The organism is Bradyrhizobium sp. CCBAU 53415 (genome assembly GCF_028128735.1).
Taxonomy (GTDB): Bacteria; Pseudomonadota; Alphaproteobacteria; order Rhizobiales; family Xanthobacteraceae; genus Bradyrhizobium.
In genome coordinates this window covers 450587-507332 of sequence record NZ_LBJF01000023.1, presented here as the reverse complement: position 1 = coordinate 507332, position 56746 = coordinate 450587, and the positions used below count along the sequence as shown (strand labels likewise).

Sequence of the window (56746 nt, the reverse complement as noted above, 5' to 3'; positions counted from 1 at the left end):
GGCAGCGGCAGGCCGCCGGTGCGGATCATCTCGGCGAGCGACTGTGCATAGATGCCGTAGGGTCCCGGCTCCTCCGGCGCCACCGTGCCGGGCGCAGCGTTGAAGGCGATCAGCATGTTCGCCTCCGGCTCGACCAGCGCCAGACCGCTCGCGATCGGCTGGCCGCCCTCGATGAAGGGCTGCGCGCGGGCCGCATCGAGCACGACGATGTCGGCCTTGAGCGGAATGGACGCGAGCTGGCGCGCATAATCGCTGATGCGCAAGGCTTCGGTCGGTATGTCGGTGTCGCGGGTGATGTTGGAATCGACCGGGATGAAATAGTTCTCGCCGGCAAGCTGCACGCCGTAGCCGGCAAGATAGATCATCGCGACGGTGCCCGGGCCGGAAGCCTGCGCCTTCTGGATGAAATCGCGCAAGCTCTTGCGCAGCGTGTCGCCGTCGAGATCGCGCGCGCCGACCACGTCGAAGCCGGCCGCCTGGAGCGTCTGCGCGATCAGGCCGGCATCGTTGGCAGTGGTTGCCAGCGGCGATTTGGCGTAGGCGCCGTTGCCCACCACGAGCGCGATCCGCTTTTCCTGCTGCTGGGCGCGGGCCTGGTCCGGCACCACACCCGCAACAACCAGCAGAATCGCAAGAGGAAGGCCGATGAAAGCTCTGAAGGTCCCGCGCATTGCCTGCTTGCCCGCCAATATGGTTCAAAAGCCACCGCGCATCAAATGCTCGGCCGGCTGAACGGCGCTTGAACGAAAGGCGCGGATTGAGGCGGCGGAATGGCGCGCTCGGGAGGAGCGCACCCGAGGATGGGGCTGTCGCTTCTGACGACAGCCGGGTGGCCGCCTCTGCTCGAAAGAGGCGCGACCAGGTCGTGGGCTCCGATGCTCCGGAAGCCGGGCTCAGCCCTGGGCAAGCAGCTCGACGGTCCCCGTGTTCAGCCGATAGATACCGCCGACCACCTTGAGCTTGCCCTGCTCGACCGCCGCGTTGAGGATCGGGGCGGCCGATTTCAGCTTGGCGACGTTGTCGATGACATTCTGGCGAATGGCGTTGTCGAGCGCATTCCCGCTCTGCTGGGCCGCCGTCTTCACCGCCGGCGTGATCGCGGAGACCAGCGAGGGGATGTGCCCCGGCAACGGCTTGCCGTCCTTCAGCGACTTGATGGTCGCATCGACGGCGCCGCAATTGTCATGGCCGAGCACCAGGATCAGGGGCGTGCTGAGCACCGCGACCGTGTACTCCATGCTGGCGACGGTTTCATCGCCTGCGAAATTCCCGGCGACGCGGCACACGAACAGGTCGCCACGCCCGGTGTCGAAGGCATATTCGGGCGCGATGCGCGAATCGGCGCAGCTCAAAACAGCCGCGTACGGATTCTGACCGCCGACCAATGCCTCGCGCTCGTGCTTGAAGTCGTGGCGGCGCGACACGCCCGACACGTAGCGCGCATTGCCTTCCATCAGCCGCTTCAGCGCCGCATCGGGCGACAGCACGTTCTGCGGCTTCGGCGGCGCCTTCTTCTCCTTGGCGAAGGCGGCCCCGCCAAACGCCGCCGCCGCAAGCGCCGAGGTGGCAAGGAGCATCATGGAGCGCCGGGACGGAGCAACAGGTTGATGCAGATTATCGGAGCATTCGTCGCACATGGTTGTTGTCCTTCCAGGTTTCTCGTCAAACGAGATCGTCGAGCCGACAACTGATAGCTGCGCGCGAGCGACCTCGAAACCACACGCGGGCCAAATAGTTAAGCTTTGGTTTGCGGCGGTGCCGGCGACCTCAGAGCTGCTGCACGTCCACCACGCCCGCGACCGCCTTGATCGCGCCGGCGATCTGCGGCGAGACCTTGAAACGGCCGGGCAGCTTCATCTCCACTTCGGTCTCGAGGTCGAGCATGATCACCAGCGAGACCTCACCGTCGCCGTTGGAGCGCGGCGCAAGCGCGGGACTCCCGACTTTCGGCGCGCCGCCGTTCGAGGCCGCCATGTCGGGTCCGGCGAGGCGCTTGGCGATCGAGTCCAGCGGCTTGGTGTCGCGCAGGAAGATGCGCAGGCCCTTCTGCGTCTTGGCCGCGGCGTCATCGAGCGGCTCGGCATGCAGCACGCGGGCGCGAACGTCTTCGCCCTGAAGCTCCGCCCCGAGCTGCAGCAGCACGGCCGCTCCCGGCTCCAGCACGTCGCGATATTGCGCGAGCCCCTCGGAGAACAGCACCGCCTCGAAATGGCCGGTCGGATCGGACAGGCCCATGATGCCCATCTTGTTCCCGGTCTTGGTGCGCCGCTCCATGCGCGAGACCACGGTGGCGGCGACCTTGCCGGCGGTCGCACCGGTCTTCACTGCGCGCGAGAACTCGGCCCAGCTCTGCACGCGCAGCCGCTTCAGCACGGTTGCATAATCGTCGAGCGGATGGCCGGACAGGAAGAAGCCGATCGCGTCGTATTCGCGGCGCAGCCGCTCGGCCGGCAGCCACGGCTCGACCTGCGGCAGCATGATGGTCGGCGCATCGGCCGATGAGCCGAACATGTCGTTCTGGCCGATGGTCGCGGCTTCATGCGCGCGCTGGCAGGCGGCGAGGATCGAGTCGGCACCGGCAAAGACGCGCGCCCGGTTCGGCTCCAGCGTGTCGAAGGCGCCGGCGGCGGCAAGACTTTCGATGATGCGCTTGTTGATCGCGCGCGGCGAGACCCGGGCGGCGAAATCGGCGAGCGAGGTGAACAGGCCGCCTCTGGTCCGCTCCGCGATGATCTGCTCGATCGCCTGGATGCCGACGCCCTTGAGCGCGGCAAGCGCGTAGTAGATCGTCTTCTCGCCGACCTCGAAGGTCGCGCCCGAGCGGTTGATGTTCGGCGGCTCGACCTTGATGCCGAGACGCTGCGCTTCGGAGCGGAATTCGGAGAGCTTGTCGGTGTTGTTGAGATCGAGCGTCATCGACGCGGCGATGAACTCCACCGGATAATGCGCCTTCATGTAGGCGGTGTGGTAGGACACCAGCGCATAGGCCGCCGCGTGGCTCTTGTTGAAGCCGTAGTCGGCGAACTTCGCCAGCAGCTCGAAGATGGTCTCGGCCTGCCCCTTCGGGACGCCGTTCTTCACCGCGCCCGCGACGAAGATGTCGCGCTGCTTGTCCATCTCGGCGCGGATCTTCTTGCCCATGGCGCGGCGCAGGAGGTCGGCGTCGCCGAGCGAATAGCCCGACATCACCTGCGCGATCTGCATCACCTGTTCTTGGTAGATGATGACGCCGAAGGTCTCCTTGAGGATCGGCTCAAGCACGGGATGCAGATATTCCGGCTCCTCGTCGCCGTGCTTGCGCGCGCAATAGGTCGGGATGTTCGCCATCGGGCCCGGTCGATAGAGCGCGACCAGCGCGATGATGTCCTCGAAACGGTCGGGGCGCATGTCAATCAGCGCGCGCCGCATGCCCTGGCTTTCAACCTGGAACACGCCGACCACATCGCCCCGCGCCAGCATCTGGTAGCTCTCGGCATCGTCGATCGGCAGCGTGGCGAGATCGACATGGATACCTCGCGGCTTGAGCAGCTTTACTGCGACGTCGAGGACGGTGAGCGTTTTCAGGCCGAGGAAGTCGAACTTGACGAGCCCCGCGGGCTCGACCCATTTCATGTTGAACTGGGTCACCGGCATGTCGGATTTGGGATCGCGGTAGAGCGGCACCAGCTCGCTCAACGGGCGATCGCCGATCACGATGCCGGCCGCATGGGTCGAGGCGTGGCGCGTCAGGCCTTCGAGGCGCTGGGCGATGTCGAAGGCGCGCGCCACAACCGGGTCTTCGTCCCGGAACGCCTGCAGCTTCGGCTCGCTCTCGATCGCGGCGGCCAGCGTCACCGGTGCAGCCGGATTCTGCGGCACCAGCTTTGTGAGCTTGTCGACCTGGCCATAGGGCATTTGCAGCACGCGGCCGACGTCGCGCAGCACGCCGCGCGCCTGCAGCGTGCCGAAGGTGATGATCTGCGCGACCTGATCGCGGCCGTAGCGCTGCTGCACGTAACTGATGACCTCGCCGCGGCGGTCCTGGCAGAAGTCGATGTCGAAGTCCGGCATCGAGACGCGTTCGGGGTTGAGGAAGCGCTCGAACAGCAGGCCGAACTTGATCGGATCGAGGTCGGTGATGGTCAGCGCCCACGCGACCAGCGAGCCGGCGCCGGAACCGCGGCCCGGCCCGACCGGAATGCCCTGCGCCTTCGCCCATTTGATGAAGTCGGACACGATCAGGAAGTAGCCCGCGTACTTCATGCGCATGATGACGTCGAGCTCGAAGGCGAGCCGCTTGTTGTAGTCCTCTTCCGTCGTGCCCTGCGACAGGCCGTGCACGCGCAGGCGGTTGGCAAGCCCCTCCTCCGCCTGACGCTTCAGCTCGGCCGCCTCGACAGAGGCGGCATCGGAGCTTGCGGCGGCGCCGACGGTGAAGAACGGCAGGATCGGCTTGCGCGTCATTGGCCGGAACGAGCAGCGCTCGGCGATCTCCATCGTCGAGGCCAGCGCCTCCGGAATGTCGGCGAACAGCACCGCCATCTCGGCGCGCGTCTTGAAGCGATGATCCGGCGTGAGCTGCTCGCGCTCGGTCTCGGCGATCAGCCGCCCGCCGGCGATGCAGAGGAGCGCGTCATGCGCTTCGTAGTCGTCGGTCGCGGCGAAATACGGCTCGTTGGTCGCAACCAGCGGCAGTCCCTTGGCGTAAGCGATGTCGATCAAGCCGCTTTCGACGCGCCGCTCCTTCTCCGTGTTGTGGCGCTGCAATTCGACGTAGAGGCGGTCGCCGAACAGGGCGGCCAGACGCTCGCAGCGCGCGGCGGCGAGTTCGGCAAGGCCGCCGGCGAGCGCCAGCGAGATCGGCCCGTCCGGTCCACCCGTCAGCGCGATCAGGCCCTCGGTCTCGCCCTCGAGCCAATCGAACTTGATGAACGGAGCATGGCTGTCCGGCGATTCCAGGAACGCGCGCGAGTTCAGCCGCATCAGGCTGCGATAGCCGCGCTCCTGCGCTCCCAGCAGCACCACCCGCGACGGCCCAATCGCGTTCCGCGCATTCGGATCCTGATCGCCGAAATCAATCGCCAGCTCGCAGCCGACGATCGGCTGGATACCGGAACCCGCCATCTTGTCGGAGAACTCCAGCGCACCGAACAGATTATCGGTGTCGGTCAGCGCCAGTGCGGGCTGGTGGTCCTTCTTCGCAAGCTCGGCGAGCTTGGCGATCTTGATCGAGCCCTTGAGCAGCGAATAGGCCGAGTGAACGTGAAGGTGAACGAATCCGGCGCTCGGCATGGTCGCGTGACGGCCTCTTGCAGATGAAATGGAGCGGTCGCCAACGCCGGGAGATGTCAGGCAGATCAAACGAGGATCCTGCATCGCCCGGCCGACTCGCCTCGCGATGGTGGGGCGTCACTGCTCCAGAGTCCACGCCGCAGCGGCCGATCGGCCAAGTCGTCCCGCTTTTCCCCAAGCGGCAGCGTTACGCTCGCCGGCCTAGAGCTGCGGAATCACCTGCGCCCAGATCGCGATCATCCCGACGAACAGCGTGATGGACGCCAGTGCGGCGGCTTCTTCCACGAAAACCCTGAACATGGCCTGCTCCCTTGTTGGAACGTATGAAGAACATTGTTCTTCGTTTGTTCAGGGGAGTCAAGCGGTCCGAGACCGCGCGAAACGGGATGGTTAACTCGCTGAATGAACAAAATAAAAAAGCCCCGGCCGAAGCCGGGGCTTTCGTCAGCCGCTCGCGTTGAGCGAGCTGTCTTAGTAACGAGCCAGCATCGGGCCGCCGAACTTGTAGTTCAGGCGGACGAGGCCCATGTCGACGTCCTGCTTGATGCGGTCGACTGCACCACTGGCGAAGGTGACATTTTGGTCGCCGAGGAAGATGTGGTTGTACTCGACGCCGACTGTCCAGTTCGGAGCGAAACCGAACTCCAGGCCTGCACCAACCGTGCCGCCCCAGCGGGTCTCGTCCGCGTTGTCGATGTTTGCTCCCGTGGCAACGCTGTAGACGTCGTACTTGTTGCTGACAACAGCCGCACCACCCTTCACGTAGAGCAGGACGTTGTTCCAGGCATAGCCAACCTGACCGGTGATGAGCCCAAATGCGTCCATCTTGGTCCGGTTACGATTGCCGGGGGCGATCAGGCTGATGTTGTCGCCGGAGAAGTCGGCCCAGTTGCCCTGGCCTTCCACACCGAAAACGAACTGGCCGGTCTGAAAGCGGTAGCCGATCTGGCCACCGACCGTGCCGCCGGTCGAGTTGTGCGAACCTTCAGGACCGAAGTTGACGAGGTCCCACGACGTATCCGCCGAACCGCCACCGCCGTTGACGCCGATGTAGAAACCGCTCCAGTCGTAAACGGCAGCGATCGCCGCCGGCGGAGCTTTGGTGTAGGGCCGCGCCGCGAGGTCAGCAGCCATCGCCGGTGCAGCCGCGCTGAGCGCGACGAGGCTGACAGCGGCAAGCAACAAACTCTTCTTCATTTGATTCCCGTTCCAGTTTCTTCAGTAGGCCCCCGGGCCGTGCGCAATGTCTTAGCAGTGGACGACGGAATTGCTGTAACCGCGACGCAACAGTTTGGTCGAAAGGACCTTGCTCACTAACGAATGTCTATCGGCAGGTGTGCGGAAACCCTTTGAAACAAGTGTTTTCACGAGTTCCAATGTCGACTACACGACATAAACTGCATGTGCGCGTAACGACTCCGCGCGCACATTCGCGTGATTGGAGAATCGAGATGCGCGGTCGAGTTCCCTTGCCCATTGTCGCCACATTTTCGCTCGCATTCGTCACATTTGCATTCGCATCAGGTGCAAGCGCACCGGCGCACGCATTCGGTAAAAATCATCCATTCTGCCTCACCGGTGATGAATGGCCGGGACTGAGCAATTGCAGGTTCGACACCTACGCGCAGTGTCAGGCGAGCGCATCCGGTCGCGCGCTGACCTGCATCGCCAATCCGTATTTCGTCGGACAGAGCGACGATCCATACGCGTATCAAAATCGTCCGCGCGCACAGACGCCGGGCTACTTCCTGCCACGCTGAGATGCGCCGCGCCCACCTCGCGCTCATCGCGATCACCCAGCTCTCGGCCGATGGACTTGCGCATGCACAGACTTACGATCCGAGCTATCCGGTCTGCATGCAGATCTACGGCCCCGTCGGCTATTTCGACTGCAGCTACGCATCGCTTGCGCAGTGCCGCTATCTCGCGGTCGGGCGCTCCGCGAGTTGCGCGGTGAATCCGTATTTTCCGTCGCACAAACCGGCGTCCCCTCACCGCCCGAGACGCCCCGCCGTTCGCGCCGGATGATCAAAGCCGTCCGGCGGATGCCCGGGCGTCCCGTGAGGGAGCCCGTTGCATCCCCTCAGCTCAGCCAGGGCGTGTTGCGAATGCGCGTGCATGCGTTCGGCTTGCGGAAGCCCGGATCGTGATCTTCGATGTAGTCGAAGTTGACCGTCCCGAACGTCGTCTGCGGTTTCTTCAGCGCCGAGCAGGTCTGCACCTTCAGGAACTCGTTCTTGAAGTCGCCGCGCGGGAACGCGGAGATCACCTGGTCGCGCTGCTCCGGCGTGTACTCGTCATATCCGATGCCCACGACGTCGACCAGGACGCCTGCGTTGGTGAGCGCGATCTCCGGTCTCATATATTGCGGAATGCCGGGGGTGGTGTGTAGCGCGATCGCTTCCCACACCAGGTCGGCTTGCGGCTCGGCAATACCGCGGGCCCGCAGAAAGTCGCGCGCGGCGTCGGCGCCGTCGACCTCAAACCGCTTGGTCTCGGTGTGGTAGTGATCGACGAGACCGAGGTCGTGAAACAGCGCCGCGACATACAGCAGTTCGGGATCGAACTTCAGCTTCTGACGCAGCCCCTTGATCGCGCCGAACACGTAGACGCGAACCGAATGGTTGAACAACATCTCGCCTTCGTAGCTGCGCACCAGCTCGGCAGCCTCGCGCGCCAATTGACTGTCGGGAATTTTGACGCCGGAAATCACGTTCGTCATTTTCAGGCTCCTGCTCTCTGTTTCGGCTGGCCATTCTCCGTCAGGCGGCACTCTCAAGCACGGCCTGCGGCGTTTTCCGGAAGCTGATCGACATGCGATTATACGCATTCATCAGGCTGATCGCGATCGTGAGATCGACCAGCTCGCGCTCGCTGAAGACCTTGCGGGCGGCTCGATAGGCATCGTCCGGAACGTTGGTCTCGGCGATGCGGGTGACCGTCTCGGCCCATGCGAGGGCGGCGCGCTCGCGCTCGTCGAAGAGATTGCCCGCCTCCGCCCACGCCTGCACCAGCGCGAGCTTTTCGGTCTTCACGCCGGCCTTGAGCAGGTCGCGCGTATGCATGTCGAGGCAATAGGCGCAGTTGTTGATCTGCGACACGCGGAGATAGACCAGGGTGACGAGCGTCGCGGGAAGCCCGCTCTGCATGACATAGCCATAGACACCACCCAGCGCCTTCGCGCCTGCCGGTGCAACGTGGTTGTAGTCGAGACGTTCACTCATCTGCTTGCTCCTTGATGATCGGAGGGATGAACACTCCCCGTTACCCCCTTAGGTGTCCCTGTTCTGGTCCACGAAAAAGTACCAAGAACGCGCAAAAATCGTGTATCAAGCAGGCATGACCAAGCCGCTGTGCCTGGAGCTGGATCGATCTGCGAAGATGCCGTTGGCCGAGCAGATCCACAGGGGAATCAGGGCCGCCATCGAGAGCGGCGTGCTCGCCCCGGGCGCGCGCTTGCCCTCCTGGCAGGATCTGGCCGCCCAGCTCGGCGTCGCGCGCGGCACCGTGCGGGTCGCCTACGAAAAGCTCTCATCCGCCCAACTGATCGTCGCAAGGCGCGCGACTGGAACGCATGTCGCGGACCGGCCACGGTTTCCGGTGCGGCGGGACAAGGCCCCGGCCCCAGGCTCGTTCATGGAGATGTACCAGGCGCTCACGGCCGGGCCGGCGATCTTCCAGATGGGCGTGCCTGCGCAGGAGACCCTTCCTGCGACGTTGCTGGCGCGGATACGCGCGCAGGCGGTCCGCATCGAGATGAGCGCGCCGGCGATCTATCCTGATCCGCGCGGTGAGCCGGCGTTGCGGCGCGAGATCGCGGCCTACCTTGCGCTGGCGCGCGGAATCGAATGCGGGCCCTCCCAGATCATCATCACCGGCGGTTTCAGCGGTGGTCTTGGCCTGACGCTCCGCGTCCTCGGCCTCGAGCAGAAGAAGGCCTGGATGGAGGATCCGGGTTTTCCCTTCACCCGGCACGGCCTCAAGCTCGCACGAACATCGATCGTGCCGATCCCCGTTGACGCCGACGGCATCGATGTCGATTTCGGCCTGAAGCATGCTCCTGATGCGGCACTGGTGGTCGTGACGCCAGGGCAGCAGGCGCCGCTCGGAGCGACATTGTCGCTGGCAAGACGCTCACGCCTGCTCGACTGGGCCACGCGAAGCAAGGCGTGGGTGATCGAGGATGACTATCTGAGCGAGCTTCAGCTCAAGGGCCGGGCGACACCGGCGCTCGCCTCGCTCGACCGCGCTGGCCGCGTCATTCACATTGGCTCTTTCAGCAAGACCGTAACTCCTGCCCTCCGTCTGGGCTTTGTCGTTGCACCGGCCGCTCTGGCGTCGCGATTTGCCGAAGTTGCGGCGTGCCTCGCGCCGGCGCCTGGACCCGCGGTGCAGCTCGCGATGGCCGATTTCATCAGCGACGGTCATTATCTGCGGCATCTTCGGCGCACGAAACGGGTCTACGCAGCGCAAGCCGATGGTTTGCTGAAATACCTGCGCCCGCGCACTGCCAACGTTGCGATCGCCGGATTGGCGGCGATCCTGCGCTTGCCGGAAGGAGCACCCGATCTGGCCATCGCCAGGGAAGCGGCACCGCTTGGCCTCGCGCCTACGCCGCTATCGCTCTGGTCTGCGTCGAAGGGCACAGCGCGCCCAGGACTGTTGCTCGGCGTCGCAATGTCTCCTCCCAAGAAGATCGAGGCGTCCTGCGATCGGCTCCTTCAGATCATCGATCGACTGACGTGATCAACGCGCGTCGGCGTGTCCCTCGAAGGTCTTCCTTCGAAAGCGGGGACAAGCCCGTCTGTACAGACGACATGCAAGCGTGATGGACTAAAGCTTGAACGGCCCGCGGCGATCGATCCAACCTAAAGCCATCCCCCCTGGAAGCCGGCGTGCTTCGAATCGAAAGGCGCATGACACGACGTGCTCAACACTCGTCGAGCAGACTGCGAATTTTGGCAGCCAAGTCTTCAATCGCGAAGGGCTTCGACAACAGATGCTTGCCGGCGTCGAGCATGCCGTTGTGAACGATCGCATTACGCGTATAGCCGGTGGTAAACAACACCTTCAGGCCGGGATATCGTTTCGACAACTGTGCCGCGAGTTCAGCGCCGGTCATCTCGGGCATGACGACATCCGTAAACAGCAGATCCGGAACGGTGCCGTTTTCGATCGTCCTGATCGCCTCCATGGCGCTCGCAGCTTCGATGACGGTATAGCCGAGCTCACGCAGGCTTTCGGATGAGATGCTGCGGACGCGCTCGTCGTCTTCCACGACGAGAATCGTCTCGTTCTGATGACTTGCACCGGGATGTATGATCCCGCGCGACGAGTCCGGGATTGCCTCCTCGCCGATGAAACGTGGAAGGTAGATCTTCACGGTCGTGCCAACGTCGACTTCCGAGTAGATTTTGACATGGCCGCCCGATTGCCGCACGAAGCCGTAGACTTGACTAAGTCCAAGGCCGGTGCCCTTGCCCACGACCTTGGTCGTGAAAAACGGATCGAAGACCTTTCCCAGCATCTCCGCCGGAATTCCCGTGCCGTTGTCCGTGACGGCAATGAGAACATACTGCCCGGGTGCCAGGGCGTATTCGCGGGCATATTTTCGATCTATCGACGCGTTGCTGGTTTCGATCGTCAGCTTGCCGCCCTTCGGCATGGCGTCGCGCGCATTCACCGCGAGATTGATGACCGCGCTTTCCAGCTGGGCTGGGTCGGCCTTGACGCGCCAGAGACCAGCAGCGAGGACCGTTTCGAGCTGGACCAGCTCGCCAAGCGGTCGCTCAAGCAACTCGCTCATCTCGCCGACCATCCTGTTGATGTCCAGGACCTCCGGCGCAAGAGGCTGCTGACGCGAGAACGCGAGCAGCCTTTGCGTCAAGGTGGCCGCACGGTTTGCGCCGTCGATGGCCCCCTCGAGGAAGCGGTCAACGTTGACCTCGCCCTTGCTGAGCCGCCGCTTTGCAAGATTCAGGCTGCCCAGTATCACGGCCAGCATGTTGTTGAAGTCGTGGGCGATGCCTCCTGTCAATTGCCCGACGGCTTCCATCTTCTGCGATTGCCGCAATTGCTCCTCGGCCTTCATGCGCTCGCCGATCTCATCGGCGACACGTTGCTCCAGCTCGGCATTGAGCGCCTCGAGCCTGGTCAAGAGCCGGGCGTTGTCGATGGCCGTGGCGGCATGACCGGCAATGCCGAGCAATGCGGCCTCATGCTCTTCGTGGAATTTACCCACCTCCGCGTGACCGAAGAAAAGCCCACCGAGCACTTCGCCGCTTCGCGAGATCACGGGGACCGCGAGGTAGGAGCGAACCGGAAGATGGCCCTCGGGCATGCCTTTGCGCGGCGCATTCCTGCCATAACGCGGGTCCTGCAAAATGTCGTCGGACCTCACCACGCCCTTCCCCCTGAACGTCGGCTCGAACACGGCGGTGTTGCGCGGCATTGGGAACTTTTCGAAAGCGGATCGAGGCACGCCGGACAGCGAGTACAGCATGTAGCTGCCGCCGTCCGCGGCCTGGACGTTGTAGAAGAAGGCTCCGAATTGGGCGCCCGTCAGCTCGACGCCGGCATCAGTCACGATCTGAACGATCTTTTCGAGATCGCGTTCGTGGGCAACCGACGCCCCTGTATCGTTGAGTATCCTGAGATGACGTTCCGTTTTCTTTTGCGCGGAGATATCCAGCACGGTCCCGATGAAGCGGGTAGCCTGGCCGTCGGAAAAAATTGCGCGACCAGTTGCGGCGATCCAGCGTTCGACGCCGTCCTCGATACCGACGGTCCGGTATTCGATGTTGTAGCTTGCCGGAGAATGAGGCTTCAGGGCTGCCGATACAGCCTCATGAGCGCGCTGCCGGTCCTCGGGATGAATGCCCCTCAGGAATGATCCTTCATAGCTGACATCGGCGTCAGGTGGGAGGCCGAACACCTCCTTGCAGCGGCCGTCCCATCGGAGAATGTCGTTGAGCGGATCGTAGTCCCAGGTGCCGATGCCGGCCGCCTTGTTCGCGAGGACCAGCCGTTCGGCAGACTCCCGGGCTGCCTGCTCCGATCGGACGCGCTCGATGTGCGCCCACGATCGCTCCGTCACCTCTGTGAGCAAGGCAAGCTCTCGCGGCGTCCAGAGATGCGGGCCCCGGTGATGTATCGCCATCAAGGCCGTCAGCCGCCCTTCCTTCACCAAGGGCATGCAAATGGTCGAACCTATGCCGATGCGCTGGAAAGCGGCGGCTTCCTCCGGCGCGATCTCCTTCAGATTGTCGTTGATGACGAGGGGCCTGCCGGCTCTCAGCTCTCGCACCGCCTTCACGCCGAAGTCGGCAAGGCTGTAGTGCCCCAGGATGTGCATCGCACCGGGGGCTGCCCAGTCCCCGCGTATGGTGAAGCCGTCCTGATCAGGATCCATGTCAGCATAGGCGCAGTTCGAGACGCGGAGATGCTCACCGACCATCCTCGTCGTCACCGCCATCACGCCGTCGGCTTCGCGGACCTTGGCCGTCTCCTTGTTGAGGGCGTCCAGGAAGAGCAGCCGGGCTTCGTTCTCGCGCACGGCCGTTTCCGCGCGGCGGCGTTCGACCGCGGTGCGCGTGCGCTCGGCAACATCGCGGATGAGGTCCAGCTCTTCAGGGCTCCATTCGCGTGGCGCGGCATTGTTGAGGTACAACAGCGCCACAACCCCGTCGGGCTCGGAGATCGGCATGTTGACGAGTGCGCGTGCAGAGATCGCCTCGAGAGCACGGGCACGGTCGCCGACGCGAGGGTCTTTCTCGGCATCGGCGCAGACGACCGTTTCGCCGCGCTTCAAATCTTCGATATAGCTGCCATAGTCGCGAAAGCGCAGCACGCCGGCCAGGCTCGATATCCCGGGAGCGTTCCAGTCGCGAGCGATCGTGATGGTTTCGGCTGAGGTATCGACGGTGCCGTAACCTGCCCGACTGACATTGAGGCTGCGGCCGAGCAACTCAGCCGCGGCATAGGCGAGATCGTCGGGGTTGCCGATTTCTCGAATGTAGTCGCCGAGGGTGGCCAAGACGGCATTACGGTCGGCCGAGAGCAGCCCGGTCGCTGTCGTCATCGGTCTTCCCCGGACACTTCCCTGCCTCCACTCAATAGGCCGATGAAACGGTATTCCGCGTTGCGCAGTTCAATTCGATCGGGGCAGCTCGACCTGACGTCGATGTCGACTGACCGACCAACTAACCTCCGGGTGACACTTGGGTTCCCGGGCCCTTGGAATCCGTCTGAAGTCGCTTCATTACGCTCGGAACGAGATCTACAGCGGTCGCATTCGAAAGCCTGAATGGCTTCGAAGACAGACACCCTTTGAATCGGTGTCCGTCCTACACCGGCGTATAGATCACGAGCTTGAGCGCGGGATCGTCGTTGGCCTGGAAGCTGGTGTGCTCGAACCGGAGTACGCCCTTGGTCGGATGGTTCATGGTCTTGAGGCCCGACGCCGTGTTGCGGATCTCATGCGCTTCCCACCATTTGACGAATTCCGGGCTGCCCTGGCGCAGCCGCGTCAGCAACTCCGTGAAGGCGGGATCGCCGGCCCAGACGTCATGGGTGGCGCGGAACATCGCGACCATGCTCTTGGCGACGTCGGCCCAGCCCGCGCCGTAGAATTTTCGCGTCTGCTTGTTCGTCAACACGAGGAGCAACGTGTTGCGATCCTGCTCCGGCAACTGGCCGAAGCCAAAAACCTCCTCGGCCGCGTCGTTCCAGGCCAGCACGTCCCAACGCCGCCCGGTGATATAGGCCGGCTGGTGCAGGCTCTCGATCATCCGCCGGATCGGCGGCGGCACGATTTCGCGCGTGAACGGGCGCTTGTCTCCGTCGCGCGCCAGCGCTCTCAGGTGCGCGTGCTCGGTCTTGCTGAGGCGCAGCGCGCGGGCCAGGGCGTCGATCGTGGTAACGGACGGGCTGACGGTGCGGCCCTGCTCGAGGCGGATGTACCAGTCGACGCCGATGCCGGCGAGCTGCGCAACCTCCTCGCGGCGCAGCCCCGCGGTGCGCCGGCGCCTGCCCATCGGAAGCCCGACGGTCTTCGGCGACAGCTTTTCGCGGCGGGACCTCAGGAAGTCGCCGAATTCAACCCGGCGTGGATCGGCCATGACGCGTGTCCTGCAATGGAGGGCCTGTATAATACTAGGATAATACCAGGCCTTCTTGGCCCCTTCAAGGCGACGCATATCGGCTTCACCGGACCTTGAGGTGAACGTCATGAAAGCTGCCGTGCTCAAATCCTTCGGCTCGCCACTGGCAATCGAGAATGTCCCCGAACCGGTGCTCGGCACCGGCGAGGTCATCGTCGATGTCGTCGCTACGCGCGTGCTGTCCTACATGAACGAGGTCTTCGACGGGACGCGCAATTATGCGCTCGATCTGCCGATCATCCCCGGCCCCGGCGGCATTGGCAGGGTGCGCGTGATCGGACCAGACGCGACCAAGCTTGCCGTCGGCGACTGGGTGTTCTGCGATCCGACGGTGCGCTCGCGCGATGACGCCGTCGCGCCCGATATCGCCCTGCAGGGACTGACTGCCGCCGGGCCCGGCGGCATGCTTCTGCAAAGGCACTTTCGCCATGGCTCCTTCGCCGAGCAGATGCGCCTGCCGACCGAGAACGTCAAACGCCTCGGCGCGATCACACCGGAGCAAGCGACGCGTTGGTGCGCGCTGGGCACGCTGCTGGTGCCCTATGGCGGCTTCCTCGCTGCGAACCTTCGGCCCGGCGAGACCGTGCTGGTGAGCGGCGCCACCGGCAATTTCGGCAGCGCCGCCGTTTCAGTCGCGCTCGCGATGGGCGCGGCCTGCGTTGTGGCGCCGGGCCGCAACGAAGAGATCCTCGCCGACCTCGTCCGTCGCTTCGGCAACCGCGTGCAGCCGGTCAAGCTCACCGGCGTTGAAGACGACGACCGCGAGAGCATGAGGCGCGCCGCGCCGGGCCCGATCGACTGCGTGTTCGACATCATGCCGCCCTCGGTGAGCCCGGCCATCGTGCGGGCGGCGGTCATGACAGTGCGCGCTTACGGCCGCGTCGTGCTGATGGGAGGCGTCGGCATGGCGGGTGGCGCGGGCCTCGAACTGCCCTACCCCTGGATCATGCGCAACTGCATCAGCATCCACGGCGTCTGGATGTATCCGCCGGATGCGGCGAGCCGCCTGATCGCGCTGGTCCGTGCGGGATTGCTGCGGCTCGACGAATACGAGACCACGGCCTTCGACCTCGACCACGCCAATGAAGCGGTGGAACACGCCGCCGCCAATGGCGGACCGTTCAAAATGACCGTGATCCGCCCTTGAGCCCTTGGGGCGGCGGCGAGGCGCCGTCGCCGATTTTTTTCGGAAGGCCCGCCAAGCACTTGGCTACTGTGCATGGGGTTGTTTTCGCAGTCTTGCTATTCGAGCTCGACCACCTGGCCGTGCGACAGCGAGACGCGCCGGTCCATGCGACCTGCGAGTTCCATGTTGTGGGTCGCGATCAGCATCGACACCTGCGTCGCCTTGACCAGCTGCATCAGGGCCTGGAACACGTGCTCGGCCGTGCCGGGGTCGAGATTGCCGGTCGGCTCGTCCGCAAACAGCACGCGCGGCGCATTGGCGACCGCACGTGCGATCGCAACGCGCTGCTGCTCGCCTCCGGACAATTCGGCGGGGCGATGGGTGATGCGGTCGCCGAGCCCGAGATAGCCCAGGAGTTCCTTGGCCCGCTTGACGCTCTCGGATTTCTTCAGGCCGCGGATCATCTGCGGCAGCATGACGTTCTCGAGCGCCGAGAACTCCGGCAGCAGCCGGTGCGACTGGTAGACGAAGCCGATGTCGGTGCGGCGCAGCTGCGTGCGCTCGATGTCGGGCAGCTGCGAGGTCGGCGCGCCCGAGACATAGACCTCGCCGGAATCGGGCGCTTCCAGAAGACCTGCAATGTGCAGCAGCGTCGACTTGCCCGAGCCCGACGGCGCCACCAGCGCGACCGATTGGCCGGCCCATAGCGCCAGCTTGGCGCCGTCGAGGATGGTCAGCGGCACCTCGCCCTGCAAATACTGCCGCTTTATCTCGTGGAGATAAATGACCGGGACATCTTCCGCCCCCTGCTGCTGCTCCATCAGCCCCTCACTCGTACCGCAGCGCTTCGACGGGATCGAGACGCGCGGCGCGCCACGACGGATAGAGCGTCGCCAGGAACGACAGCGTCAGCGCCATGACCACCACCGCGGTGGTCTCGCCGACGTCGATTTCAGCAGGCAGTTTCGACAGGAAATAGAGTTCCGGCGAGAACAATTCGGTGCTGGTCAGCCAGGACAGGAATTGCCGGATCGATTCGATGTTGAGGCAGATCACGAGGCCGACGAAGAAGCCGACCAGCGTCCCGACCACGCCGATCGAGGCGCCGGTGATCAGGAAGATCCGCATGATCGATCCTTGCGAGGCGCCCATCGTGCGCAGGATCGCGATGTCGCTGCCCTTGTCCTTCACCAGCATGATCAGGCCGGAGACGATGTTGAGCGCCGCGACAAGAACGATCATGGTCAGGATCAGGAACATCACGTTGCGCTCGACCTGGAGCGCGTTGAAGAAAGTCGAGTTTCGCTGCCGCCAGTCGACCAGGAAAACCGGCCGGCCCGCAGCCTCCGTCACCGCCTTGCGGAAGGCGTCGATCTTGTCGGGGTTGGTGGTGAACACCTCGATCGAGGTGACGTCGTTGCTGCGGTTGAAATAGGCCTGTGCTTCGGCAAGCGGCATGAACACGAAGCCGAGATCGTATTCGGACATGCCGATCTCGAACACCGCGACGATCTTGTACGGCTTGATCCGCGGCGTCGTGCCCATCGGCGTCACAGCGCCCTTCGGCGCCACCAGCGTCACGCTGTCGCCGGCATGCAGCGACAGCTGGTCGGCGAGGCGCCGGCCGATCGCGACGCCCTGCCCTTCGTCAAAGCCCTCGAGCGATCCCTGCTTGATGTTCTTGGCGATCGAGGTGAGGTTGTTGAGATCGTCGGAACGGATGCCCCGCACCAGGACGCCAGAGGCGTTCCACGGCGATGATGCGAGCGCTTGGCCGTCCACGACGGGCGCTGCGAGACGAATGCCATCGACCTGACTGATGCGCTCGGCGACATCCTTCCAGTCGGTCAACGGCGATTCCAGCGGCTGGACCAGGATGTGGCCGTTCAGCCCCAGGATCTTGTCGAGCAGCTCCTTGCGGAAGCCGTTCATCACGGCCATGACGATGATCAGCGTCGCGACGCCCAGCATGATGCCGAGAAAGGAGAACCCGGCGATGACCGAGATGAATCCCTCCTTCCGCCGCGCACGCAGATAGCGCGCCGACAGCATCCACTCGAATGGCGCAAAAGGCGCGGTTTGCACGGTTTCGGTCATGGTCTCATCCATCGCTCGATAATCCCATGATTCGGGGTCAATTGTGGCCGGATTGGCGGCCGCGATATCGCGCGATGAACAATATTCAGCCGACCAGGCGCGCAACCGCGTCGGCGGGCGACATGGTCTCGCGGGCGCCGTCGCTGCGCCGCTTGATCTCGACCTTGCCGTCGGCGAGCCCCTTCGGCCCGATCATGATCTGCCAGGGGATGCCGATCAGGTCGGCGGCGGCGAACTTGGCGCCGGCGCGCTGATCGGTGTCGTCGTAGAGCACGTCGACGCCCTTGGCCGTGAGCTCAGCATACAGTTTCTCGCAGGCCGCATCGACGGCCGCATCGCCCTGCTTGAGGTTGAGGATCGAGACGCGGAACGGCGCCACCGCCTCCGGCCATTTGATGCCGGCATCGTCGTGGCAGGCCTCGATGATGGCACCTAACAGGCGCGAGACGCCGACGCCGTAGGAGCCGCCATGGATCGGCACATCGACGCCGTCGGGGCCTGCCACCAGCGCCTTCATCGGCTCGGAATATTTGGTGCCGAAATAGAAGATCTGCCCGACCTCGATGCCGCGAGTGTTCACTCGCTTGTCCGCGGGCACTTCCCGCTCGAAGCGCGCGCCGTCGTGGACGTCCTCCGTCGCCGCATAAAGCGAGGTCCATTGCTTGATGATCGGCGTCAGGTCGCCCTCATAGTCGACATCCTCGCCCGGCACTGGCAGGTCGAGCACGTCGCGATTGATGAAGACGCCGGATTCGCCGGTTTCGGCGAGCACGATGAACTCGTGGCTGAGATCGCCGCCGATCGGGCCGGTCTCGGCGCGCATCGGGATCGCCTTCAGGCCCATCCGCGCGAACGTCCGCAAATAGGCGACGAACATCTTGTTGTAGGCGACGCGCGCCGCGGCCTCGTTGAGGTCGAACGAATAGGCATCCTTCATCAGGAACTCGCGGCCGCGCATCACGCCGAAGCGCGGACGCTGCTCGTCGCGGAATTTCCATTGGATATGATAGAGATTCAGCGGAAGGTTCTTGTAGGACTTCACGTAGGCGCGGAAGATCTCGGTGATCATTTCCTCGTTGGTCGGCCCGTACAGCAGCTCGCGCTTGTGGCGGTCGGCGATGCGCAGCATCTCCGGGCCATAGGCATCGTAGCGGCCGCTCTCGCGCCAGAGATCGGCGAGTTGCAGGGTCGGCATCAATACCTCGATCGCGCCGGACCGGTCCTGCTCCTCACGCACAATTTGCTCGATCTTCTTCAGCACGCGGAAGCCGAGCGGCAGCCAGGCATAGATGCCGGCGGCCTCCTGCCGGATCATGCCGGCGCGCAGCATCAGCCGATGCGAGACGATCTCCGCCTCTTTCGGGTTTTCCTTCAGGATGGGCAGAAAGAAACGCGACAACCGCATGGGAATACTCTGGGAATCAGTGATCGTCCGCAGTGAAACCGGATTGAGAGCGAAAACACAAGACCGGGAATGAGGAAAAGCCGCTAACGCGGCGAAATTCCTTGTCATTTTTCCGTCGACTTCAGGTTCAGGTTGAGCCGCCGCGGCGCTCCTTTGCGGCGGCGGCCCAATCGCCTCCAGCGTGACCCGCTCGAAATCGGTCAACAGCCCGTCGATCCGCGCGCGGGCGCGGCCGGCCGGATTAGTCTCACTTCATCTTCATTCCCGAGTGATCCGGCATTTTCTTCATGTCCATGTGACCCGAGTGTCCGGCGTCGCCCGGCGCCTGCGCGCCGACGCCCTGGACGTCGAGAGAGACGGCGACCTTGCCGGCCTTCTCGAATTGCAGCGTCACGGGCACCTTGTCGCCCTGCTTGAAGGGGCCCTTCAGCTCCTGGAGCATCAGGTGATAGCCGCCGGGCGCGAGCTTCACCGTTTTGCCGGGATCGATCGCCAGCCCCTTGTCGAGCGGACGCATCTTCATCACACCGTTGTCCATCGCCATCTCGTGGATCTCGGCCTTCCCCGCGATATCGGCGGACACGCTAACCAGCTTGTCGGCCGCCGTGCCCTTGTTCTCGATGGTGAGATAGCCCCCGGCGACCTTGGCGCCGCCCGGCGTCGCGCGGCTCCACGCCTGCGAGATGACGAGATCGCCGGCCTTGACGTCGTCGGCGGCCGCCGGTGCTGCGCAGAGCGCAAAAGCAAACGCAGCGAGCAGCACATCTTTCAGTCTTGCCTTCATATCGGTATTTCCTTTTGCAGATTGAACTTCAGTGTTTGGAGAGTTGCTGCGCCGACCATTTCTCCAGGTCGGACATTTCGGCGGAGCCTTCGATCGTCGTGATGCTCCCGTCCCGAGAGATGAGCATCGTCCTGGGGATGTCGCCCTGCCAGGCAGGATCGATCTCGAACCGCAAGCGCTCGACAAAGCCGTCGTTGAAGATGAAGTTCTCGGTCGACGACAGTCCCGCCTTGTCGAGCATCGATTGCGTCGCGGCCGGCAAATTTGGCACGAGGTCCGCGCTGACCGTGACGACATCGACGTCAGGATGATCCTTGGCAAACTGCCCGAGCAGCGGTAGCTCGACCTTGCAGGGGCCACAGGTCACGCCCCAGAAATGCACGAGCACGGGGCGGCCGGCGTGCCCCTTGAGGACACCTTGCCAGGTGCCGCGTTCGAACGGCTTCAGAGCGGGAGATGCGCCGAGCGCAGCCGCCGACGCGATCAGAACGACAAGACTCGCAATGCCTGCAAATCGAAATCTCATGGCTGGTCCTCGATAGCTGTAAGCCGATAGCCGTCCGCCTTCGTCATCCATGACAGGTAGGTCTGCTTGCCATTGGAGACGAGCAAGGGGTGATCGGACGTGTCGGTCGTGCTCGATATCGTCTTCGGCGGCGACCACGTTTCGCCGTCATCACGGGAGATCGTCATCTGGACCGAGGTCTTCTCGCCATCGAACTCCTTCCACACCATCACCGTCCCGGCCGGGCCCGCGAGCACGAAGGGGCGCGTCGGATTACGATCCGGCCGCCCCAACGCCATCGGCGCAGAGAACGTGCGACCTTCGTCGCGCGAGTGGGCGTAGAACAATCCCTTGCGAGCCTTCCCGTTCGTGTACCAGGCGACGTGATAGGTTCCGTTCGGCGCAACCGTGAGGCTCGGCCCGTGGTGCGGGCAGGCATTGATCTGCCAGTCGTCGTTGCTGACGCGATGGATTTCCCCTGGCGTCGAGACGTCGGTGAATGTCATGATCGCGTGATCGCGCACGCCGCCATCGAAGATGTTCCTGAAAATCACGGCCGGCCGCCCGGGCGCCGCGAACGTCAGCCCCAATCGGCAGCACTCGCAGGTGCCGTCACGCGCGAGACTGGCCTCGGTGTAGGTGGCGCCGCCATCGCGAGACGAGGCAAAGAACAGCGCTGCTCCCTCATATTTCCGTCCCGCCTCCCTTGCGGGAACACGATTGCGTTTGTCGAGCCAGGCTGCAAAGACGGTTCCGTCCTGATCGAGCGCCAGCGCTTCGAAACGCTGGCTCTCGTTGTTGGCGGTGATGGGCTTCAGCTCGGCGAAGCTCCTTCCGTCATCGGCCGAACGCGTGTAGAGCACCTGGCCGTTGAAGGCTTCGTCCCTGAAGATCGAGAACGCAACGACAATGCCGCCCTTGCGATCGACCACGATCTTCGGCCGCGCATCCGGCCCCCAGTCAAGGTTCAGCCGCTTCGTCGTGACCTGGATGGGGACCGAGAAATTGCGGCCCGCATCCTGCGAACTCGCGACCGAGACCTGCCCTCCCGCCATCCAGACCAGCCACAGCGTTCCGTCCGGAGCGAATGCGGGCGTCGCCTTGGTTGCGCAGCGCAGCGTCGGCTCTTCACACGCCGCTTCGGACGCATGCGGAGCTCGCATCTGTCCGAGCGCCGCACCTTGCAGGAATGCGAGAGCGACGATCCCAAGCAGGCCAGTTCGGATCATGGCCCTATTCCCTTCGAGAACCCGGATCATTTGAACGCCACCTTCATACCCGCAACGAAGGCGCGCGGCGAGCCGGCATAGATCGATCCTGTGGTGTTTGCGAGCACACTCGCAGGATTTTGAAGGCCGGCCGCCGTCACCGTGTTGGCGATGTTGTTTGCCGAAGCGATGTAGGTCCGGTCGAGTACGTTCCTGACCTCGAGAAACAGATTCAGCGATCTGAAGGTGTCCGACACCAGATCGGTCTTGTAGTGAACGTTCAAATTGACCAGCTCATAGCCGGGTGCCTTCAGCACATTCGCATTGTCCATGTAGAAGGAGTCCTTCCACTGCAGTTCGACAAAGCCTCCGAGACCTGCAAGCGGCCCGGCGAACTCGTCATATCCAATTCGGGCCGTCAGCTCGTTGGGGGAGATGCCGGGAATCTTGTTACCTGCCCGGTTGAAGCTGAACACGGCGCCATTGGTGATGTTCTCGATATACTCGGTGTAGACCTCGTCGAGATAGGTGTACGCCGCCGTGAACCGCCAGCCGGGATAGAACTTCCAGTCGGCGGCCAGCTCGATGCCGCGATGCTCCGATCGCGGCACGTTGAACGTATAGGTCGCGTTGCTCGCGCTGGGATTGCTGGCGGCCTGACTGACCAGCTCATTTCGGAAAAATTCGTAGAATGCCGTCGCGCTCAGCTTGACCGCATTGCTCGGCGTCCAATCGAAGCCGAGATCATAGCCGACATTGGTTTGCGTCTGGAGCTGAGTGTTGTTGCCGAAATCACCGTTCGGAAGAACGAACAGATTCGACACCTGCGGCGTTCCGTATCCGGTCGCGACCCGTCCGCGAAACTGCCATTCTTGATTAAGTCTGTAGAGCAGCGCCAATTCGGGCGCCGTGTTCTCAATCCTGCGGTTGACGGCGGTGGGCGTAGGTATCGTCGCGACTGGAACGTTGATCGTGTTGTATTTGTAGAGCGTATTAACGCCCTTCAGAATGGTGGTTTCCCACCCAATTCCAGCGATCGCGGTCAGGTCCGGAGTAAGCTTCAGCTCCTCCCGCGCCCGTATCCCGTAATTGGATGTATCGCTGTAGGTGTTGGCCGAGATCAGTCCCAGCGTGGCGTTTCCGCCCGGCATGACGTTGCGCGTATCGCTCGACGCCACGAGCGTATTGTACCAGGCGCCGACCAAAGTGGTGGACTCCATGCCGAAGATTTCACCGCGCTTGGTGACGTCGCTCATGTAGTTGTACGAGGGGAAATCGCCTATGGCGCTGGTCGCGCCGGTGGGCTGGCTGATGTTCCTGTCGTCGAACACGAACTGGTTCCGCCACGTCATCGTGTTATCGAAGTCGTGCTCCCATCGTGCTCCGACAATGGTTCGTCGATCGTTTCGCCCGAGACCGGCTTGGGTCGCCGTCTCGATGTCCTTGCCACCGTTGAAGCCGTTCCTGAAGAGAGACACGGTCGGACATCCGGCTGCCGCCGTTGCACCGGTCGTACACCCCTGCTGGAACGGATTGATGTAGAACTGGTTCAGCGACTGGCGAAGCGGGAGCCGCGCGCTGAGGTCGTTGTTGATGATCTTGACCGTGAAACGATCGTCCGGCGTCGCCTTGAGCGTGCCGAGGAAGTTGACGGTCTGCGTATTGAACCAGCTGTTGCCGATATAGCCATCGCCCCGCACGTCGCTCGCGAACAGCGAGCCCTCGAAATTACCGACCTTCTTGCCGGCGGCGAGGTAGTTGTTGAGATAACCGTAGCTGCCGCCGTCGACGCCATATTCGACGCCGTCGATCGTGCCGCCCGGCCGCGTTCGAAAATTGAGCGCACCGCCGGTCGCATAGTTGCCATAGAGCGCCGATGAAGGTCCCCGAATCACGTCGATCGCGCCATAGGCGTGCGGATCGATCAGGTCGCTGCGCGACAGGCCGTCCGGCTGCGTCACCGGGAAGCCGTCCTCGAAGATCACGAGATTGCGGATGGCGAAACCGTTCCGGGCGTTGGAGCCACGAATCGAGATGCCGAAATCGCGCGGGCCGTTGCCCTGCTTGATCGAAATGCCTGGACTGTCCCGCAAGACGTCGCTGACCGAAAACGCCGGGCGATTGTCGAACTGGCTGCGATCGATGGTCGTCGCGGTCTGGCCGGCCGGGGACTGATTGAGACCAGCCCGCGCTGCGCCGGCAGACTCGGCCAGGTTTTGGGCCGGCGGGCTGGCAACCGCGTTCTGCGCAACGGGTCTGGCCGCGCGTCCCGCTGAAGCTGAGCGCAGTCGCGATGGCCGGGTGATTGGTTGGGGACGAGAAGGCTGCGGCGCCTCAACGGTCACCGCGGGAAGCGCTTCCGAGGCGCCTTGGGCCAGCGCGTCTGAGCCGATCGAGGACACCAGCCCGCAAAGCACGGGCAGGCTCGCGCGGCTGATCGCACGAATGCGTAACATCTGTTGAATTCCTGACATCCGGCACATCGGCCGGTCCATTGAGCACGCCACCGGCACGGCAACGGCGCGCGCCAATGGTTCGATTTGTCGCTACGTCAGGAAAATCGAGGGGGCGCGCGAGCCTGGGCGCTCACGACCGTATAGGAGGCGATGGCGGACACATCCGCCGCAAGCCACACCACACGTTCGGCGTGACGGAAGGGAGTGGCGAGAGCAACCTGCGGCGGCGAATCGAGCGTCGCGTTGGCCTGGGCCAGGCAACAAAGGGCACAGGCGCCGGCATGCGCGGTCGGCGTGCCCGTCGGATTGTTCGGACCGCCGCCCTGCTCGCCCGCACTGTGGCAGATAACGGCGGCGGAAAGCGGATCGGCCATAACCTGGCCGGCCGACCAGCACGCGGCAATCGGCGCCAGCACCTGCATCACCAGCGCGAGCAGGACGATCGGAAGATATTTTCGCAGCCGTGCGCGCATTCGCCGAACCATTCGTTCCCTGCTAGCTTAAACACCCCGCTGGTTCCGAGTCGAGGGAACTTCGGCGGCCTTCTTGTCCCAGGACAAATGTCGGCAGATTCGGACCGGAGCGCCCTACGAAAGGCTCGGACCCAACCATTCGAGGCAATCCAGAGCGCCGACCGTCCACAGATTTCTTTTATTTGTCATACACTTATCGGAAGACAGCCCGATCATTTCGTCAGCTGCTCGAATTTTGAACATTCGTTGCCGAAAATGATGACAAGTGAGAAAAGTTGATTTAGCATTCCTCTTGCTCAGGCTGACCGCGAGGTCGAAGTCTGGTGGTCCAAGTCTCGGGAGGAGCCCCTGGCGCGCAAAACGCAGCGTCGCCCCGTCAATCAAGAGCAAATCTTAAGATCGGGGATAATAGGGTCGACACAATTTTCGAGCGGGGCCAGGGCCCCGCTCTTTTTTTGTCCGCGCGGCTGAACTCTCGATGAACGCGGCCCTCATCCAATCGAAGACGGCTTCGAACGCGCGACCGCGCGCTGCGCCGATCTCACGCCGCTTGTCCGTCAACGTCTGTTCGAATTGCATCCGCAAAACGCAGGGCGACGTTCCGCTCGGACGGCAGCGACCTCGTGAAGGGATCGATGCCCGCATTGACGATTGAAGCGATCCTCGACCTCGCCGGCGAGCGCGGCGGGCATTTCCGGCTGATCTCCTGCGAGCTCGCCTCGCGCGATGCTCACGAGACGCCGCGCGAGCTGTTCATCGCGTTCTTCGCCGTCGCTCCGGCCTGATGCTTTGCGCTGCACCAACACTGGCTGCGGCGATCCCGCGGTTGATTGCAGATTGAGTGCCAACAACTCTTGTGAGAGACTTTCGGGCATCGGTCGCGCAAGCAATGACGCGCCGACGACAAGATACATGGGAGCGAGCGATGTCCGGGACGAAAGATTTCTCGACGACGAGGCGCGATCTTCTTCAGGCGGCTGCGACCGCCGGCGCCGCAACTGCCATCCTCGGCAGCATGGGCATAAACCCCGCAATTGCAGCCGCGGTCGGACGCAGCGAAAAGCCGCTGAAGGCGGCCTTTTCCAACGCAGGCCTGCAGGCGACCTGGTGCGCGCAAGGCAAGCAGGCCGCGGAATTCTGGGGCAAGCTGTTCAACGTCGAAGTCACCTGGTTCGACGGCCAGCTCGATGCGGTGAAGCAGCGCGCGGCGATCGACAACATGGCCTCGCAGAAATGGGACTTCGTCGCGATCCAGGCCTTCGGCATCGGCACCCTCACCCAGCCGGTGCAGAAGATGATCGACGCCGGCACGCCCGTCATCGACATGGACACGCTGATCGCGCCGCTCGACCAGATCAACGTCCACTCCTTCCTCGCCCCCGACAACGAGTTCATGGGCGCGTCCGTGACGCAGGCGCTGTGCAACGCGATGGGCGGCAAGGGCAAGATCATCATGACCCAAGGCGCGCTCGGACACACCGGCGCACAAGGACGCGCCAAGGGCTTCAACTCGGTGGTCAAGCAATTCCCCGGGATCGAGGTGCTCGACACCCAGCCGGCCGACTGGGACGTCTCCAAGACCGCCCGCCTCTGGGAAACCTACCTGACGAAATACCCGCAGATCGACGCGGCGTTCTTCCACAATGACGACATGGCGCTCGCCGCAGCCAACATCATGAAGGCGCGGGGCCGCACCAACATCCTGATCGGTGGCGTCGACGCCATGCCGCCGGCGATCCAGGCGGTGAGCGAGGGTCGCATGTTCGCGACCGTGCGCAATCCGTCCTGCCGCATCCATGGCGGCGCCATCATCGCGGGCGTCTCCGCCGTGGTCGGCGGCGAGAGGAGCGGACAGGGAATCCCCAAGAACGTCGTCACCGACGGCCCGGTCGTGACCAAGGCCAACGCCGCCGGCATGCAGTGGATGCAGGATCACTTCCTGATCTGAGCCTCCAAGATCTGAGCCTCCAAGATCTGAACTTTAAGATCTGAACTTTTATGCCTGCGGGACAGCAACCCATCCTGGAACTCCAGGGCATCACGAAGAGCTTCGGCGGCGTCGAGGCGCTTCGTGGTGTCGACTTCGCGCTCTATCCCGGCGAGATCCATGGTCTCGTCGGCGAGAACGGCGCCGGAAAAAGCACGCTGATGAAGATCATCGCCGGCGTGCACACCGAGTTCTCCGGCCGCTTCCTGATCGACGGCCGGGAAACACATTTCCGCTCGGCGCGCGATGCGCACGCCGCCGGCATCGCCATGGTGCATCAGGAGCTCAGCGTCGCACCCGACCTCACCGTCGCCGAGAACGTCTTCCTGGGCAATCAGCCGACCAACGCCCTCGGCCTCGTCCAATGGCGGCGGATGGCGCGCGAAGCGGGCGAGCAGCTCGCCCGCTTCGGCATCGACGTCGATCCGATGTCCCGGCTCGGCGATCTCCCGATCGGGCTGCAGCAGCTGATCGAGATCGCGCGCGTGCTATTCTCCGGCGCGCGCATCGTCATCCTGGACGAGCCGACCTCCGCCCTCTCCCCGCCGGAGGTCGAGCGGCTGTTCGCCACTCTCCGGCGGTTGCGCGAGGGTGGCACCAGCATCGTCTTCATCTCGCATTTCATCGAGGACATCCTGCTCGTGTCCGATACGGTCACCGTGTTCCGCAACGGGCGGAAGGTTGCGGAGACGACAAGCGCGGCGACCAGCAAGGGCGCGCTGATCGAAGCCATGATCGGCCGCGGCGGCGAAGCGCTCGAGCACAGCTACACCGATGACCTGATGCTGCCGCAGCCGAGCGACAGCCCGGTCATCCTGAAGGTGGACCAGCTGTCGTTGTCCCGCAGCCTGAAGGACATCTCGTTCGAGGCCCGCGCGGGCGAGGTGCTCGGCATCTACGGCTTCATGGGCTGCGGCCAGCAGGAACTGTCGCGCGTCCTGTTCGGCAAGCTGAAGCCGGATGGCGGCACGCTGGCGGTCGAGGGCTCGCCGAGAACCTTCGCCAGCACGGCGGCGGCGCGGCGCGCCGGCGTGGCACTGGTGCCGGAGAGCCGGCGCGACATGCTGTTTCACCAGGAGCCGGTCTACAAGAACATCTCGATCGGCATCCTCGATCGCATCTCCGCGCTGCTGCTCAAGCCGACTGAGGAGCGCGATATCGCGAAGCGCCAGGTCGAGCAGCTGCAGATCCGGCCGCCGGTGGTCGGCCTCGATCTCGGCATGCTCTCGGGCGGCAACCAGCAGAAGGTCGCCCTGGCAAAATGGCTCACCTATCCGCCCAAGCTTCTCGTGCTGTGCGAGCCGACCCGCGGCATGGATGTCGGCGCCAAGAACGACGTCATCAACATCGTCCGCGACCTCCGCGCCAGAGGGCTTGCGATCATCGTGCTGTCGACCGAGCCGGAAACGGTGCTGTCGCTGGCCGACCGCATCCTCGTGCTCAAGCGCGGCGCGGTGGTGCGGGAATTTTCGAACGAGCCGGTCAGCAAGGACCGCCTGCTGGAAGCGGCGTGACGGAGAAGCACAATGGCGAGCAGTGAGACGGCTTTGGCGGCGGGACAGCGGGCGCGCGGGCTGGCGCCTTTCCTGCGCTCGCAGATGCGCAACATCGCACCATTCCTCACCCTGATCTTCCTCTCCGCCTTCTTCGCCTTCGCCAGCCCCTCCTTCGCGACACTCGACAATCTCGGCAACATCCTGACGCAGGTGTCGGTCACCGGCATCATCGCGGTCGGCCTCACCTTCGTGATCCTCTGCGCCGAGATCGACCTCTCCATCGCCAGCATCGCCAACGTCACCGGCATCGCCGTCGCCTACTTCACGCTGCAAGAGTCCTACGTCAACATCGCCAATATCCCCCTGCCCGGCGCGGTTGCGATCATCCTGTCGATCCTGCTCTGCGCCCTGCTCGGCCTCGTCAACGCGCTGGGGCTGACCGTGATCGGCATCCCCTCCTTCATCATGACACTGGCGATGATGCAGATCGCGGCCGGCATCTCCGCGCTTCTGGTGCGCGGCCAGATCGCCTACAAGGTGCCCAGCCTGATCACGACGCTCGGCTCGGGTTCGATCGGCGGCATCCCCTGGATCGTCATCGTCGCCGCAGTCATGCTGCTCGGCGGCCATCTGGTGCTGACCTACACGCGCTTCGGCCGCTACGTCTACATGGTCGGGGGCAACCGCGAGGCGGCGGAATATTCCGGCCTCAACGTCAAGCTCATCCTTGGCGCCGTGATGGTGATCTCCGCGGTGTGCTCCGGCATCGGTGGCATGCTCGGCGTCGCCCATTTCGGCAGCGCGCAGCAGAACGAGTTCGACACCTATTTGCTCGACTCCATCGCCGCCGTCGTCGTCGGCGGCACCAGCCTGTTCGGCGGCCGCGGCGGCATCGGCAACACCATCGTCGGCCTGTTCGTGCTCGGCGTCCTCAACAACGGCCTCGACCACGTCAACATCGACAGCTTCCTGAAGATCCTGATCCGTGGCCTGATCCTCTTGGCGGCGCTGGTCATCAATGTCTATGCGCAGCGCTTGAGGGAAAAGGCGGCGGAGTAAGGCCGCTGGAGAAGCGGCCATCTCAGGGGGACGGAAGACGGAGTAGCGCGCCCGCGCGCAGGTCCTACTTCTTCACCTTGCTCGCATCCATCTTGATGCTGGGATCCAGCATCTTGGTCGTGAACGCGGTCGTCACGTCGAACGGCTTCTCCATGCCGAGATAGGTCTGGACCAGCTCGTAATCCTTCTTCATCCGCTCGCCGTCGATCCAGCCGAGACCCTTTGTGGTCGTGAACTCGTCCGTCATCAGGAACTTGATGCGCTCCCACTGGCGCTCCTGGTTCGCTTTGTCGAGGCCGGAGACCTGATCGAGCAGCGCCTTCAGGCAGGGCGTGACGTCGGCGACGCAGGCGGCAAAGGCCTTCTGCGTGACGCGGACGAAATCCTCGACGACCTTCGGGTTCTTCTGCAAGTAAGCGCCGTTGACGATCAGCGAGTTGCCGTAAGGATTGAGCCCGATGTCCTTCCAGTTGAGGTAGCCGAGATCGCCTCCGAACTCGATGACCTTCAGGTCGTGCTCGTTGTAGAAGTCGCTGATGATGTCGACGGTGTGGCTCTTCAGCGCCGCGATCTTCGCGGTCGGTCCGACATTGACGAAGCCGACGGAGTCGGGCGCAAGCCCCGCCGCCTTGGCAAAGGCCGGCCACATCACCCGCGAGGCATCGCCGGGGGGATTGCCGATCTTGTGGCCCGCGAAGTCCTTCACCCCGTTCACGCCATAGCTCTTCAGCCAGTAGAAGGTCTGGCCGGTGTTGGCGTAGACGCTCATCACCGCGACGGTGTCGGCGCCCTTGCTCTTGGCCACCAGCATGGTGGCGAGATCGGCGACGCCGAACGGCGAGCCGCCGGAGCCGACCTTGGCGGCGGAGACGCCGGAGCCCTTGCCGGTCTCGATGGTGAGGTCGATCCCCGCCTTCTCGTACCAGCCCTGCGCCTTGGCGAAATAGTACGGCGAGTGATCGGCCGTCGGCGTCCAGTTCAGGATCAGATTGACGGCTTCACCCGCATGCACGGGCACCGCCGGCACACCGAGCCCGAGAGCCAACACCAGGGCCGAGCCCGCCGCCTGCAAACGCTTCATCGCATCTCTCCTCATTGCCGCGACCCGGCTTGTCGCTCTCCCCTTGTGAGGATACCAATGCAACAAGCCCGCCCTCCAATTGTCAACTGTTTGGTTGGAAATGCCCGCAAAACGATCTGGCGACACCGTGCCGCAGCGCCGCGACCCCGTCGCCACCCGCAAGAAGCTCCTGACCGCGGCGCGCCAGGAATTCGCCCGGCACGGCCTTGCGGGCGCCCGTGTCGACGAGATCGCCGAGCGCGCCGGCGTCAACAAGCAGCTCGTCTACCACTATTTCGGCGACAAGGACGCGCTGTATCTCGCCGTGCTCGAATGGGTCTATGAGGACATCCGCGAGCAGGAGCGCAGGCTCAATCTCGAAGGCCTGCCGCCGGAGAAGGCGATCCGCAGGCTGATCGAAGCATCGTTCGACCACCTGGCGGCAAACCCTGATTTCATCGTGCTCTTGAACGACGAGAACCGCGGCGGCGCCCGTCATGTCCGCGGCTCGACCCGGCTGGAAGCGATGCACTCGCCGCTTGTCAAGAGCGTCTCCCACATCCTCAATGAGGGGGTGCGCTCGGGCGTATTCCGCAAGGGGATCGATCCCGTCCAGCTCTATATCTCGATTGCGGGCCTCAGCTACTTCTTCTTCTCCAACACCCCGACGCTGTCGGCGATCTTCGGCAAGGACCTGTCGAGCCGCGCCCAACGGCGCGCCCGCCGGCGGCACGTCGCCGATCTGGTGCTCCAGTCGCTCCGGCCTAATCAACCAACTGGTTGAAACTTCCTTCAAGTCCGGCTAGGCTTGCGACCGGCGGCAGGGTGGCCGCAGGCAACAGGGAGCAATCGGTGGGTGGAGACGGGACACGCAGCTGGCGCAGCTTTGCGGTCATCCTGATCGTGCACCTCGCCGTGCTCGTGCTGTGGCAGGTTGCGGTCGACGCCTTCCAGGTGCCGAAATTCATCCTGCCCTCGCCGCTCGCGACAGTTCAGACATTGGGAACCACGGACTATGCCTGGGGCGCCAACACGCTGGTGACGGCGGTCGAGATCCTCGGCGGCTTCGCGCTCGGCGCCTTCGTCGGCGTCGCGCTTGCGGTGATCTTCAGCTGGGCGCCGCTGCTCAGCCTCGTGCTGCTACCGCTGTTCGTCACGCTGAACATGATCCCGAAGGTCGCGCTCGGCCCGCTCTTCATCGTCTGGTTCTCCTACGGCATCGTGCCGAACATTCTGATCGCATTCAGCATCTGCTTCTTCCCGATCCTGCTCACCACCGCGCGGGGCCTGCGCGAAGTCGAGCCTGACCTGCTCGATCTCGTCAAATCGCTGCGCGGCTCGCGCTGGACGCTGTTTCGCAAGATCCAGCTGCCGGGATCGCTGCCTTACGTGTTCTCCGGCATGAAGGTCGGCGCCATCCTGGCGGTCGCCGGCGCCATCGTCGGCGAGTTCATCGCCTCCGAGCGCGGGCTCGGCTACCTCATGATCCAGGTGCAGTCCTCGCTCGACACGCCCGCGATGGTGATGGCCGTCGTGCTGCTGACACTGCTCGGCGTCGCTCTTTATGGCCTGGTGCTCGCGCTCGAACGCATGTTCGTGGTCGGCGACGCAAGACAGACCTGACAACGGCAGAACCAAGGACCAAATCCATGCTGCTCACCCGCCAGACGCTGCCGAAGACCATTCCCGACATCGCTGCGCTGGACGACCTCCTGTGCCGGCCGAGCCAGGCGCTGATCGACGACATAGAGAAGGTCGAGGGCGACATCATGATCCTCGGCGTCGCCGGCAAGATGGGCCCGACGCTGGCAGGACTTGCGAAGGCCGCAGCGCCCGATCGCCGCATCATCGGCGTCGCCCGCTTCAGCGACGCCGGCGTGAAGGACTGGCTGCACGCGCGCGGGATCGACACGATCAATTGCGACCTGATGGACGAGACGGCGATTGCGGCACTGCCGAAGGCGCCGAACATCGTCTTCATGGCCGGCCGCAAGTTCGGCGCTGAGGGCGATCTGTCGCTGACCTGGGCGATGAACGCGCATGTCCCGGCGCTGGTCGCGCAGGCTTTCCCCTCCTCGCGCATCGTGGCGTTCTCGACCGGCTGCATCTATCCGTTCGTCCCCGTCGACGGCAAAGGCGCGAGCGAGGACATGGCGCCGAACCCGCCCGGCGAATACGCGCAGTCCTGCGTCGGCCGCGAGCGCATGTTCGAATATTTCTCGCGCAGGTTCGGCACGCCGGGGCGGCTGTTCCGCCTCAACTACGCGATCGACATGCGCTACGGCGTGCTGCACGACATCGCGACGAAAGTGCTGACGGGAACACCGATCGACGTCAGCCTCGGCCATGTCAATTTCATCTGGCAGGGCGATGCGTCCTCTCAGGCGCTGCGCTGCCTGGCGCATTGCACGACGCCGACCTCGCCAATCAACGTCAGCGGCCACGAGATCCTCGCGGTGCGCGATCTCGCGGCGAAGTTCGGCGCGAGGTTCGGCCGCGCGCCAGTGCTGACAGGCAAGGAGGAACCGACCGCGTGGCTGACCGACACGTCGAAGGCGGTCGAACTGTTCGGCCTGCCCGTCGTTGACACCGACCAGCTGATCGCCTGGACCGCGGATTGGGTCTCTCGTGCCATGCCTAGCCTCGGCAAGCCCACCAAATACGAGGTGCGCGATGGTCGCTACTGACGGGCCGCGCATCGTCCGGCTCGGCGTCGAGGACGCCGCGGCGGGCCTCGTGCTCTCGACCGAAGCGCACTGGAACCAGACGATCGAGGACTGGCGCTTCTTCCTGAGCGAAGGCTTCGTGTTCGGCATCCGCGACGGCGCACGGCTGGCCGCAACCGCGGCGCTGCTGCCCTATTCCGGCAACAATGCGTGGATCAGCATGGTGCTGGTGACGGAAAGCCATCGCCGCCGCGGTCTGGCCACGCAGCTCGTCGATGCCTGCCTCGATACGGCCCGCAAGGAGAGGCTGACGTGCTGGCTCGATGCGACGCCTGACGGCGTCAAGGTCTACGGTCCGCTCGGCTTCATCCCGACTTCGCAATTGCGCCGCCTGAAGCTGGTGAGCCCCGGCCATGCGGGCACGATGCCTGCGCCGGCGACGCTGGACGCGCTCTGCTTGCGCGATCTCCGGGCCACGGGATTGGATCGAACCGCCCTGTTCTCCGCCTTCGCGCAACGGTCTGGTTCGCGCGTCGTGGCGGGTGACGGGTCGATCGCCCTGGTACGGGACGGCCGAACAGCGCGTCATATCGGGCCCCTCTTTGCGGATGACACCGCCGCCGCCCTGAACCTGGTCGATGCGATCGCATGCTCGGAGACCGGACCGGTGCTGCTCGATGCCGTCGCTTCCAGCGGCGCGTTCCTGGACGGCCTCTCCGTCGCCGGCTGGACCATCGAACGCCCCTTCCAACGCATGCGTCTCGGCTCCGCCACCGCCATGGCCGGGGAAATGCCATTCGCAGTCGCCGGCCCCGAATTTGGATAGGACATCATGCACCACAGCCAGATCAACAGCGACGTCCGCAAGCTGATCGCAGACGGCACCGTGCTGCCGGCGCATCCCCTCGCGCTGACCGCCGAGCGACAGCTCGACAGGACGCATCAGCGTGCGCTGACGCGCTATTACGTCGACGCCGGCTCGGGCGGCCTTGCGGTCGGCGTCCACACCACGCAATTCGCGATCCGTGACGTCGGCCTCTACCGTCCCGTGCTCGAGCTCGCCGCCGAGACCGCAGCACACTGGACCAGGCGGCCGCTGGCACTGGTCGCGGGCCTGGCCGGCCCCACGCGGCAGGCAATTGCCGAGGCCGGCACCGCACGCGACATCGGCTATCATGCGGGCCTGCTCAGCCTCGCCGCGATGAAGAGCGCCTCCGAGGACGAGATCATCGCGCATTGCACGTCCGTGGCCGCCGAAATTCCGCTGGTCGGCTTCTACCTGCAGCCGGCCGTCGGCGGCGTCGTCCTGTCGAGCCGGTTCTGGCAGCGCTTCGCCTCGATCGACAACGTCATTGCGATCAAGATCGCGCCGTTCAACCGCTACAGAACTCTCGACGTGCTGCGCGGCGTCGCGGCCGCCGGCGCACTCGACCGCGTCGCGCTCTACACCGGCAATGACGACCACATCCTGCTCGACCTGACGCTGCCGTTCGATCTCCGCGACAAGGGCGTCACCACCCGCACCTACTTCAAGGGTGGCCTGCTCGGCCACTGGTCGGTCTGGACCGCGAGCGCCATCAGGCAGTTCGAACGCTGCAAGGCAGCGCGGCACAAGGAGGCCGTGTCGGCCGACCTGCTGGCGCTCGATGCCCGCGTCACCGACTGCAACAGCGCCTTCTTCGATGTCGCCAACCATTTTCACGGCTGCATCGCCGGCTGCCACGAAGTGCTGCGGCGCCAGGGCCTGATGAAAGGCTTGTGGTGCCTCGATCCGAACGAAGGACTCAGCCCCGGCCAGAAGGAGGAGATCGACCGCGTCCGCCGCGAGCACGCCGACCTCAGCGACGATGCCTTCGTCGCCGCAAACCTCGGCAAATGGCTGGCATGAGCTCAGACCCCTTCATCAGCCTGCAAGGCGTGCGAAAAGTTTATCGCAGCGGCGGCGCGGAATTTCTCGCGGTGTCCGACGTCACCATGGACGTGCAGGAAGGCGAGCTGGTCTCGCTGGTCGGCCCCTCCGGCTGCGGCAAGACCACGGTGATGAAGATCCTGGCCGGCCTGCATGGCGCCGACGGCGGCACCGTCAGGATAGGCAATGCCAGGAGCCCGTTCGATCCCAGCCGCGACATCGGCATGGTGTTCCAGCAGGCCTTGTTGCTGAAGTGGCGCACGATCCTCGACAACGTGCTGCTGCCGGCTGAGATCGTGGGACTGCCGATGAAGGCCGCGCGCGAGCGGGCGCGCGACCTGCTCAACCTCGTCGGGCTCGCCGGCTACGAGCAGAAATATCCGCAGCAGCTGTCCGGCGGCATGCAGCAGCGCACGGCGATCGCGCGCGCCTTCATTCACGATCCAAAACTGATCCTGATGGACGAGCCGTTCGGCGCGCTGGACGCGCTGACCCGCGAGCAGATGAATCTGGAGATGCTGCGGATCTGGCGCGAGAGCGGCAAGACCATCATCTTCGTCACGCACTCGATCCAGGAAGCCGTCTTCCTGTCCTCGCACTGCGCCGTGCTGACGGCGGGCCCGGCGAAGATGGCCGACTATTTCGCGATCGACCTGCCCTTCCCGCGCGACCTTCCGCTGAAGACGACGGATGCGTTCGGTGCCTATGCAAGGCGCATCTATGCGAAGCTGGGCTTGGGCGCGGCGTGAGACACCGCGCCCCCGTTGTTGCGCTCAGGTCTTGTTGCGCATCTTGCTGAGCAGATAGTTGTCGTAGAAGTTCTCGGCGATCTGCGTGTAGAACAGCAGCTCCTTCATATACGCGTCGTGGCTCTCCTTGGTCCGCTTGAACAGGTCGCTCTTGGCGGCGAGCTCGTTCAGGTGGTCCTGGGTCGCGTTGTAGCAGGCCTCCAGCACCGGCTGCGGGAACGCCTTCAGCTCCGCGCCGTTGGCGATCAATCGCTTCAGCGCGGCAGGATTCACGCTGTCATACTTTTCGAGCATCCAGGCGCCGGCCGCCGTGCCCGCCTGGTTGATGATCGCCTGATATTGCTTCGGCAGCGAAGCCCATTTCTCGTCATTGACGATCATGTGCAGCATGGCGCCGCCTTCCCACCAGCCCGGGAAATAGTAGTACTTGGCGACCTTCTGGAAACCGAGCTTCTCGTCGTCATAGGGACCGACGAACTCGACCGCGTCGATCGTACCCTTCTCCAGTGCCGGATAGATGTCGCCACCCGCGATCTGCTGCGGGACAACCCCGAGCCGTGCCAGCACGTGGCCGCCCATGCCGGCGATGCGGAATTTGAGACCCTTGAGGTCGTCGACGGTCTTGATCTCCTTGCGGAACCAGCCGCCCATCTGCGTGCCGGAATTGCCGCAGAGGATTGCATGCGCCTTGAAAGGCTTGAGCGCCTCGTTGGTGAGGGCAGCGCCGCCGCCGAAGTGCCACCACGATTCCTGATGGCGATGGTTCATGCCGAACGGCGCGCCGGTGGCATAGGCGAGCGCCGGCTCCTTGCCGATGTAGAAATAGAGCGGGGTCTGCGCCATCTCCACCGAGGCGGTGCTGACGGCATCGAGCGCCTGCAAGCCCGGAACGATCTCGCCGGCCGCAAAGGTCTGGATCTGGAATTTGTTGTCGGTGGCCTCAGCGATGTATTTCGCAAAGATCTGCGCCGTGCCGTAGATGGTGTCGAGCGACTTCGGGAAGCTCGAGGTCAGACGCCATTTGATCTCGGGCGCGCTCTGCGCGATCGCGGGTGCAGCAACCAGCGTCGTGGCGCCGGCGACTGCGCCGCCCCTGAGGAATGTACGGCGTTTCATGATGTGGACTCTCCCTGGAAGTAAGTTTCAAACATATGGGCTTTGTGGCGACGGCCTTCGCTGACCGTTGCCCGTTCCTATAGCGGAGTTCAAGTTGCGAGGAGAAGGCCTGTACGGAACTCTCAGAGCAGCTTTGCGCTCACGAACAGCGCGCGGACGGCGTTGGTCGCCTGCACCGCCAGCATGGCGTTACCGGCGGCGCCCTCCAGAGCCGCGATGGCGTCCTCGTGCAGGGAGCGAAATTCCATCCACTCGACCGACTTGAAGTTGGTGAGGAATTGATAGGCCTGACCGACGGTCGCGATCGCCAACGTGTCACCGTTCAGCTTGATCTTGAACGTCGTGCGCAGCGGGGTTTCGGAACTTGATGGATCACTCATGGGCTGCTTCTGGACGAGGACGGCTTAACGAAGGGGAAACGGCAGCCCCGCCGTCGCAGGCAAATGTCAGGAATCGGTGCTCGCGCGCTGCGAAGCAGTCGCCGCCCCGCGCAGGTTCGGCACTACGACCAGGCGGTTGAACTCGCCATTGTCGTAGGCCTTGAGGAAGCGATCATAGTCCTTGATCGAGACGCAGCCGTTGGAATCGCCGCGCGGCCCGAGCATGTAATTGTGCGTGAGCAGGCCGACGCGGCCAAGCGCGCTGGTGCCCTCAGTCGGCGTCATGCGCAGTGCCCGGACGCCGTGGAACAGCTTTTCGCGCGGCTTGAGGTCGTAGGTCGCCGGCGGCGTCGCGCCGACCATGCGCTGGTCGACATGGTCGGGGTCATCCATCAGCGCGCCCATGCCGGAATGGGCCTCCAGCGCCATGCCGTTCGGCAAATAGACCGCCTTGGCCGAGATGTCATACACCGCCGTCCGCGAATCGTAGCCGAGCGCGGCGAGATCGGGCGCCTTGGCGAACAGGCCGTCGCCGGGCGTCAGCGATGCCAGCCTGATCTTGTCGGTGAACTTTTCGAAGAAGTTGCGGTTGTCGACCTTGGGGTTGGTCTCGGCATAGGCCTGGCTGGAAGCGATCTGGGCGGACAAGTCCGCCTGCGCCGGGCGCGAACGCGGCATCGGGACGGCGTCCGCACGTTGCGAGGGCCTCGTCTCATCAACCGCGTGCCGGTCGTCTTCGGTCAGGGTCGAACGCCAATCGTCGCCCTGGAGCTTCTGGGCCAGCATCGCCTTGGCGTCGCGGAGCTTGAGCTGGACCGCATTCAGGGCGGAACGCTCCAGCGTCCGCAGGCCGAACTCCCGGGCAGCCGGATTGCCGGACGCAGAAGCGAAACGGTCCGCAAAGGAAGGGGTATTGGCCGGCGGCAGCGAGGCGGTGACCAGCGGGGACGAATCGCCCAAATGCGATGTCCCGATGTCCGCGACCCAGGCGGCGGCGCCCACCGCCAGCGCGACGGCAGCCAGAGACAGCAAAACGCGCTCGGCCCGCCCGACACGGCGGCGCGACAACAGCCTCTCGGCGTGTGCTGCGTCGGAAACCATCAGATCCCCAAATCGACCCCCGGGGGTACCCACCCCCTACCCGGAGACTCTATACCAGCTACCACATTGGGAGCCAAAAGTTAGGCATAATCGCGGCCGGCAAGCTTCCTAAAGGTATCGAATGACCGATCCCTTCGATCTCAACCGCTTTGTCCGCGCCCAGGACCCCGTTTATCGCGACATTCAGGGCGAGCTGGCCCGGGGCCGAAAGCAGACTCACTGGATGTGGTTCACCTTCCCGCAGGTCGCAGGCCTCGGCTTCAGCACCATGGCGCAGCGCTACGCCATCGGGTCCCGCGAGGAGGCCGAGGCCTATCTCGCCCACCGCGTGCTCGGGGCGCGCCTGATCGAATGTACGAGGCTCGTGCTCGCCGTCGAAGGCCGAACCATCAACGCGATCCTCGGCGCACCGGATGACGCCAAATTCCATTCGTCGATGACGCTGTTCGGCGCGGTGTCCGACGAGCCGGTTTTCGATCGGGCGATTGCCCGATATTTTGCGGGCGAACGCGACGGCGCCACGCTGGAGATCCTGTCGAGGCTCGACCGCGCATCCGGCCGAGTTGGCCGCCAGGGAGCGTAAACCCAGGATTAAGACGGGCACCATATCTTCCGTGCAAATTGAACTCTCTTTCACGCCCATTGCCGGACAGATCATGAAAATCGGTACGCTCCTGACCAGCGCCATCGTCTCGCTCTCGACCGTCGGCGGCGGCCTCGCCGTCTACGTTGCCGTGACCAAGTACCAGACGATCGAACGGATCAGCGAAGCCGAGGGCCGGCTGGCCATTGTCCGCGCCGCCAGCGACATTCCGCGTTACCTCAATCCCGAGCGGGGCTTTTCCACCAACATCCTCTATGGCCCCGCCACCGTCGACCCGGTCCAGCTCGCCCAGCAGGACAGGCTGCGCAAGTCGACCGACGGCGCGCGCCAGCGGATGAATGCGCTGCGCAAGGAACTGCCCGGCTCGCTCGACGACGGCAACACGATCGGCAGCAGCATCGATGGCATCAATGCGAAGTTCACCGGACTACGCGACGCGATCGACAAGGCCATCGCGGGGCCTGCGGACGCGCGCAAGGACGCGGCCCGCAAGGTCGTCGCCGACAATGCCGTGCTCAACGCCGACGTCACGGCGCTGCTGAACGAGCAGGTTCGCCGCATGGCGCTTCTCAATGGCGATGCCTACCGCCAGGCCAATTACGCCAACATCGCCATGACGCTGCGCGACATCGGCGGCCTCAATGCCAGCGTGCACAAGAACCTCGTCGGCGGCAAGAAGGTCGCGACCGACGCCGAGAAGGCCGACGTCGCCCGCATGCAGGGCCGCAGCGACCAGATCGTGATGGCGCTGATGGAGCTGCGCGGCAATCCGGCGACGCCCACCAATGTCGGCGCCGCACTGGAGACGATGAATTCGCGCTACGTCGAGGAATTCGGCCACGAGCTCAAGATGGTCAAGGACGGTGCCGTCAGCGGCAAGTATGAGCACGACGTCGACACCTATTACGCGGCGTCGCAAAAGGGTCTCGGCTCCATCATCGGCGTTCGCGATGCGTTCTATGACAACGCCGAGCAAATCCTCGCCGGCGCTTCCTCCGCCGCGCGCACCAGCTTCACCATCGCGCTCGGCGGCCTCCTCGCCGTGCTGATCGCCAGCGCCGGCCTGATCGTGATGGTCCGCCGCCGCGTGTGCGCTCCGATCGTCGGCCTGACCGCGCGCATGACACAGCTTGCCGATGGTGACGTTGCCGGCGAGATCCCCGGCGCCGAGCGCTCTGATGAGATCGGCGCGATGGCGGCGGCGGTTCAGGTCTTCAAGGACAACATGATCCGGGCTGACCGGCTCGCCGCCGAGAAGCAGGCCGAGAACGACGGCAAGATGCGCCGCGCGCAGGCGCTCGACGAGCTCACCCGCGCCTTCGAGGCCAAGGTCACCGAGCTGGTCGGCGGACTGTCCCAAGCCTCCGCGACCATGGAAAGCACCGCGCAGTCGATGACCTCGACCGCGGCCCAGACCAACAGCCAGGCCGCGGTGGTCGCCGCCGCCTCCGAACAGACCTCGACCAACGTGCAGACCGTCGCCAGCGCCACCGAAGAGCTGACCTCCTCGATCTCCGAGATTGGCCGCCAGGTCGCCCAAAGCACCGAGATCGCGGCCCGCGCCGTCGACAATGCCCGCCGCACCGGCGATACCGCGCGTGCGCTTGCCGAGGGCGCCCAGAAGATCGGCGACGTCGTCACGCTGATCCAGAGCATCGCCGAGCAGACCAACCTGCTCGCCCTGAACGCGACCATCGAGGCCGCCCGTGCCGGCGATGCCGGCCGCGGCTTTGCCGTGGTCGCCTCCGAAGTGAAGTCGCTGGCCGGCCAGACCGCCAAAGCCACCACCGAGATCTCCGAGCAGATCACGGCGATCCAGACCGCGAGCGACGAGACCGTGGCCGCGATCCGCAACGTCGCCGACGTCATCGCCGAGATCGACCAGATCGGCACCGCGATCGCCGCCGCGATCGAGGAACAAGGCTCAGCCACCAAGGAGATCGCGCGCAGCGTCCAGGAGGCCGCGCGCGGCACCCAGGAGGTCAACAGCAACATCTCCGGCGTGCAACGTGCCGCCGACGACACGGGAGCCGCCGCGAGGGAAGTGCTGGGCGCCGCCGAGCAGCTCTCGACGCAGTCACGCGATCTCGCCGGCCAGTTCGACCGCTTCCTCGGCGAGGTCAGGGCCGCTTAAGGCATGATCCGGAAAAGTGCGCAGCGGTTTTCCGAAAAGATCATGCTCAAACAACAACCTAAAGCGCGATGACGGTTCATCCTAGTCCCATCGCGCTTTAGTAAGGCGGCGCCTTCCGTGCCCGCTGCGCTTTCGCCGCCTCGATCCACCACAAGAGATCGTCGGCAAAGCGCGGGAACGCGCGCTCCAGGGCCTTGCCGCCCTCGCCGATCGGCTCTGCGTCCGCCGACAATGTCTGCGCGATCGGGCCGACGCCGATGGTGCTCGACACCACCACCATGCCCATCTCCGACAGCGTGCCGTGCCAGGCCGTCGCGGCGCGCGCGCCGGACAACCGACCGGCGGAATAGCTCACGATCGCAGCCGGTCGCCAGAACCACTCTTCGAGGAAATGGTCTGTGAGATTCTTCAGGCCGGGCTGGATGCCCCAATTGTACTCGCCGGTGACGAAGACGAATCCGTCGGCGTCGCGGATCTGTCCGGCCAGCTTCTCCAGCGCATCGGGCGCCGAGCCCTTGGGATATTCCTTGTACATGCGGTCGAGCATCGGCAGGCCGATCGCCTTGGCGTCGATGAATTCGACGTCCTCGCCGCGGCCGCGCAGCCGGTTGATGACGAAATTCGCAAGGCGGATGCCCATGCGGTCGGAACGGTAGGAACCGTAGAGAACGAGAATGCGATTGCTCATGGCCGAACGGTAGCACGAAACCGGCGTCCGTCCCTACTCGATTTGTCGACTATCGTCCGCGACCGCGCTCCAGGGTTTGCGACGGCGATTCGCCGAACTGCTCGCGGTAGCTTTTGGAGAAATCGCTAAGATGCCAGAAGCCGAACGCCAGCGCGACCGCCTTGACGCTCTCGGCCCCGGCCAGAAGCTGCCGGCGCACCAGCCACAGCCGGCGCAGGCGCAAATAGCGGTGCAGGCTCATGCCCCGATAGCGCCGGACGACGTCATGCATGGTGCGAACGGACAGCCCGAGCTTGCGCGCGATATCATCGCTGTAGATCGGCTGCGACAGGTCGTCGGAGAGTAGCGCGCGGATATCCTGGAATATCCTGAAACGCCGTCCGTCGTTGGCGCGCAGGGTCCAGCGGGCCGAAACGACGCTTTCGAAGGCGTCATCAACGGCTCCGAGCAGGGACTCCTTCATCGCTGCGCCCTTCAATGACAGCTCCGGTGCCTCGACCGGGTCGGACGCCTCGGCCAGCACCTCACGAACCACCGTGCGCAGCCGGTGCAAGCCCGCCGCGGAGATCTCGAAGATCTTGAAGCTCGAGAGCGTAGGCGGCCAGCCACGATCCCTCACCTCCGGGCTGAACACCACTGAGGCGATGTGCCGCTGCACCTCCTCGACGGCGGTGTAGGCCGCGCCGCCGCCGCCAATGACCACAACCGGACGAGCACGTTGCGAGCCATTGAAGCGAATGGGGAGGTTGAGGTCGTCCATCGTGAAGCCGATCGCCGTGCAATTCCCGATGAGCTGCGCATCAACGACCCGGGGAAACGCCCGCGTCGAATTCACCTCGCAGCCGGGCAACGACAGGATCGTCTGCTCAGCCGAAATCTTCCGGACGAAGGGCGTGAACTCGAAATTCAGCCCGCGTATGGCGCTTCGAAATTCGTCGACATCTGAAAAGCGAAATGTCCTGAGTGCCGACCCCGGCACATCATCAATGCTGTTCATGGAAATAAGAAACCCAGCGTCGCAACCGACGCGCATCCGGCAATGGTGCCGATTCGCTTCGCCCTTTGCTTTCCCGTCGGACCTGAAGAATCAATCCTGACGTGTCCCGATCAGTTGGGAAGGATCGAGCTGAAAGGACAAGCCGGGACGTCGGGCCCTGCCAAATTTCGATAGCATTTTCCGAATCCTGGAGGTGCATTAATACCCTGAAATTCAATTTTCAAAATTAAAAATTAACTCCTTCGAGATGCAATAATGCGCGTTAAATCGTCAAGTTATTTCATTTCAGGCCTCCTGCCATGATGGCAAATCCGCCTGCCGATATTCTGGTCGAATTGGAGGACGCGGTCGCAACGTGTCCGCTGGACCGCTGCGCTCGCATCCTCTCCGGCATTTTGCAGCTGCTCACCAGCAGCCGCGACCGGCCTCAGGAATTGCTCGCTCATGTGGCCGACGGTGTTCTGCTGCGATTGACAGAGCGGGTCGAGGCCGGTGCGCTGATTGATCTCAGCAAGGCACTCGCGGAGCTCGAGCTGGCTCCGCCGAAGACCGTGCGACGTCTCGCCTCACACCACGACCCGGAGGTGGCGTGCCCTGTCTTGCTGAGATCGCAGTCACTGTCCACGGCCGATCTCAGCTCGATCGCGGCCTCGGGCGGCGAACGGCAGCAACGCGCCATCGCCGCCCGCGCGCGGATCGATCCGCCGGTGATCGAGACGCTGATCCAGCGCGGCGCTCGCAGCGTCTGCATTGCGCTGGTCGGCAATATGGAGGCACGATTCTCGGATGCCGCCTACGTCGCGCTCGTCGAGAAATGCCTGGCCGACGATGAACTCACGAAGGCGCTGGCGCTTCGGCCGGACACGCCGGACAGGGTCATGCGGGAGTTGCTGTCGGCCGCGCCGGCTCCGAAATCCGGCACAGGGACGAATGCTACCGTCTCGATTCAAGCCGTAACGGCCGCGCCGACGGTCCCCAAGCTGCCCTGCGCGGCCGCCTATGCAAGCGCGCGGCCGGAGATCGTCGCGCTCAACCGCATCGGCAAGCTGAACGACTCCACGGTGAACCGCTTCGCCATCCGCGGCGAGACCGCAAATCTTGTCACGGCGCTGTCGGTGCTTTCGGGGGCTCCCATCGAGATCGTCGAGCATGTCATGACCGACGACGATTGCGAGGGTCTCGTCATGGCCTGCCGTGCCTCACGGCTGAACTGGCAGACCACGTTGGCCATCCTGAGCAACCGCTGCGGCACGAGGCTTTCCTTCGCCAAGCGCGAACGCGCGCAGCACATCTTCGAGACGCTGCTCCTGTCAACCAGCCAGTGGACGGTGCGTTGGGGAGAAATTGCCGCAAACGCCAAGGACAGCAGTCGGGAACATCGCGGCGCAAGGATGGGGATTAGCCGATGAGATTCGACGGTCGTAAAGCATCCCGCGTGAAAATGGACCACAGGCAGCCGGTCAATCTCATGGGATCGGACGGCACCTGGCGGCGCCGCTGCGTACTGCTGGACGTGTCGCAAAGCGGCGCCAAGATCGAGGTCGAGGGCACGCTCGACGTGCTCCAGGCCAAGGAGTTCTTCATGCTGCTGTCGTCGACCGGCCTCGCCTACCGGCGCTGCGAACTGGTCTGGATCGACGGCACCACGGCCGGCATCCATTTCATTACCGTTGACAGCAAGAAGAAGGCTGCGGGTGCACCAGCGCCTGCGCAGAACGCGGTTCAGAGCAAATAGATTCGAACACTCCACCTACTGTTTGACATCCATCAGTCGCAAAGCGTAGGTCAGACCGTGCAGCACGCGCGAACCAGATCCGGTCCCGTCAGTGGTGACGGCGGTATCCCAGAGACGGGAACGGCCCGCCCCTTGCTGCATGTGCTGGCCGACACGTCCGACAAGCTCTCGGGCATCTGCTCGATCCTCGAAGAGAAATTCACCATTGCAGGCGAACGACTCGATGCCGATTCCAGGCTGTCGCAGACGCCGGCCGCCATCGTCATCCGCGCGGAGCTGCGCGACGTCGATAATATCGCCGCGATCAAGAAGCGGGCCGGCAAGCTGGCCAAGGCCAGGAAGCGCATCTTCCTGCTCGAGCACACCTCCCACGTCTGCATTTCGCAGGCTTACGCGCTCGGGGCCACGCTGGTCCTTCCCGGCACGGTCAGCCGGACCAGACTGCTGGCGGCGCTGACCGATCCGGCCGATCGGGCATCCGCCTCCTCGCGCGACACACTGCAACCGGACAACGCCATCGAGACCGCGGCGACCGCCATCGCATCGATGTTCACGGCTGCGACCCTGGGCCAACCGCTCGACGTCGACGGCACCAGGGAAGCCGGTCGCCAGATCGCCGATCGTATCAGCCAGCATGGCCTGACGGAGTGGCTCATGACGGTGCGGCGCCATCACGAAGGAACCTATCAGCACTGTCTGCTCGTGACCGGCGTCGCCATCGACTTCGGACTGAGCCTCGGCGTCGGCAGGGCCGACCTGGAACGTCTCTACTCGGCCGCCATGTTCCACGACATCGGCAAGGCCCAGATTCCACTCGCCATCCTCGACAAGCCGGGCCGCCTCGATGCCGCGGAACGCGCGCTGATCGAAACGCATCCGGCCACCGGCTACGAGTTTCTCAAGGGGCATGACGGCATCTCGCCGGAGATACTCGATGCCGTTCGCCATCATCACGAGTACCTCGACGGGAGCGGCTATCCCGATGCGCTCTGCGCCGAGAGCATTGGCGATATCGTGCGGATTCTAACGATCTCGGACATCTTCGCAGCGCTGATCGAGCACCGGCACTACAAGCCGACCATGCCGCGCGCGGAGGCCTACGACATTCTATGCGGGATGAATGGGAAGCTGGAAAAGGCGCTGGTCAACTCATTCAGGCAGGTCGCGCTCACGCGGTGAGCGCGGCGGACCCGTATCGAACGCGGCCTAATGAGTAGCGCGATAGCTGGCGCGGCGCGGGATGGAGCGGCAGGCCAGCCCTTCGGCCAGCAGCTTCATGTCCTCGTGCCGGCCGCTGCGAATCAGCCGGCCGAACTCTTCGGGTGTGAAGGGAAGACTTGGATCATCATCGATCTTGAGCCGCAGTCGCGGACCGAAGAACCGTCGAACCAGGCTAGCCAGCCGCCGCATGTCAATTCCCTCGCGCCAGCAACAAACCTCTCAGTCCGCATATTGTTCCTCCTGCAACTTCCAGATTGCAAGAGGCCGCTCGCTAATCCGCACCAAAAAAATTTCCGCCGGAGAACAATCTCCTCTTCGTCGTGCTAATCGGCAAAACCCACGTAGCGCACGAACTCGTCGTTGTGCTCGCGCTCCGAGCGAACGGCGTTCGCGGCGAAGCCGTCGTCGGGATAGCCCATCGCGACGCAGGTCATGATGACCTCGTCCGCCGGAATCCTGGCAACCTCGCGCACGATGTCGGAGCGCATGATGCCCTGCCCGTTGATGACGGAGCCGAGGCCCCGGTCCCATGCTGCGAGCACGATACCGTAGCAGAGCGCACCGAGATCGAAATGGCAGACCGCGCCGGGATCGAGCACGCGGTCGTAGGTCAGGACCAGCGAGACCGGCGCGTCGAACTGGCGGAAGCCGCGCAGCACCCAGTCCTGCCGCATCGGCTTGTCGTCGCGCGCGATCCCCATTGCGCCGAACAGCTTCTTGGCAATGTCGACCTGCCGGTTGCGGTGCACACCCTGGTACTCGCCGTGGCTGACGATGTCGCGCTTGACCTTGGCGCCGCCGGCCATCTCCTCCATGTTGCGGCGGCGCACCTCTTCCAGCGGCGCGCCGGTGAGCACGTGGACATGCCAGGGCTGGGTGTTCATCGACGACGGCGCGCGCTTGGCGCTTTCGATGATCGCCTCGATCACCGCGCGCGGCACCGGCTCGTTCCTGAAGCCGCGCACGCTGCGGCGCGACTGGACCAGCGTTTCGAATTCCACCTCGCGAACCTCCCTGCCCCTTCCTCCCGCAACATTGCAACGCGATCCGGTTGCCGATGCGGCGCGCAAAACCTATGCTAACGGCCAAGCAAGACCAAGAACCCCGTGTGGACCCGCCACACCCCGTGAGGACTCAAAATGGCCGCGCCGCTCGATCCCGTCATCGCCGAGATCATTCCGCTCATGCCGATGCGCGATCCCACCACGATGACGCCACAGAGCGCCCGCGATTCCTTGCGCGCACTGGCTGCCTCGCGCGCGGCAATCCCGCCACCGCGCGTCGATACCGTGCAGGACATCGAGGTCGACGGCGGCGTCGGGCCGCTCGATGCACGCGTCTACCGGGTCGGCACCACGCCGGCACCGACCGTGGTATTCTTCCATGGCGGCGGCTGGGTCGCGGGCGATCTCGAGACCCACGACCGGCAGGCGCGCAATCTTGCGATCGAGACCGGCGCGGTCGTGGTCTCCGTCGACTATCGCCGCCCGCCCGAGACGCGCTTTCCCGGCGCCTTCGAGGACGCCTTTGCCGCGACGCGTGACGTCTTCACCCGCGTCGCGGAATTTGGCGGCGACGCAAAACGCCTCGGCGTTGCCGGCGACAGCGCCGGCGGCAATCTCGCCGCGACCACCGCAATCGCCTGCCGCGATGCCGGTATCCGGCTTGCCGCTCAATTGCTGGTCTATCCCGTGACCGACGTGCTCGGCGCCTACGCCGATGCGCGCGAGAACGCGCGCTATCCCTCGCGCGCGGAGAACGCGGACGGCTACTTCCTCACGCGCGCGACGATGGAATGGTTCTGCGGCCACTATCTCGCCGATCCCGCTCACGCGATCGACTGGCGCGTCTCGCCGCTGCGCGCCGCATCGCTTGCCGGGCTGGCCCCTGCGATCGTGACCACGGCCTGGTTCGATCCCCTGCGCGACGAGGGCGCGGCTTACGCGCGGGCCCTGGAGGCGGCGGGCGTGAAGGTCAAGCACCACGAGGGCCCCGGCCTGATCCACGGCTATTTCGGCATGGGCGACGCCTCCGAGGTCGCGCGCGCCGAGGCACAGCGCGCCCGCGCCGACTTCAAGGCCCTGCTCATCCGGGGCGCCTGAATTCGGTCAGATGCTCCGCGCCCGCTGCGCCGCGGTGTGCCCCCAGGTTTCGTCCCAATCCTGACCCGAGGCGTCGACGACGCGGCCATCGGCTTCGAAGAACTTGTTCGGCACCTGGAAGATCGCCAGGATCAAGGCCCCGTCCGGACACCAGGCGGCGTGCCGGCTCCCCGCCTCGCGCCAGATGAATTCGCCCGCCTTGCAGGCAATGCCCTTGGCCGGGCCCTCCTGGTCGACGAGCGCGCCGTCGATGACATAGCTCTGCTCGATGCCGACATGCTCGTGATCGGGCAGCACCGAGCCCGGCGCAAAGCGCATCAGGGCGGTCATGAGACCGCTGCTCCGGTCGAACAGCAGCGTCTTGGCCTCGCACCCGGGAAAGCGAGTCTTTTGCCAGTCCATGTCCTGGGGCCGAACCAGGTGAGAATGCCGATCGGCGGATCGTTCGCCCTTCGGGATCGTGGCGTCCATGACGATGCTCCATCCAGCTAAGCCGATCGAAGCTAGCAGAATCGCCCGACAGGGTCAGCGAGCAGTGCAACAGACGCGACAGCTGCCGAGCCGGCGTTGCAAAATCACCAGGCAGACCGGACGATCGGTGCTCGTCCTGCTTGATTGCGCCATGATTCCCGGCTCCAATCCGGCCGCCATTTCTGGTTTAGGGAGACACCCATGATGAAGCGGATTTTCCTCGCAGCGATCGTTGCCACCTTTGCGGCGGGCTCGGCCTTCGCGCAAGAAACCTGCGAGAGCAAGGCCGTCGGCAAGGACGGCAAGCCGCTGGCCGGCGCAGCCAAGACCTCGTTCCTGAAGAAGTGCAAGGCCGATGCCTGCGCGCCCAAGGCCGTCGGCTCCGATGGCAAGCCGCTCGCCGGCGCAGCCAAGAACAGCTTCATGAAGAAGTGCGAGACCAACGCGTAAGCGCGCGGAGGGATCCTCGGTATTCTTCGAAAGACGTCATCGGGCTCGATCCAGACCGTATCGAGCCCGATTTGCTGTTTCCCTTGTCTCCGATGCAGCCGCTTCGATGCCTTTGCGGCTTCAGCGTCGCGACTGGCGAGTATCCTGATCTTGATCACCACAAGTTCGCAAACCACCCAGGCGGCTGTGCTGACGACCGCGACGATGGTTTGCTTTGCAGCCAACTCGCTGCTGTGCCGGCTCGCGCTGGGGCCCGGGCTGATCGATCCCGCGAGCTTCACGACGGTGCGGGTGCTTGCGGCGGTCGCAATTCTCGCGCTGGTGGTCTGGCAAAGCTACGGGCATCTGCCGTCATTTGCCTATGCCAAGGTCAGGTCGGTGGCCGCCCTGTTCGTCTACCTGATCTGCTTCTCGTTTGCCTATGTGCGGCTGCCGGCAGGCACCGGCGCCCTGATCCTGTTCACTGCCGTGCAGCTCACGATGTTCTGCGTCGCGCTGCGGGAGGGAGAAAGGTTCTCCGCAGCCGGCTGGATCGGGCTTTCGATCGCGAGCTTGGGCCTCGTCTATCTGGTTCTGCCCGGCGTCAGCGCCCCCGATCCCATCGGCGCGGTCCTGATCGCCATGTCGGGTATCGCCTGGGGCGTGTTCTCGCTGTCGGCGCGGGGCGTTGATCATCCCATCGAGGCCAACGCCATCAATTTCCTCTGCTGCCTGCCGCTTGCCGCAGCCGTGAACCTCTGGCAGCTCTCCGATCTCCACGTCACGCCGATCGGGCTCGCCTATGCCATCGCATCCGGCGCGATCGCCTCGGGGCTCGGCTATGTGATGTGGTACGTCACCTTGCGCTACCTGACGGCGGCCCGCGCGGCCTCCGTCCAGCTTTCCGTCCCCGCCATCGCCGCGATCGGCGGCGCGCTGTTCCTGGCCGAGCCGGTTACGCTCCGATTGTTGCTCGCCTCCCCCGCGATGCTCGGCGGCATCGCGTTGGTGCTCGCGCAGCGCAGCAAGCGTTGACCGGGATGTTCGCGCCTCAATCCCGCTTGAACCGGTAGTCAAACGCCCCGTCCAGCGGCTTGATCAGCCCGACAGTCGGCGCCGGGAAATGGATCGGCAGGATCAACGTGTCGGTGTCGGCGACGGAAGCGAAGAACTTCCGCCGCGAGATCGCCGACTGCTTCGCGTCCCAGTCCGGCTTCGCCGACCAGTCCGGCTCGCGGCACTGGATCTGGTGATGCATGAGGTCGCCCGCGACCACCGCGCGTTGACCTTTGGAGAAGATGTTAACGCAGCAATGACAGGGCGAATGTCCCGGCGTCGGTGTCAGCGTGACCGTATCATCGAGCGCGTAATCATCGTCGACCAGCAGCGCCTGCCCGGCCTCGACGATCGGCAGGCAATTGTCGCGGAAGACGGTGCCGGGCGGATTGTTGCCCTTCGCATTCTCCGCCTCCCACGCTGCGTATTCGCCCTTGTGGAAGACGTATTTCGCATTCGGGAACGTCGGCACCCAGCGGCCGTCGTGTAACGTTGTGTTCCAGCCGGTGTGATCGATATGCAGATGCGTGCAGAACACGTAGTCGATCTGCTCGAAGCCGATGCCGAGCGCGAATAATTCGTTGCGCCAACGCTCCTTGCTGGGAAAGTCGAACGGCGGCGGATGACCCTTGTCCTCGCCGGTGCAGGTGTCCACCAGGATCGTGTGGTGCGGCGTGCGCACGACGAAGGTCTGGTAGGTGATTACCATCATGCCGCGCGCGGCGTCGAACACCTCGGGCTCCATCGTCGGCAGATGGCGTTCGAAGACACCCTCATCATAGGCCGGGAAGAAATCCTGCGGCCGACGCCACGGCCCTTCCCGCTCGATCACCGCATCGATGGTGATGTCGCCGATTCGGAGTTGCTTCATGGTTGTTCGCTCCCTTTTTTGAGGGAGCGTAACGAGCGGCAGTGACGCGTCAAGGCACGGCGCAGAATGCTAGCTCCGTAACCCCGGCGCCTCCTGTCCGGTCCGGGCGACGTATTCGGTGTAGCCGCCGCCATACTGGTGGATCCCCTCCGGCGTCAGCTCCAGCACGCGGTTCGACAGGACACTGAGGAAGTGGCGGTCATGCGAGACAAACAGCATGGTGCCCTCGAAATCCGACAGTGCCGTGATCAGCATCTCCTTGGTAGCGAGGTCGAGATGGTTGGTCGGCTCGTCCAGCACCAGAAAGTTCGGCGGATCGAACAGCATCTTCGCCATGACGAGCCGCGCCTTCTCGCCGCCCGAGAGCACGCGGCAGCGCTTCTCGACATCGTCGCCGGAGAAGCCGAAGCAGCCGGCGAGCGCACGCAAGCTGCCCTGCCCCGCAGTCGGAAACGCATCTTCCAGCGACTGGAACACGGTGCGCTCACCGTCGAGCAGATCCATCGCGTGCTGGGCGAAATAGCCCATCTTGACGCTGCCCCCTAACGCCACCGTGCCCTCATCCGGCTCGCTCGCACCGGCAACCAGCTTGAGCAGCGTCGACTTGCCGGCGCCGTTGACGCCCATCACACACCAGCGCTCCCTGCGACGGATCATGAAATCGAGCCCGTCATAGATGCGCTTGGCGCCATAGCCCTTGTGCACGCTCTTCAAGGCGACGACGTCCTCGCCCGAGCGCGGCGCCGGCGGGAAGTCGAAAGCGACCGACTGGCGGCGGCGCGGCGGCTCGACCCGCTCGATCTTGTCGAGCTTCTTGACCCGGCTCTGCACCTGCGCCGCGTGCGAGGCGCGCGCCTTGAAGCGCTCGATGAACTTGATCTCCTTGGCGAGCATGGCCTGCTGGCGCTCGAACTGGGCCTGCTGCTGCTTCTCGTTCTGCGCCCGCTGCTGCTCGTAGAACTCGTAGTCGCCGGTATAGGTGGTGAGCGAGCCGGAATCGATCTCGATCACCTTGGAGATCACGCGGTTGATGAACTCGCGGTCATGCGAGGTCATCAGCAGCGTGCCTTCGTAATCGTGCAGGAATTTCTCCAGCCAGATCAGGCTTTCGAGGTCGAGATGGTTGCTCGGCTCGTCGAGCAGCATGACGTCGGGACGCATCAGGAGAATCCGCGCCAGCGCCACGCGCATCTTCCAGCCGCCGGAGAGCTTGCCGACATCGCCGTCCATCATCTCCTGGCTGAAGCCGAGGCCTGACAGCGCTTCGCGTGCACGACCATCGAGCGCGTAGCCATCGAGCTCCTCGAAGCGGTGCTGCACCTCGCCGTAGCGGGCGATGATCTCGTCCATCTGGTCGGCCTTGTCAGGATCGGCCATATCCGCCTCGAGCTCACGCAGCTCGGCCGCGACCTCGCTGACGGGACCGGCGCCATTCATCACCTCGGCCACGGCGCTGCGGCCGCTCATCTCGCCAACGTCCTGGTTGAAATAGCCGATGGTGATGCCGCGATCGGTCGAGACCTGGCCCTCGTCCGGCAGTTCCTCGCCGGCGATCATCCGGAACAGCGTCGTCTTGCCGGCGCCGTTCGGGCCGACGAGGCCGATCTTTTCGCCCTTGTTGAGGGCGGCGGAAGCTTCGATGAAAAGGATCTGGTGGCCGGCTTGCTTGCTGACGTTGTCGAGGCGGATCATGAGGTCTTTTCGGGGGATTTTTTGCGTTGCAGCGTCATAGGGCATGCGGGGCGCGAGGGGAAGCCCGGCCAGGCCCGGATCTCACGCCTCCGGGCAATCCCGCCGCTTCACCGCGTCGCGCTCGTCCGTACAGCTTCGACAACCGCTGAAACTGCCGGCCGGCTCTTCTACCGCTTGATAAGGCCGGCCGAAGGGTACCCATCGCGGCTCGCGCGGGTGCGGCCGGCCCGACAGCTGCGGCGGATGTCGAAAGTGCCAGGAAATCGCGGCGCGACAACGCGGACATAGCGCCCCCCATCTGCTCTCGCAAGGTCGGCTTCGACGGGCATATCCGCCTCCGGTGCCGACGAGTTCGAGATGAATGCGATTGGAACTGGAGCCTCTTCGCCCGGATGATGCAATCCTATGGCTGCACAGATACGCTGAGGAGCCGCGAAATTTTCTGCTTTGCAGCTAACGCCTCACGGTCGATGGCGGCAATGCGACGTTCCGCTCACATCAACAAATCGTTCTGATGTGGCGCGAAAATGAAATCCTGAGGCCTGAGTGCTTCCTCGCTGTGAACGGTGACATCGTTGCCTGGGCTGAAGGTAATCAGACTCTCTTGCGTTATCGGATCGAATTGCGAGATGGCAAGATCACCGAAACTCTCGATACCGAGCGCAGAGACATCGATGCGGTCGATACCCAAATTTGAGAGACCCTGTCCGAAATCCTCGATCCTGTCGTGGCCGTTCTCGAAATTGAATACGATCCTGTCGTTTCCGCCTTTCGCAAAATCGAGCATCATCTGGGCGTCTCCCCAGATGTCATCATTTCCGGTGCCGCTAACAATCTTGTCGCTGCCGCCGCGCGCGTGGTCGGACATGGATCGGGCATCGCCGACGAGAATGGTCTCGTAGCTGCCTGCCGGATGTGGATTCGGATCATCGCCGCCGACCAGCGTGTCATTGCCGCCTTTCGCGCCGCCTGACATGGTCAGCGCATCCCCATAAGCCTGGTTGGCAAGCTGAGGGAATACGTTGCCACCGATATAGATGTCGTCGCCGCCGACGGCTCGATCACCCATGTTGCCGCCGGCGTCTCCGTAGAAGATGTTCTGATGTTGCGTGCCTGAGGCCTCGAATGTGTCATCGCCGCCCTCGGCACGATCAGACATGTCGCCGGCGGCGTCACCATAGAATGTACTTCCCCCCAAGCCGGTCTTGTTGAACGTGTCATCCCCGCCCCGGGCGGAACCGGACATGTTCCCGCCAGCGTCACCGGAGAAGACATTTCGATCGGTCAGTGTTGCGTCGCTCGAGTCATTGAACGTGTCGTTCCCACCGGCGGCGGAGGCGGACATGCTTCCGCCGGCATCGCCAAAGACGAAATTGAACGGATTGGTTCCGCTCGCCGCGAAATTGTCGTTGCCGCCGGCCGCATGACCGGCCATGTCGCCGCCGGCGTCCCCATAGAGATAGCTGTTGTACTCAGATCCGCTCACAGTAAAGCTGTCATCGCCGCCGCGGGTGTGCCCGAGAAAGCTACCGCCGGAGTCGCCATAGAACACTACATTGCTATCCGGTCCGATGTGGCCAACGAACCTGTCGTTGCCGCCCGCCGCGCAATTGATCAGGTTGCCACCCGCGTCTCCATACACGGTGATTGTTTGATGCCCGCCACCGGAAACGCCAAAATCGTCGTCGCCACCACGCGCTTGACCGGACAAGATTCCGCCGGCATCACCATAGGCATTCACTTTCACCCCCGACGTAAAGGTCCGGGGCAATTCGACGTTTAGGACATCATCGCCGGCAACGGCCAGGTCCGAGATATTACCGCCAGCATCGCCGTACATATTCAGGGTGAATGTCTCGCCAACGACGACAGCAGAGGCGATCACCTGGGCCGACAACGCATCATCGCCACCCCGCGCATGCCCGGAAATATTTCCACCCGCGTCACCGAACAGACTTCCTGCGCCGGAAGTTACCAATGTGTCGTTACCGCCGACGGCGTGGTCGAGTAAGTCCAGTCCAGCATCCCCGAACAATGTGTTCGTCGGTTCCGAACCAACCAGTGTCTGGCTTCCGCCATGCCGTCGTCCCTCGAGGGACCCACTCGTATCGCCAAATAGAACAGTCATAGGCCCTCCGTCTATTCCGATGGCGTGGAGATGCGCGAAGGACGTCTACAACGTTTCGTTGCTGAAATTAAATCACATTTTAAATCAAATAAAATCACGCATTTAAATGAAAACATTTCCCAATGAGTTCAGCGAATCGGCTGCTGGTCTGCACCCTGCAAGGCCGCGGCCCCGGCTCAACCGCGCCACAGGTCGCCCCAGCAAATCGGCGAAGAGGCCAATTGCGGAAATCCGCAACATCAACCCCGGGCTTGGCCAGCTGCTCTCCACTCACTCCTCGGAGAGCCCTGCCTTGCGTAGGCCTTCGGCGATGCGGACCCGCTGCCTCAGACAAGTCGGATTGTCGGTCGGAGAGCTTGCGTGGAATTGGGCGATGCTGAAGTGCGGGCTGAGGATGAGCCCCGCCTGCACGAAAGCTCGTGCTTCGTCGCTCCGCCGGGAATGAGCCAGTGCCGCGGCGAGAAAGAAATAAACGAACGGCGCAATGTTCCGGTTGATCTCGATCGATCGCTGGAACCATCGCGCCGCAGTCTCGTCGGCACCGAGGTACGATTGCGCGACGCCTGCCGTGTTCATCCAGGAAGAGGCCTTCGTATCGCGGGGCGAGAGTCTGAACGCCTCCATGATGTGGGCTTCAGTCTCCTCGGCCCGGCCGAGGTTGCATTTAGCGAGCCCGATCCATCCATGGGCCGTAGCCAGATTTCGATCCAGAGCCAGAATTCTCGGCGAGAGCCATGGCGCAGGCCTCGATCTGCGCGGAGTCGATATTGTAGAGCTCGGCGACGGGGAACGCTGAAAGGCTGTTGTTCGCGATGTGGACGAAGGCGTACATCCGCGCCCGCGTCTGGGCCATGATGAAACGGCGTAGCGCCGCCAGATTGTTGACCCCGGCGTCGCCTGCCGACACGACGGTCGTCGTGCCCTGGAATTGCACGAGCTCGTCGGCCTGAATACCGATTGCCGAGCCGTAAGGATAGACGTGACAATGCAGGTCGACGAGGCCGGGCATCGCGAGCTTGCCCGACGCATCGATGCTCTTCAGGGTGCGCTCGGCGGGGATCGTCTCCTGGACGGTTTCGATCACGCCCCAACGATGCCGATATCGCGTCTCGCGCGCAACTACTGGCTCGGGTCGAGAACCTCTCCCCGCGGATCACCAGATCGTACTTGTCGTTCGGCCCCATCGCGGCTCGCGCGGGTGCGGCGAGCCCGACAACTGCAGCCGATGTTGAAGTGCCAGGAAATCGCGGCGTGACAACGCGGACATGATGGTCTCCCTGTGACTTCATTCGCGGATGCGGCCGGCCTTGACGCGCAGATCCGCCGCCAGCGCCGACGTACGAGTTCAAATGAATGCCATTGGAACTGGAGCCTCTCCGCCCGAGTGATCCAATCCTATGACTGCACAAGAGCACTGAGGAGCCGGGAAATTCTCCAGGATCGCATGAGCCTTCTGAGACGAGCCTCGACTAAGCGAGCGCATCCACTGGGCCGCTTGGGTCATTCACGTCGATGGGCGCGTTTCCGACATGTCCAATAGCCTTGATTGCTGACACACCGCAGCCCGTCGCGATCTTCGGCTTCGGGCCAATAGCGGAACACCGCCTTGGTGACCTCTTACATCGGAAGACATTCGCCTCGAGGTGGCGGAGGCGAGCATCTAAGATGGCAGAAGGTGTCGGCATGCGTCCCCTTGCATTGCCAGTAGCGCGTCACCCCGTCGCTGAAGCAAATGCCGCTGCAATTGATTGAAGGACCTACAGACTTGCCCTCCCCGCCGGCTCGGTAAGTTGTCACCGTGCTCTCTTTAGTGCCCAACACTTTCGGCTTCTTTATGAAGGTCGGCTGCTCCTGAGCAAGTACCGGTACGACCGATCCAACCGCAAAGAGTGCCACTAAGATGAAAGCTGGAGTTCTCATCGAAACCTCCCGAATGGCTATTGGTCACGATTCAGATCACTCGTGAGCAAAACAGAAAATGGCAAGTGCAATCACTGATTGTCCCATCCTACGGAGCTGTCAGGTGCGGCGATGTGAACTACGTCACAACCTGGCGGAGCAGTTCATTCTAGGATGAGATGGGTAACCAATTACGCGGCTCTAGTGGTCGTCGCGCAAGTAACTTTTAGTTGCACGGACTTCAGCGAAATGGAATAATGTAAACTGTAAGGGACGCCGCCATGTCTCAGGGCAGCGAGGATCTGCGAGAGCAACGCCTCCGCGCATTCGACGCGTTCTTTAGCGAGCCTGCGTCTCCGCTGCAGCGGGCCGGAGCATCCGGAGGGTTACCGGAAGCTTGGTTCTTGGGCCCCAGAGCTGAGAACGACGATATCTTACTCTCACTCGTCGTTCAGGCTATCGCGCAGCATTGCGCTTTCCGCCGTGGCTTTCATCCACACGATCCCACGCACATCGGCAACTCGATCAAGCAGTCTTCGGAATATCACGAGGCTGTTGCGCAGCTTAACGCGCTGGCCCTCACGCTGTTTGAGCAGATGCGCCACTCCGTTCCCTTCTCGAGCATGCGCTACCAGAGTCATATGCTCTGGGACCAGGCATTACCAGCGGTGGTCGGTTATATCGCCGCCTTGCTTTACAATCAGAACAAC

General features: G+C 63.9%; 51 protein-coding genes and 2 pseudogenes (2 of these 53 cut by a window edge). 23 read left to right on the top strand and 30 right to left on the bottom strand.

Features of this window, described 5'->3' with window-relative positions; translation table 11 throughout:
• From XH87_RS18270 to XH87_RS18255, 4 genes are all read right to left on the bottom strand, one after another.
• Nucleotides 1–671 carry part of the coding region annotated (locus XH87_RS18270) for a caspase family protein (RefSeq protein ID WP_271588331.1) on the bottom strand (this coding region is incomplete at its 3' end). Its footprint begins 1661 nt before the window's first position, so 671 of the 2332 annotated nt are shown.
• 222 nt (nt 672–893) lie between these two features.
• The gene (locus XH87_RS18265) at nt 894–1637 is read right to left on the bottom strand and encodes a carbonic anhydrase (protein ID WP_271588330.1); all 744 of its coding nucleotides are present in this window, start codon (nt 1635–1637) and stop codon (nt 894–896) included.
• Between the two features lie 130 nt (nt 1638–1767).
• Complete coding sequence (gene dnaE, locus XH87_RS18260) at nt 1768–5271, bottom strand: DNA polymerase III subunit alpha (protein WP_271588329.1); 3504 nt, start codon at nt 5269–5271, stop codon at nt 1768–1770.
• A gap of 471 nt (nt 5272–5742) precedes the next feature.
• Nucleotides 5743–6468: an outer membrane protein gene (locus tag XH87_RS18255; RefSeq protein WP_061879523.1), complete on the bottom strand. Its 726-nt coding sequence runs from the start codon at nt 6466–6468 to the stop codon at nt 5743–5745.
• Between the two features lie 254 nt (nt 6469–6722).
• Between XH87_RS18255 and XH87_RS18250 the strand changes: the two genes are divergently transcribed.
• Both XH87_RS18250 and XH87_RS18245 read left to right on the top strand, forming a co-directional pair.
• A complete protein-coding gene (locus tag XH87_RS18250) occupies nt 6723–7031 on the top strand; it encodes a DUF3551 domain-containing protein (RefSeq protein ID WP_271588328.1) in 309 nt (102 codons plus the stop codon).
• A gap of 1 nt (nt 7032) precedes the next feature.
• Complete coding sequence (locus XH87_RS18245; RefSeq protein WP_271588327.1) at nt 7033–7299, top strand: DUF3551 domain-containing protein; 267 nt, start codon at nt 7033–7035, stop codon at nt 7297–7299.
• Nucleotides 7300–7354: 55 nt separating this feature from the next.
• Here the strand turns inward: XH87_RS18245 and XH87_RS18240 are convergent, their stop codons facing one another.
• Both XH87_RS18240 and XH87_RS18235 read right to left on the bottom strand, forming a co-directional pair.
• On the bottom strand, nt 7355–7993 hold the full coding sequence (locus XH87_RS18240; RefSeq protein ID WP_271588326.1) for an HD domain-containing protein: 639 nt from the start codon (nt 7991–7993) through the stop codon (nt 7355–7357).
• A 40-nt stretch (nt 7994–8033) separates the two neighbouring features.
• A complete protein-coding gene (locus XH87_RS18235; protein WP_271588325.1) occupies nt 8034–8495 on the bottom strand; it encodes a carboxymuconolactone decarboxylase family protein in 462 nt (153 codons plus the stop codon).
• A gap of 115 nt (nt 8496–8610) precedes the next feature.
• Between XH87_RS18235 and pdxR the strand changes: the two genes are divergently transcribed.
• On the top strand, nt 8611–10017 hold the full coding sequence (gene pdxR, locus XH87_RS18230; RefSeq protein ID WP_271588324.1) for a MocR-like pyridoxine biosynthesis transcription factor PdxR: 1407 nt from the start codon (nt 8611–8613) through the stop codon (nt 10015–10017).
• A gap of 184 nt (nt 10018–10201) precedes the next feature.
• On the opposite strand, the gene XH87_RS18225 is transcribed toward pdxR, so the two are convergent.
• Together XH87_RS18225 and XH87_RS18220 are read right to left on the bottom strand one after the other, a co-directional pair.
• On the bottom strand, nt 10202–13351 hold the full coding sequence (locus XH87_RS18225; RefSeq protein ID WP_271588323.1) for a GAF domain-containing protein: 3150 nt from the start codon (nt 13349–13351) through the stop codon (nt 10202–10204).
• A gap of 265 nt (nt 13352–13616) precedes the next feature.
• Nucleotides 13617–14390 (bottom strand): helix-turn-helix transcriptional regulator, encoded by a 774-nt coding sequence (locus XH87_RS18220; protein ID WP_271588322.1) that lies wholly within the window; start codon nt 14388–14390, stop codon nt 13617–13619.
• A gap of 109 nt (nt 14391–14499) precedes the next feature.
• On the opposite strand from XH87_RS18220, the gene XH87_RS18215 reads away from it, so the two are divergent.
• Nucleotides 14500–15579 carry a zinc-binding alcohol dehydrogenase family protein gene (locus tag XH87_RS18215; protein ID WP_271588321.1) on the top strand — a complete coding sequence of 360 codons (1080 nt, stop codon included), beginning with the start codon at nt 14500–14502 and terminating at the stop codon, nt 15577–15579.
• Between the two features lie 95 nt (nt 15580–15674).
• Here the strand turns inward: XH87_RS18215 and XH87_RS18210 are convergent, their stop codons facing one another.
• The 8 genes from XH87_RS18210 to XH87_RS18175 all read right to left on the bottom strand — a co-directional run bounded on the left by XH87_RS18210 (nt 15675) and on the right by XH87_RS18175 (nt 24486).
• Nucleotides 15675–16379 carry an ABC transporter ATP-binding protein gene (locus XH87_RS18210; RefSeq protein ID WP_035702229.1) on the bottom strand — a complete coding sequence of 235 codons (705 nt, stop codon included), beginning with the start codon at nt 16377–16379 and terminating at the stop codon, nt 15675–15677.
• 7 nt (nt 16380–16386) lie between these two features.
• A complete protein-coding gene (locus XH87_RS18205) occupies nt 16387–17667 on the bottom strand; it encodes a lipoprotein-releasing ABC transporter permease subunit (protein WP_035702228.1) in 1281 nt (426 codons plus the stop codon).
• 73 nt (nt 17668–17740) lie between these two features.
• Nucleotides 17741–19060 carry a proline--tRNA ligase gene (gene proS, locus XH87_RS18200; protein ID WP_271588320.1) on the bottom strand — a complete coding sequence of 440 codons (1320 nt, stop codon included), beginning with the start codon at nt 19058–19060 and terminating at the stop codon, nt 17741–17743.
• Between the two features lie 247 nt (nt 19061–19307).
• Entirely contained in the window at nt 19308–19844 is a 537-nt protein-coding gene (locus XH87_RS18195) for a copper chaperone PCu(A)C (RefSeq protein ID WP_271588319.1), read from the bottom strand.
• 28 nt (nt 19845–19872) lie between these two features.
• On the bottom strand, nt 19873–20370 hold the full coding sequence (locus XH87_RS18190; RefSeq protein ID WP_271588318.1) for a TlpA family protein disulfide reductase: 498 nt from the start codon (nt 20368–20370) through the stop codon (nt 19873–19875).
• Nucleotides 20367–21578: a sialidase family protein gene (locus XH87_RS18185; RefSeq protein ID WP_271588317.1), complete on the bottom strand. Its 1212-nt coding sequence runs from the start codon at nt 21576–21578 to the stop codon at nt 20367–20369. The genes XH87_RS18190 and XH87_RS18185 overlap by 4 nt, the downstream gene beginning before the upstream one ends.
• 26 nt (nt 21579–21604) lie before the next feature.
• Nucleotides 21605–24013: a TonB-dependent receptor family protein gene (locus XH87_RS18180; RefSeq protein WP_271588316.1), complete on the bottom strand. Its 2409-nt coding sequence runs from the start codon at nt 24011–24013 to the stop codon at nt 21605–21607.
• Nucleotides 24014–24108: 95 nt separating this feature from the next.
• The gene (locus XH87_RS18175; RefSeq protein WP_271588315.1) at nt 24109–24486 is read right to left on the bottom strand and encodes a DUF2946 domain-containing protein; all 378 of its coding nucleotides are present in this window, start codon (nt 24484–24486) and stop codon (nt 24109–24111) included.
• A gap of 498 nt (nt 24487–24984) precedes the next feature.
• Here XH87_RS18175 and XH87_RS18170 point away from each other — a divergent pair.
• From XH87_RS18170 to XH87_RS18155, 4 genes and pseudogenes are all read left to right on the top strand, one after another.
• Nucleotides 24985–25259, top strand: a pseudogene (locus tag XH87_RS18170) (globin); the annotation flags it as partial.
• A 152-nt stretch (nt 25260–25411) separates the two neighbouring features.
• Nucleotides 25412–26434, top strand: coding sequence for a sugar ABC transporter substrate-binding protein (locus XH87_RS18165; RefSeq protein WP_271588314.1), 1023 nt, complete (start codon nt 25412–25414; stop codon nt 26432–26434).
• A gap of 50 nt (nt 26435–26484) precedes the next feature.
• Nucleotides 26485–27987, top strand: a complete 1503-nt coding sequence (locus tag XH87_RS18160; protein WP_271588313.1) for a sugar ABC transporter ATP-binding protein — start codon at nt 26485–26487, stop codon at nt 27985–27987.
• A 12-nt stretch (nt 27988–27999) separates the two neighbouring features.
• A complete protein-coding gene (locus XH87_RS18155; RefSeq protein ID WP_271588312.1) occupies nt 28000–29028 on the top strand; it encodes an ABC transporter permease in 1029 nt (342 codons plus the stop codon).
• Between the two features lie 64 nt (nt 29029–29092).
• Here the strand turns inward: XH87_RS18155 and XH87_RS18150 are convergent, their stop codons facing one another.
• The gene (locus XH87_RS18150) at nt 29093–30109 is read right to left on the bottom strand and encodes an ABC transporter substrate-binding protein (protein ID WP_035702212.1); all 1017 of its coding nucleotides are present in this window, start codon (nt 30107–30109) and stop codon (nt 29093–29095) included.
• Nucleotides 30110–30209: 100 nt separating this feature from the next.
• On the opposite strand from XH87_RS18150, the gene XH87_RS18145 reads away from it, so the two are divergent.
• The 6 genes from XH87_RS18145 (at nt 30210) to XH87_RS18120 (ending at nt 35412) form a co-directional block, all read left to right on the top strand.
• Entirely contained in the window at nt 30210–30872 is a 663-nt protein-coding gene (locus tag XH87_RS18145; protein WP_035702266.1) for a TetR family transcriptional regulator, read from the top strand.
• A gap of 68 nt (nt 30873–30940) precedes the next feature.
• Nucleotides 30941–31711, top strand: coding sequence for an ABC transporter permease (locus XH87_RS18140; protein ID WP_271588311.1), 771 nt, complete (start codon nt 30941–30943; stop codon nt 31709–31711).
• Nucleotides 31712–31737: 26 nt separating this feature from the next.
• Nucleotides 31738–32775, top strand: coding sequence for an NAD-dependent epimerase/dehydratase family protein (locus XH87_RS18135; protein WP_271588310.1), 1038 nt, complete (start codon nt 31738–31740; stop codon nt 32773–32775).
• A complete protein-coding gene (locus tag XH87_RS18130; protein ID WP_271588309.1) occupies nt 32762–33580 on the top strand; it encodes a GNAT family N-acetyltransferase in 819 nt (272 codons plus the stop codon). Before XH87_RS18135 ends, XH87_RS18130 begins: the two co-directional genes overlap by 14 nt.
• A gap of 6 nt (nt 33581–33586) precedes the next feature.
• Entirely contained in the window at nt 33587–34642 is a 1056-nt protein-coding gene (locus tag XH87_RS18125; protein ID WP_271588308.1) for a dihydrodipicolinate synthase family protein, read from the top strand.
• Nucleotides 34630–35412, top strand: a complete 783-nt coding sequence (locus XH87_RS18120; protein WP_158670768.1) for an ABC transporter ATP-binding protein — start codon at nt 34630–34632, stop codon at nt 35410–35412. Before XH87_RS18125 ends, XH87_RS18120 begins: the two co-directional genes overlap by 13 nt.
• A gap of 24 nt (nt 35413–35436) precedes the next feature.
• Here XH87_RS18120 and XH87_RS18115 read toward each other — a convergent pair whose 3' ends face one another.
• The 3 genes from XH87_RS18115 to XH87_RS18105 all read right to left on the bottom strand — a co-directional run bounded on the left by XH87_RS18115 (nt 35437) and on the right by XH87_RS18105 (nt 37940).
• Nucleotides 35437–36528: a TRAP transporter substrate-binding protein gene (locus tag XH87_RS18115; protein ID WP_271588307.1), complete on the bottom strand. Its 1092-nt coding sequence runs from the start codon at nt 36526–36528 to the stop codon at nt 35437–35439.
• A gap of 122 nt (nt 36529–36650) precedes the next feature.
• Nucleotides 36651–36908, bottom strand: a complete 258-nt coding sequence (locus tag XH87_RS18110) for a hypothetical protein (RefSeq protein ID WP_027572180.1) — start codon at nt 36906–36908, stop codon at nt 36651–36653.
• Nucleotides 36909–36974: 66 nt separating this feature from the next.
• Nucleotides 36975–37940, bottom strand: coding sequence for a DUF2778 domain-containing protein (locus XH87_RS18105; RefSeq protein WP_271588349.1), 966 nt, complete (start codon nt 37938–37940; stop codon nt 36975–36977).
• Between the two features lie 190 nt (nt 37941–38130).
• Between XH87_RS18105 and XH87_RS18100 the strand changes: the two genes are divergently transcribed.
• Together XH87_RS18100 and XH87_RS18095 are read left to right on the top strand one after the other, a co-directional pair.
• A complete protein-coding gene (locus XH87_RS18100) occupies nt 38131–38592 on the top strand; it encodes a DUF1810 domain-containing protein (RefSeq protein WP_271588306.1) in 462 nt (153 codons plus the stop codon).
• A gap of 73 nt (nt 38593–38665) precedes the next feature.
• Complete coding sequence (locus XH87_RS18095; RefSeq protein ID WP_271588305.1) at nt 38666–40747, top strand: methyl-accepting chemotaxis protein; 2082 nt, start codon at nt 38666–38668, stop codon at nt 40745–40747.
• Nucleotides 40748–40844: 97 nt separating this feature from the next.
• Here XH87_RS18095 and XH87_RS18090 read toward each other — a convergent pair whose 3' ends face one another.
• Nucleotides 40845–41435, bottom strand: coding sequence for an NADPH-dependent FMN reductase (locus tag XH87_RS18090; RefSeq protein WP_035702199.1), 591 nt, complete (start codon nt 41433–41435; stop codon nt 40845–40847).
• Nucleotides 41436–41484: 49 nt separating this feature from the next.
• A complete protein-coding gene (locus tag XH87_RS18085) occupies nt 41485–42432 on the bottom strand; it encodes an AraC family transcriptional regulator (RefSeq protein ID WP_271588304.1) in 948 nt (315 codons plus the stop codon).
• Nucleotides 42433–42731: 299 nt separating this feature from the next.
• On the opposite strand from XH87_RS18085, the gene XH87_RS18080 reads away from it, so the two are divergent.
• Genes XH87_RS18080 through XH87_RS18070 form a run of 3 tightly spaced genes read left to right on the top strand, consistent with a single transcriptional unit; the run spans nt 42732 to nt 45346 of the window.
• Complete coding sequence (locus XH87_RS18080; protein ID WP_271588303.1) at nt 42732–43841, top strand: DUF2336 domain-containing protein; 1110 nt, start codon at nt 42732–42734, stop codon at nt 43839–43841.
• Nucleotides 43838–44167 carry a PilZ domain-containing protein gene (locus tag XH87_RS18075; RefSeq protein WP_035702192.1) on the top strand — a complete coding sequence of 110 codons (330 nt, stop codon included), beginning with the start codon at nt 43838–43840 and terminating at the stop codon, nt 44165–44167. Before XH87_RS18080 ends, XH87_RS18075 begins: the two co-directional genes overlap by 4 nt.
• A gap of 57 nt (nt 44168–44224) precedes the next feature.
• The gene (locus XH87_RS18070) at nt 44225–45346 is read left to right on the top strand and encodes an HD-GYP domain-containing protein (RefSeq protein ID WP_271588302.1); all 1122 of its coding nucleotides are present in this window, start codon (nt 44225–44227) and stop codon (nt 45344–45346) included.
• 27 nt (nt 45347–45373) lie between these two features.
• On the opposite strand, the gene XH87_RS18065 is transcribed toward XH87_RS18070, so the two are convergent.
• Nucleotides 45374–45577, bottom strand: coding sequence for a hypothetical protein (locus XH87_RS18065; RefSeq protein WP_158669878.1), 204 nt, complete (start codon nt 45575–45577; stop codon nt 45374–45376).
• Between the two features lie 134 nt (nt 45578–45711).
• Nucleotides 45712–46389, bottom strand: a complete 678-nt coding sequence (locus XH87_RS18060) for a nitroreductase (RefSeq protein ID WP_035702184.1) — start codon at nt 46387–46389, stop codon at nt 45712–45714.
• A gap of 138 nt (nt 46390–46527) precedes the next feature.
• Here XH87_RS18060 and XH87_RS18055 point away from each other — a divergent pair, with 138 nt between their 5' ends.
• Nucleotides 46528–47490, top strand: a complete 963-nt coding sequence (locus XH87_RS18055; protein ID WP_271588301.1) for an alpha/beta hydrolase — start codon at nt 46528–46530, stop codon at nt 47488–47490.
• A 6-nt stretch (nt 47491–47496) separates the two neighbouring features.
• On the opposite strand, the gene XH87_RS18050 is transcribed toward XH87_RS18055, so the two are convergent.
• A complete protein-coding gene (locus XH87_RS18050; protein WP_271588300.1) occupies nt 47497–47961 on the bottom strand; it encodes a cupin domain-containing protein in 465 nt (154 codons plus the stop codon).
• A gap of 201 nt (nt 47962–48162) precedes the next feature.
• On the opposite strand from XH87_RS18050, the gene XH87_RS18045 reads away from it, so the two are divergent.
• Both XH87_RS18045 and XH87_RS18040 read left to right on the top strand, forming a co-directional pair.
• Complete coding sequence (locus tag XH87_RS18045; protein ID WP_035702178.1) at nt 48163–48411, top strand: hypothetical protein; 249 nt, start codon at nt 48163–48165, stop codon at nt 48409–48411.
• Nucleotides 48412–48561: 150 nt separating this feature from the next.
• On the top strand, nt 48562–49425 hold the full coding sequence (locus XH87_RS18040) for a DMT family transporter (protein ID WP_271588299.1): 864 nt from the start codon (nt 48562–48564) through the stop codon (nt 49423–49425).
• Nucleotides 49426–49441: 16 nt separating this feature from the next.
• Here XH87_RS18040 and XH87_RS18035 read toward each other — a convergent pair whose 3' ends face one another.
• From XH87_RS18035 to XH87_RS18015, 5 genes and pseudogenes are all read right to left on the bottom strand, one after another.
• Nucleotides 49442–50317: an MBL fold metallo-hydrolase gene (locus XH87_RS18035; RefSeq protein ID WP_271588298.1), complete on the bottom strand. Its 876-nt coding sequence runs from the start codon at nt 50315–50317 to the stop codon at nt 49442–49444.
• A gap of 69 nt (nt 50318–50386) precedes the next feature.
• Nucleotides 50387–52009 carry an ABC-F family ATP-binding cassette domain-containing protein gene (locus XH87_RS18030; protein ID WP_035702174.1) on the bottom strand — a complete coding sequence of 541 codons (1623 nt, stop codon included), beginning with the start codon at nt 52007–52009 and terminating at the stop codon, nt 50387–50389.
• Between the two features lie 493 nt (nt 52010–52502).
• Nucleotides 52503–54137: a calcium-binding protein gene (locus XH87_RS18025; RefSeq protein WP_271588297.1), complete on the bottom strand. Its 1635-nt coding sequence runs from the start codon at nt 54135–54137 to the stop codon at nt 52503–52505.
• 270 nt (nt 54138–54407) lie between these two features.
• Nucleotides 54408–54761: a hypothetical protein gene (locus tag XH87_RS18020; RefSeq protein ID WP_271588296.1), complete on the bottom strand. Its 354-nt coding sequence runs from the start codon at nt 54759–54761 to the stop codon at nt 54408–54410.
• Between the two features lie 94 nt (nt 54762–54855).
• Nucleotides 54856–55404 (bottom strand): annotated as a pseudogene (locus XH87_RS18015) (twin-arginine translocation signal domain-containing protein); the annotation flags it as partial.
• 913 nt (nt 55405–56317) lie between these two features.
• Here XH87_RS18015 and XH87_RS18010 point away from each other — a divergent pair.
• Nucleotides 56318–56746 carry the 5' portion of a pyridoxal phosphate-dependent decarboxylase family protein gene (locus XH87_RS18010; protein ID WP_271588295.1) on the top strand. 1872 nt of this gene lie beyond the right edge of the window, so only the first 429 of its 2301 coding nucleotides appear in the window; the start codon lies at nt 56318–56320; its stop codon lies off the right edge, out of view.

What these genes read in the sequence shown, in the direction of transcription:
- XH87_RS18265 (WP_271588330.1), bottom strand. Translation starts at nt 1,637, where the DNA reads ATGTGCGACGAATGCTCCGATAATCTGCATCAACCTGTTGCTCCGTCC.
- dnaE (WP_271588329.1), bottom strand. Translation starts at nt 5,271, where the DNA reads ATGCCGAGCGCCGGATTCGTTCACCTTCACGTTCACTCGGCCTATTCG.
- XH87_RS18255 (WP_061879523.1), bottom strand. Translation starts at nt 6,468, where the DNA reads ATGAAGAAGAGTTTGTTGCTTGCCGCTGTCAGCCTCGTCGCGCTCAGC.
- XH87_RS18250 (WP_271588328.1), top strand. Translation starts at nt 6,723, where the DNA reads ATGCGCGGTCGAGTTCCCTTGCCCATTGTCGCCACATTTTCGCTCGCA.
- XH87_RS18245 (WP_271588327.1), top strand. Translation starts at nt 7,033, where the DNA reads ATGCGCCGCGCCCACCTCGCGCTCATCGCGATCACCCAGCTCTCGGCC.
- XH87_RS18240 (WP_271588326.1), bottom strand. Translation starts at nt 7,993, where the DNA reads ATGACGAACGTGATTTCCGGCGTCAAAATTCCCGACAGTCAATTGGCG.
- XH87_RS18235 (WP_271588325.1), bottom strand. Translation starts at nt 8,495, where the DNA reads ATGAGTGAACGTCTCGACTACAACCACGTTGCACCGGCAGGCGCGAAG.
- pdxR (WP_271588324.1), top strand. Translation starts at nt 8,611, where the DNA reads ATGACCAAGCCGCTGTGCCTGGAGCTGGATCGATCTGCGAAGATGCCG.
- XH87_RS18225 (WP_271588323.1), bottom strand. Translation starts at nt 13,351, where the DNA reads ATGACGACAGCGACCGGGCTGCTCTCGGCCGACCGTAATGCCGTCTTG.
- XH87_RS18220 (WP_271588322.1), bottom strand. Translation starts at nt 14,390, where the DNA reads ATGGCCGATCCACGCCGGGTTGAATTCGGCGACTTCCTGAGGTCCCGC.
- XH87_RS18215 (WP_271588321.1), top strand. Translation starts at nt 14,500, where the DNA reads ATGAAAGCTGCCGTGCTCAAATCCTTCGGCTCGCCACTGGCAATCGAG.
- XH87_RS18210 (WP_035702229.1), bottom strand. Translation starts at nt 16,379, where the DNA reads ATGGAGCAGCAGCAGGGGGCGGAAGATGTCCCGGTCATTTATCTCCAC.
- XH87_RS18205 (WP_035702228.1), bottom strand. Translation starts at nt 17,667, where the DNA reads ATGGATGAGACCATGACCGAAACCGTGCAAACCGCGCCTTTTGCGCCA.
- proS (WP_271588320.1), bottom strand. Translation starts at nt 19,060, where the DNA reads ATGCGGTTGTCGCGTTTCTTTCTGCCCATCCTGAAGGAAAACCCGAAA.
- XH87_RS18195 (WP_271588319.1), bottom strand. Translation starts at nt 19,844, where the DNA reads ATGAAGGCAAGACTGAAAGATGTGCTGCTCGCTGCGTTTGCTTTTGCG.
- XH87_RS18190 (WP_271588318.1), bottom strand. Translation starts at nt 20,370, where the DNA reads ATGAGATTTCGATTTGCAGGCATTGCGAGTCTTGTCGTTCTGATCGCG.
- XH87_RS18185 (WP_271588317.1), bottom strand. Translation starts at nt 21,578, where the DNA reads ATGATCCGAACTGGCCTGCTTGGGATCGTCGCTCTCGCATTCCTGCAA.
- XH87_RS18180 (WP_271588316.1), bottom strand. Translation starts at nt 24,013, where the DNA reads ATGTTACGCATTCGTGCGATCAGCCGCGCGAGCCTGCCCGTGCTTTGC.
- XH87_RS18175 (WP_271588315.1), bottom strand. Translation starts at nt 24,486, where the DNA reads ATGCGCGCACGGCTGCGAAAATATCTTCCGATCGTCCTGCTCGCGCTG.
- XH87_RS18165 (WP_271588314.1), top strand. Translation starts at nt 25,412, where the DNA reads ATGTCCGGGACGAAAGATTTCTCGACGACGAGGCGCGATCTTCTTCAG.
- XH87_RS18160 (WP_271588313.1), top strand. Translation starts at nt 26,485, where the DNA reads ATGCCTGCGGGACAGCAACCCATCCTGGAACTCCAGGGCATCACGAAG.
- XH87_RS18155 (WP_271588312.1), top strand. Translation starts at nt 28,000, where the DNA reads ATGGCGAGCAGTGAGACGGCTTTGGCGGCGGGACAGCGGGCGCGCGGG.
- XH87_RS18150 (WP_035702212.1), bottom strand. Translation starts at nt 30,109, where the DNA reads ATGAAGCGTTTGCAGGCGGCGGGCTCGGCCCTGGTGTTGGCTCTCGGG.
- XH87_RS18145 (WP_035702266.1), top strand. Translation starts at nt 30,210, where the DNA reads ATGCCCGCAAAACGATCTGGCGACACCGTGCCGCAGCGCCGCGACCCC.
- XH87_RS18135 (WP_271588310.1), top strand. Translation starts at nt 31,738, where the DNA reads ATGCTGCTCACCCGCCAGACGCTGCCGAAGACCATTCCCGACATCGCT.
- XH87_RS18130 (WP_271588309.1), top strand. Translation starts at nt 32,762, where the DNA reads ATGGTCGCTACTGACGGGCCGCGCATCGTCCGGCTCGGCGTCGAGGAC.
- XH87_RS18125 (WP_271588308.1), top strand. Translation starts at nt 33,587, where the DNA reads ATGCACCACAGCCAGATCAACAGCGACGTCCGCAAGCTGATCGCAGAC.
- XH87_RS18120 (WP_158670768.1), top strand. Translation starts at nt 34,630, where the DNA reads ATGGCTGGCATGAGCTCAGACCCCTTCATCAGCCTGCAAGGCGTGCGA.
- XH87_RS18115 (WP_271588307.1), bottom strand. Translation starts at nt 36,528, where the DNA reads ATGAAACGCCGTACATTCCTCAGGGGCGGCGCAGTCGCCGGCGCCACG.
- XH87_RS18110 (WP_027572180.1), bottom strand. Translation starts at nt 36,908, where the DNA reads ATGAGTGATCCATCAAGTTCCGAAACCCCGCTGCGCACGACGTTCAAG.
- XH87_RS18100 (WP_271588306.1), top strand. Translation starts at nt 38,131, where the DNA reads ATGACCGATCCCTTCGATCTCAACCGCTTTGTCCGCGCCCAGGACCCC.
- XH87_RS18095 (WP_271588305.1), top strand. Translation starts at nt 38,666, where the DNA reads ATGAAAATCGGTACGCTCCTGACCAGCGCCATCGTCTCGCTCTCGACC.
- XH87_RS18090 (WP_035702199.1), bottom strand. Translation starts at nt 41,435, where the DNA reads ATGAGCAATCGCATTCTCGTTCTCTACGGTTCCTACCGTTCCGACCGC.
- XH87_RS18085 (WP_271588304.1), bottom strand. Translation starts at nt 42,432, where the DNA reads ATGAACAGCATTGATGATGTGCCGGGGTCGGCACTCAGGACATTTCGC.
- XH87_RS18080 (WP_271588303.1), top strand. Translation starts at nt 42,732, where the DNA reads ATGATGGCAAATCCGCCTGCCGATATTCTGGTCGAATTGGAGGACGCG.
- XH87_RS18075 (WP_035702192.1), top strand. Translation starts at nt 43,838, where the DNA reads ATGAGATTCGACGGTCGTAAAGCATCCCGCGTGAAAATGGACCACAGG.
- XH87_RS18065 (WP_158669878.1), bottom strand. Translation starts at nt 45,577, where the DNA reads ATGCGGCGGCTGGCTAGCCTGGTTCGACGGTTCTTCGGTCCGCGACTG.
- XH87_RS18055 (WP_271588301.1), top strand. Translation starts at nt 46,528, where the DNA reads ATGGCCGCGCCGCTCGATCCCGTCATCGCCGAGATCATTCCGCTCATG.
- XH87_RS18050 (WP_271588300.1), bottom strand. Translation starts at nt 47,961, where the DNA reads ATGGACGCCACGATCCCGAAGGGCGAACGATCCGCCGATCGGCATTCT.
- XH87_RS18045 (WP_035702178.1), top strand. Translation starts at nt 48,163, where the DNA reads ATGATGAAGCGGATTTTCCTCGCAGCGATCGTTGCCACCTTTGCGGCG.
- XH87_RS18035 (WP_271588298.1), bottom strand. Translation starts at nt 50,317, where the DNA reads ATGAAGCAACTCCGAATCGGCGACATCACCATCGATGCGGTGATCGAG.
- XH87_RS18030 (WP_035702174.1), bottom strand. Translation starts at nt 52,009, where the DNA reads ATGATCCGCCTCGACAACGTCAGCAAGCAAGCCGGCCACCAGATCCTT.
- XH87_RS18025 (WP_271588297.1), bottom strand. Translation starts at nt 54,137, where the DNA reads ATGACTGTTCTATTTGGCGATACGAGTGGGTCCCTCGAGGGACGACGG.
- XH87_RS18020 (WP_271588296.1), bottom strand. Translation starts at nt 54,761, where the DNA reads ATGGAGGCGTTCAGACTCTCGCCCCGCGATACGAAGGCCTCTTCCTGG.